Genomic DNA, 48,318 nt, shown 5'->3' with positions numbered 1-48,318 from the left:
TGGGCGAGAAGCTGCGCGCCATGATGCCCTGGATCAAGGCCAACAAGCTGGTCGATCAAAGCAAGAACTGATCTGCCACTTGCGCAGAAAAACGCCACGGTTCGCCGTGGCGTTTTTTTTCGCCCCTGCACCGCTGCACATCGATGCGGATGACGGGGGGGGCGCGAGCTGAAGGGCCATGTCGTTACCGCTTGTTGCATTTGCTCAAGAACCAAGCGGATGGGCAGTCGTCGAAGTGCAGGGTGAATGACTTGAATATGAAGTTATCATCACCCGTCCACGATCAAGAATAAAGAGGATCCCCTATGACACCTTCCCGCAAACTGATGTTGGGCGCCGCATTGGCGACCGCTTGCCTGGCATCGCAGGTCCAGGCGCAGACTACGGCGCAAGCCCAGGGCAGCATGCCGGCTGCCGTCGCCACCACCGGTACCATGGTAGTGGTCCCCGCCAATGGCGAGATCAGCGTAGCCAATGACCAGGCCCGCGTGACCCTGCAGGTTGAAGAGCAAGACAAGGACAAGGCCACCGCTGCCTCCCGCGTGAACCAGAAGATGAAGCAGGGCATCGAGCTGTTGAAGCGCCAGGACCCGCAAGCCACGCTCAAGAGCTACGGCTACTACACCTATGCGGTCTATGCCGAGCCGCCCCAGGTCACGCCCCAACAACCGCGTCAGCCGGCCAAGGCCCGCGCCGTGGTGGGCTGGCGCGTCGGCCAGTATCTGGAGATGACCACCGAGAACCTGAGCGCACTGCCCAAAACTGTGGCGTCGGCACAGAGCCTGTTGAACCTGAACGGCCTGCAGTTCGGGCTGAGCCCGGCGGCGGCCCGCAAGCTGGATGCGGCCCTGGTCAATGCCACCTATCGCAACCTGGAAGAGCGCGTCGGCTTCATCGCCAACGCCATGCATCGCGCTCCGTCGGACGCCGTGATCGAGACAGTCGACTTCGAAGGCTCGGGCAACTATGCGGCGCCGGCTGCCGCCCCCATGGCCAAGGCCGCCATGATGCGTTCGGACATGGTGCAGGAAAACGCCAGCGTGGCCGAACCCAGCTTCGAGCCGGGCGAATCCACCGTCAACATGCGTCTGGTCGGCAAGGTGCGTTTCAAGTAGGCAGGACCGGTGTCAAGAACTGTCAGCCTGCACGGGCTGACAGGGGCGGGAGGCTATAATCGGCCTCCCTTTCCGTTTTAAGGATCCACATGCGGAACATCGCCAAGCTCATCCTTCCCGTCGCGGCCGTCCTGCTGGCCGGTAGCGCCCATGCCGACATCTGTGCCGACCTGCGGGCCATGCAGCAGCAGGCCCCCTCGCATTTCGACGGCTGGAAGAAGGATGGTCAGGACTCGGTCGTCAAGGGCGACAAACGTGGCCCCGTCTACCTGTCCAATTTCATGCTCGATGGAGCCGAGGTCTGCACCATCTCCAGCAACTCCTCCGTCTATTCCTGCGTCTGGCGCCTGGCCTCGCCGGCTGATCTGGGGCGCGCCTACCAGCGCATGGTCAATGACATCAAGGCCTGTGCGCCGCTGGGCAAGGAACCTGCCGGCATCATCGCCGACGAACCTCAGCAGCGCAGCCAGGGTGACCTGCGCCAGGTCACCGAAGTGACCGGTTTCGACTATGCCGACGTCGAAGCGACCGTGCTGGTCGGCCAGATGCAGTTGACCGGACCGAAAGGTCTGGCGCGCAATGAACTGAAGTTCAGCTTCTCGCATCCCCAGCCCCGCTAGCGGCCGCTCGTCTGTACGGCCGCCACCGCCCCTCCCGGGTCGACAGCCACCGCCGGTGTCGACCCGCCCCGCGGGCGGATTGGCAAAACCTCTCCCAGACCGTCAAATAGCGCCCGCCAAGCGCCCCGGGCGGTGCATTTCGTTGCATTTAACGGGCGCTGGACTAGAATAGGCACGCTTTTACTTTTGAACTTTCCGCGAGCACTGCGCGATCATTGGAGCAACATTGAACAATAACCACTATCCCCACCCCATTATCGCCCGCGAAGGCTGGCCCTTCCTGACCATCGCCGTGGTCGTGGCACTGCTGGCCACCTATTTCTGCGGCGCCTGGTCCTTCCCGCTGTGGATCATCGCGCTGTTCGTGCTGCAGTTCTTCCGCGATCCGCCGCGCGTGATCCCGCAGGCCGCCAATGCGGTGCTGTCGCCGGCCGATGGCCGTATCGTGGTGGTGGCCCGTGCCCATGATCCCTATACCGACCGTGAAGCCCTGAAGATCAGCGTCTTCATGAACGTCTTCAACGTCCACTCCAACCGTTCCCCGGTGGATGGCAAGATCGAGAAGGTGCAATACTTCCCCGGCAAGTTCGTCAATGCCGACCTCGACAAGGCCTCGCTGGAGAACGAACGCAATGCCCTGGCCATCACCACCACCAGCGGCCACAGCGTGACCTGCGTGCAAGTGGCCGGCCTGATCGCCCGCCGCATCCTGTGCTACGTCAAGGCCGGTGACACCCTGGCCCGTGGCCAGCGCTACGGTTTCATCCGCTTCGGCTCGCGGGTGGACGTGTACCTGCCGCTGACCGCTATCCCCAAGGTCAGCGTGGGTGAAAAGGTTTCCGCGACCGAAACCATTCTGGCCGAACTCTGATCACACCTGCATAGCCTGCACCCGCCGCCGTATGGATGAGGCGGGTGGTTTTCTGCATAACCTCTACTGGACATCGATGCCAACACTAAGACGACGCAAGGCCAAGGCCGGCATTCCCTTCCCGAAATCCCTGCGCAAGCCCAAGGCGGCGCAACTGGACGAATCCGGGCAGGTGGTGGTGCGGCGCCGGTCGCGCGGGATCTACCTGTTGCCCAATGCCTTCACCACGGCCGCGCTGTTCTGCGGTTTCTACGCCATCGTGATGGCGATGAACCTCAAGTTCGACTATGCCGCCATCGCCATCTTCGTGGCCATGGTGCTGGACAGCCTGGACGGCCGGGTCGCCCGCATGACCAATACCCAGAGCGAGTTCGGCGCCCAGTACGACAGCCTGTCCGACATGGTCTCCTTCGGTGCCGCGCCGGCGCTGGTGGTCTACGAATGGTCGCTGCGCGGCATGGGCAAGCTGGGCTGGCTGGCGGCCTTCGTCTATTGCGCTGGTGGCGCGCTGCGGCTGGCGCGCTTCAACACCAATATCGCGGTGGTCGACAAGCGCTACTTCCAGGGCTTGCCCAGCCCGGCCGCAGCGGCACTGGTGGCCGGTTTCGTCTGGCTCATGGATGACCTGCGCTTTGCCGGTACCGACCTCAGCTGGTATGGCTGGGTGATCACCCTGTACGCCGGCATCACCATGGTGACCAATGTGCCGTTCTACAGCTTCAAGGACGTCAATTTCCGCAAGCCGGTCCCCTTCATCGCCGCACTGCTGGTGGTGGTGGCGCTGGTGCTCATTTCCAGCGATCCGTCCAAGGTCTTGTTCGGCCTGTTCGTGCTGTACGGCCTGTCCGGCTATGGCGTCTATCTCTGGCGCCGTCTCAAGGGCCGCCCGGTCAGCATCGTGCAGACCAAGGATGAGCACGGGGACGAGCCGCATTGAGTTGTCCGGGTCATGGCCCTTCATGGTCATGACCATGCCAGCTACGCAGACACCCGGCCCCTTGCCGGGTGTTTTGCTTCCGGGCCAGTGCGGTTTTTCGGGGTCGCCTTCACATCCGGCAAGTTTTTGCTAAACTGCGTTCAGCGCTTTATATATTTCTTCACAGTTCGCAATCGCGACATGAATGAAAATAGATCATGGCAATCGATACCACACTGACATCGCTGGGCAGTCTGAACTCCTACGGTCTTCCCGCAGAGAGTGGCGCCAGCAATCCGGTCAAGGCCAGCGACAATCCGGCAGCGGTGGCGCAGGCCATCGAATTGTCGACCGATGCCTCGGCGATCGTCAGCCTGGGCGGCGCGGGCGCAGGCAGTGGCCAGGGGCAGAATGCCCTGACCTACAATGCTGCCGGCCTGTTTGATGCCATCGTCAGCGCCGGTTCGGCCGACAATACCTCCCCAGACCTGACCCAGAACCAGGCCAGCCAGTCCTATTACCAGGGCATCCTCGCCAGCATCACGACCCCGCCCACGAGCTCCGGCATCTATGACGGCAACGGGCAATTCAGCGGCAATGGTGGCCTGACATCCGATCTGTCGTCCCTGCTCAAGTCCGATCCCGGTTTCACCAGCACCATCGTTGGCGACCTGATCAATCAGGGCATCGTCGGCGGTCTCATTTCCACCACCGCCTGAGCGCTCACGCGCTTCCTACCGCAATCAGCCTGGCCAGTTGCTCGCGCAGGGCGGCGTCGTGCTGGCTGCGTTCGCTGATGCGGTGATCGACGCCGGGCAGGTCGATGATGCGGCAGTCCGCCGCCGTGGCGTGTTGCCGCACCAGCTCCGCCACCTCGGCGGGAATCACGGCATCCTCGCTGGCCCGCACCAGCGTGATGCGTCCCCGGTAGTGCGAAATCATCTCCAGTACCGCAGCTTCGCGCCAGCTGCCGGGGCGGCGCAGGGCTGTGCTGAATGCCGGTCCGAAGGGCAGGGCAAAGGCCGCGCCATCATAGATGGCACCTACCAGCGTGACCACGTGGGTGATCTGGTTCTCGGGTCGGCAGGCCAGGCGCAGGGCGATTTCCCCGCTCATGCTCACGCCCACCACAGTGCGTGGACCGACGGTGCAGCGCTCCAGCGCCGCCTGGGCTTCAGCGAGCCGTTTGGAAAGGGAATTGGGATGCACGGCGCTGCTGGCGCCGTGGCCGGAAAAATCGATGGCCGCGCTGGCGCATCCCAGCCGGGCCAGGGTCTGGCGTAGCGGCCACTGGCGCTGCCGGTGGCCTTGCCCGGCACCATGCAGCACCAGGGTATGGACGGCCTGGCCGTCCGCGGCACGGATGAGGTCGGCCGCCAGCGTTTCGGCGCCGACGGCCAGGGCCAGTTCTTCCTGCAGCAGGCCGTCAGCGAGCTGGAGGGTGGTGGGAGTGGCGATGGGAGCGGTGATGGCTTCAGTCGCCGGGATGGCGGCGTTCCAGGCTGGGGCTGCTGGCATAGAAGTGGCGTTTGGCTTCATACATCAAGGCATCGGCACGTTGCACCACGTGCTCCAGACGCTCACCCGGGGTGGCGGTGGCCGCGCCCATGGACAGGCTCAGCGTCACGCCGGAGTAATACTGGTTGTTGATCTCCACCAGCTTCTGGATCTGGTCCATCAGCAACTGGCAGCCGCGCTCGTCGGTAGCCGGCAGCAGGATGGCGAATTCGTCGCCGCCGGTGCGCGCCACGCTGCCCGGACGTTCAACCGCCTTGCCCAGCACTTCGCCCACCCGGCGCAGCAGGCCGTCGCCGGTGGCATGGCCGAGCTCGTCGTTGACTTCCTTCAGGCCGTTCAGGTCGGCCACGATCACGCTGACCGGGAAGGGGCCCTTGCGCTCCAGGCGGTTCAGTTCATCGACCATGTAGGCGCGGTTGTGTAGCTTGGTCAGCTCGTCGTGCTTGCCCAGGAATTCCAGGTAGGCCTCGGCCTTCTTGCGGGCAGTGATGTCGGTCAGCGCCACCAGCACCAGGTCCCAGTTGTCTTCGTGACCGGGGAAGACAGAAAACTGCAGATGCACGTGCAGCGTATCGCCATTAAGCGCGTAATTGACCACTTCGCGGTGGTGCAGCAGGTTGCCGTTCCACAGCTCGATCAGCTGCTCATTGAAGTGCGGCCGCATGTCATCGCGGAACACGTCCGACAGGCGCGAGAGCAGGGTGGCCTTGTCCGGCGCGCCGAACATGGACAGCGTCTGCAGGTTGACGTCGATGACGCGGATTTCCTGCATGCAGCGTTCCACGAACTCGGGGTGGACGTCGGTGAAGGTGCGGAAATCGGTGATGCCGATACGGTGCAGGTCGTCGAAGAGCCGCTTGACGGCGCTGAAGTCCTCCACCCACAGCGAAATGGGCGAATACTCGAACAGCCCGCGCGCATAGTTTTCGCTGCGCGAGAGTTTCTTGCGGGCGGTTTCGCGTTCGGTGACGTTCTCGATGGCCAGCAGCACGTAGTCCCAGCTCTCTTCGCTACCCGGCATGATGCGACCGGACAGCTGGATGTCCAGCCGCCTGCCGCCCAGGGTGTAGTTGACGGTATAGCTGGAGAAGGTCGAACCGCCGTTCCAGAGCTGCACCATTTCGTCGATGAAGGTGTCGATCATGTCGTCCCGGAACACCTTGTCCAGGTTCGCCACCAGATGCGCCAGGTCGCGTGCCTCGTACCATTCCAGGGTACGGCGGTTGACGTCGACCACCTTGATCTGCATGGCGCAGGCCTGCGCCCGCGAGGTGTCCTGGGTCAGGTAGCTGCGCAGGTCGGTGACACCCTCGGCGCGCCATTGGTCGAACAGGCGCTTGAGGCCGCTGTAATCCTCTTTCCACAAGGAAACCGGAGTCAGGTCGAAGGTATCTTTTTCTGAAAGCGCCGGGATAGCGGCCGGCGCAGGGCTTGCTGGAGGCTGATCGTTCTGCATAACACTTCATCTTTTGCTGATGCTGAAGTGTAATGGTTTGCATGCTCTCCTGCACATCTTCGCCGGCCGTTTGCGTAAATTCACGCCATTGTTTGCGCTATTACCGTGAAAACCGCGGATTTGACGGTGGTTTTGTTGATTGAAAGTTAATCATCCACATCCACCGCGTCCACCGCCTCCACTGCGCCACTTCGGCCCGCACCTCTGCGATCAGCGCGCCCGACTTGCGAGCAGCACGTTGCGCCAATCGCCCAGCCGTCGCAAGAGCTTGGCCCAGGGGGCGTACCAGGGCGGCTGCGGCGTGGCCAGGCACAGCAATTCGCCGCCTTGCGGCGCCAGGATGCTGACCCAGCCCTCGCGCTCTAGTACCAGGCACTCACCATCCTCCAGACGGGTCTGTCGGCTGACCAGGCGATCCAGTTGCCAGTACGTCGCTTCGGTGATGCGCAACAGCGGCGCCTGGCACAGCAGCTGGCTGCCGGCCGGCAGCCACAGTTGCAGGTGTTGCCCGCAGCCCAGTTGCAGTCTGCGGGGCGTAGGCTGGGCGGCGGGAAGGGTGGGGTGGCTGGGGGTAGGCATGGCTGGCTAAGTGGTGGTGGGGATGAGTGCAGTCTAGGGAGTCGCCAGCCAGCGCAACAGGCACAGGAAAATTCGGGCTGCTGCGTAACAGCGGCCGTTTTTTTGCTCTGTTACCGTTGCTTTTCGAATAGTCTGTATCTGTTCTGGTCCTTGCCGGAAGAAGATGATGACTGTTATGGATACCAGCCTCCACCTCCCCGATCTCAAGCCCGCGCTACCGCCGGCCATTCCTGAATCTGGCGCCGATGCTGGCGCGGATGTTGGCGCTCATGCCGGCACGCCCACGGTCAGCCCGGAAGGCGCCCGCCAGCCGCTGTACCGGCGCCTGGCGGAGCACTATCAGGGTGCGATCCAGTCCGGCACCCTGGTGGCCGGCGACCGCATGCCTTCGGTGCGCGACCTGATGCGCCAGCACCAGGTGAGCCTGTCCACCGCCTTGCAGACGTTGCGTCATATGGAGGAGGGCGGCTGGCTGGAAGCCCGTCCGCGTTCCGGCTATTTCGTGCGCCAGCCGCGCCGCTCGGCCATCCGCCCGGTGCAGGAGCCCAAGAGCCTGATGGCCATCGATCCCGAGCAGTACGCCGGCATCCATGAAAAGGTGTCGCAATACATCGCCCTGCGCCAGAGCGGTGCGCCGCGCATCGACCTTTCCGGCATGACCTGCGCGCCCGAGCTGTATGCGGTGGAAACCTTGAAGCAGGCCGCCATGCGTGCCCTGCGCGACCGCCCCGAGCTGCTCACCAGCGCCATGCCGCACAACGGCAATGCCACCTTCCGCCAGGCCGTGGCGCGGCGGGCGCTACACCATGGCATGCGCATCGATCACGAAGAAGTGGTGGTCACCCACGGCTGTATCGAAGCGCTCAACCTGGCCCTGCGGGCGGTGGCCGGCCCCGGTGACACCATCGCCGTGGAGTCGCCGACCTATTTCGGCCTGTTGCAGGCCCTGGAAAACCTGGGCATGAAGGCGCTGGAGATCCCGACCAGCCCGCATACCGGCATCTCGGTGGAGGCGCTGGAACTGGCGGTGCGCACCTACGGCAATATCAAGGGCGTGGTGGTGGTGCCCAACCTGCAGAACCCGCTGGGCTGCATCATGCCCGACGAGCACAAGGACAAGCTGGTGCGCCTGTGTGAAGAATTGCGCCTGCCGCTGATCGAAGATGATGCCTACACCGAACTGGCCGACGGCAACGTGCCGCCGTCCAGTCTCAAGAGCCGCGATCGCAGCGGCAATGTGATCTATTGTGCCTCCCTCAACAAGGTGCTGGCGCCGGGCATGCGCCTGGGCTGGATGAATGGGGGGCGCTGGCATGAGCGGGTCAAGATGCTCAAGTTCACCCATACCCGCGCCAACGAGGAATGGACCCAGGTCACCGCCGCCGACTTCATCGCCAGCCCGGCCTACGACCGCCACCTGCGCCGCCTGCGCCAGTTGCTCAAGGAGCAGCGCGAACGCATGGCCGAATCGATTGCGGCCTATTTCCCCGAGGGCACGCGCCTGAATGTGCCCAATGGCGGCGTCGGTCTGTGGGTGGAGCTGCCGGTGCAGGTGTGCTCGCAGCAGATGTTCGAGCGGGCGCTGGCCGAGGGCGTGGGGGTGTCGCCGGGTGCCATCTTCTCCAATTCCAACCGCTATGGGCATTTCCTGCGCATCTGCTGCGGTCATCCTTTTACCCGCGAACTGGACCAGGCGCTGCGCCGCCTGGGCAGTATCGGGCATAGCCTGGCCGGACAGTAGGGCCGTCGGCAAGGTGAAGGTTTCGTCAGGCCGCCCCGGGTGCAGTCCCGGGGCGGCCTTTTTGCATTCCGGGCCGGTGATGAGGCATGGATGGCAGAGAATCAGGCATTGCCCGAAAGGGCGGGCTGCGTCAGACTTGTAAAGAACATGTAAAGACGAAGGCTTGCATTCTCACGCGTGCCGCCTTGATCCGATGTCCTTTCCGGGAGACCAGTCCATGCCTGAACCCCAGCAGCAGACGCAGCACGCCCACCAGGAGCGTTTGCACGCGGCGATCGACGCTCACATGGCCGGGCGCCTGGACGAGGCCCGTGCCGTCTACGAGGCGGTGCTGGAAGAGGATCCCATCGAGCCGGTGGCATTGCACTTCTACGGCATCTGGCTGCATCAGGCCGGGCGCCATGAAGAGGCGCTGGACAAGCTGGAGCTCTCCAGCGCGCTGGAGCCCGACAACGCAGCCTGGCACAACGACCTGGGCAACGTGCTGTTTGCGCTGGGCCAGGTGGAAGACGCCGAGCAGGCCTACGCCGACGCGCTGGCGCTGACGCCGCAAGACCACACCGTCTGGAACAACCTGGGCGCCGCCCTGCTTCAGCAAGAGCGCCGGGAAGATGCCATGGCGGCCTTCGAGCGGGCACTGGAAATTGCCCCCGAGTTCTTGCCCTCCCTGCTGCACCTGGGCAGCCTGCATGAAGCTGCGGGCGACAAGATGCAGGCCTCGCACTACCAATGCCGCGCCTACGTGCTGCCGCCGATGGAAGGCAAGTCCTGGGAGATGGTGGGGATTTCCTTCTATTTCCTCGGCCGTCTGGAGGAGGCCGCGCAAGCCTATCACGCCTGGCTGCAAGAGCAACCGGACAATCCGATCGCAGCCCACATGCTGGCCGCCTGCTCACAGGACGAGGTGCCCGCCCGTGCCTCGGACCGCTACATCGAATCGCACTTCGACCGCTACGCCGAGACCTTCGAGGCCAACCTGTTGCAAAGCCTGGCCTATCGCGGTCCCAGCCTGATCGCCCAGGGCCTGGCGCGGCTGGTGGCGCCGTCACGCCAGTTCGCCACCGTCGACATCGGCTGCGGTACGGGTCTGTGCGCGGCCCAGGTGGCGCCGTTCTCGCATCGCATCATCGGCGTCGACCTGGCCGGCAAGATGCTGGAAAAGGCCGCTAGCACCGGGCTCTACGCCCATCTGGAGAAGGCTGAGATCGGCGACTACCTGGCGCGGCATCCGCAATCCTGCGACCTTGTCACCGCCGCCGACACGATGATCTACTTCGGCGACCTGGATCAGGTCTTCGGCGCGGTCGCCGGTGCCTTGCGCAGTGGCGGCTATTTCGCCTTCACGGTCGAGGCGCTGACGGCCCAGGACCCCGCCGAGGCCGGTTATTGCCTGCATGCCAGCGGTCGCTATCGCCACGGGCGCGACTACGTACAGCAGGTACTGCAGGCGCACGGCATGGAGGTGCTGCACGACAGCGACGAGATCCTGCGCGAGGAAGTGCGACAGCCGGTGGCGGGCATGTTGCTGGTGGCCCGCCGCCGCTGATCGGATCGGGTATTCAGGCCGCCGCGTGCAGTGCGGCTTCGACCTGGCTGCGGGTGGGGATGGGTTCCACCGCGCCATAGCCGGTGGTGGACAGGGCGGCGGCCACGTTGGCGTAGCGCGCCGCCGCGAAGGGATCGCTGCCGCGCATCAGCTCGGCCATGAAGGCGCCACCGAAGCAGTCACCGGCGCCGGTGGCATCCAGCGCCTGTACCGGATAGGGCGCCACCATGCGCCGCTCCTGGGGGGTGGCCACGTAGCAGCCTTCCTTGCCCAGCTTGAAGGCCACCAGTTGCACGCCATAGCCCAGCAGGCGGTCCACGATGGCATCGCGATCTTCCAGTCCGGTCAGCATGGACACATCTTCCCAGCTCGGCAGGCAGATATCGCACAGGCCGAAGGCCTGTTCCATCTTTTCGCGGGCGCGCTCCAGCGACCACAGACGCAGGCGCAGATTGGTATCCAGCGAGGTCGGCACGCCGGCTGCACGGGCCTGGGCCATGGCGGCCAGGCCTGCTTCGCAGGCGCTTTCACTGATGGCCAGGCTGATCCCCGACAGGTGCAGGGCAGCCGCGCTGGCGACGCTCTCCAGCGGCAGGTCGGCCGTCTGGTACTGGCTGGCCGCCGAACCGGCGCGGCGGTAGTGGAACTGATGGCCGCTGTCGTCATGGGTGACGAAGTAGATGCCGGTGCTGGCGCCCGGGCGCACGGCCACGTGCTGCACGTCGACCTGCTCGCGCTGCCACAGGGTCAGCAGGTCCTGCCCGAAATGATCATCGCCGACGGCGCTGACATAGGCCGAGGCCACCCCCTGGCGAGCCGCGGCGATGGCGAAGTTGGAGGTGTCGCCGCCATATCCCTGCAGGAAATTGCGCGGCGACGCGATGCTCTGGTTGAATTCCACCATGGCTTCGCCATAGGCGAGGATCTGCTTGCTCATGTTGTGCTGAAACGAAGTCGAAGTACGCAGGAACGAAAATGAATAAGAACCGAGAAGAAAACCCGGATGAACCGGGCGGCCTCAGAAGAAGGTCTGCACGATGTCGGTGACATCGAAGCGCGCATCCACCACCACCAGATGACGCCACTTGTCGAAGGTCAGGCAGGGGTGGGAGATGTCGAAGGCGATCATGTCGCCGACCTTGATGTCGTCGCCTGCGGCGATCTTGAGGTAGGCGTGCTGGTCCATCATGCCGGTGACTTCCCAGTGCGCTGGGGTGGCCTGCGGCTGGGTGTCATGGCCCGGACGGAAGCGCGTCATCGGTGCCGGCAGGCCGGCATCGAAGGCAGCGTCGCGCTTGCCCAGGGCGATGATGGCCTTGTCGCTTTCCGGGATGGATTGCACGTAGGCCCACAGTTGCAGCGCCGGCTGCAACTGGCTGCGCATGCTGTGCGCCACCGGATTGCGCACCTGGATCTGGGCCTGCGCGGCGCGGTAGATGCCCACATCGTGGGTCAGGTAGCAGCCCGGGCGCAGCACCACGTCCAGGGCCGCACCGATATCGGCCTGGCCGAACTCTTCGGCCACCACGTCGTACCAGGCCGAACCGGCCCCGGTCAGCACCGCCGGACCGTGCGCCAGGCGGCGCGCCAGCTTGCCCTGCGCGGCCAGTTCGCCGATACAGGCCACGGCGCGTTGCAGGAAGCGGCGGATATCGACCTCTTCCTTGAGCACGCCTTCATACACTTCCACCCCGGCCAGGGCGAGGCTGTCCCAGCGTTCGATCTCGGCCAGCACGGCAGCCTGCTGGTCGGCATCGCGCACGCCGGTGCGACCGCCGGCCGGGCCCAGTTCCAGCAGCACGTTCAGGGTTTGCTTGCGTTCGGCGAAGAAGCGGCCGAGCTGCTCCACCAGGTCGGCCGAATCGACCAGGCAGAAGAATTCGAAGGAGGGATCGGCCAGCAATTCCGAGATGATGGCCATGTTGCGCTTGCCCACCAGCTGGTTGGCCATGATCACGCGGCGCACGCCGTGGTGGTAGGCCGCCAGGGTCTGGTGCGCAGTGGCCAGGGTGATGCCCCAGGCGCCGGTGTCGAGCTGGCGCGCAAACAGCTTGGGCGCCATGGTGGTCTTGCCGTGCGGGGCCAGCTTGACCTGGTATTGGCCGACAAATTCCTGCATCCACTTCAGGTTGTGGGCGATCTTTTCTTCATACAACACCGCGGCAGGCAGGCTGATGTCCTCGTTGAGCAGGTTCCAGCGCACGCTGCCGGCCTGCTGCGGCGACAGCGGCTGGGGCAGGGCGCCCAGACCCTTGTTGAGCGGGTCGACGATGCCGGGCTGATAAGGTCCGTGGTAGTTTGTATCATTCATCGCATTAATTCCTGTGAAATTAGGATTGACGTAATAATAGCCTTGAATTTACTATGTTTACGCCGTGTTAGTAAATAACATAAATTATTTTCGCGGCTCTTTTTGGTGCATCCGGCATGCACTTTTCTGGGTATTTTCCGCCGACCTGATCCTTTCACCCCATGGCGCAGACATTGGACATCATTTCCCGCATCAGCGAGCGTAGCAGCACCTTGCGACTGGCCGAACAGAAGGTGGCCGAGGCCATCCTGGGCGACCTCTCGGCCGCCGCCAGCGCCAGCATCGGTGAACTGGCCGAGAAGGCCGGGGTGTCGGTGGCCAGCGTGACACGCTTTGCCAAGGCCATGGGTTGCCGCGACGTGCGTGAATTCAAGTTCCTGCTGGCACAGGCGGTGGCAGTGGGGCAGCGCTTCTTCGATGGCGCCAAGACCCTGCCGTCGGAACAGCCGCCGGAACTGGCCGACGTGGTCTATCGCGACATCCATGCGGTGCTGGAACTGAACCGCGCCATGCTCAACCCCGACATGCTGATGCAAGCCGCGCACCTGCTGCAGGGCGCGCGCATGATCTACTGCTTCGGCATGGGCGGCGGCTCGACCATGATGTCCGACGAGGCGCGCTATCGCCTGGTGCGCCTGGGACGACCGGTAGCGACCTACCACGACGCGGTGCTGCAGAAGATGGTGGCCGCCACCCTGGACAAGGAAGACGTGCTGCTGGTCTTCTCCACCACCGGCAGCGTGCCGGAACTGCTGGCCAGCTGCGAGGTGGCGCGGGAATACGGCGTCAAGCTGATCGCCATCACCGCCCTCGGTTCGCCACTGGCCAGGCTGGCCGATGTGCTCTTGCCCATCAAGACGCTGGAGACCGACCTGATTTTCAAACCGTCCTCGTCGCGCTACGCCATGATGGCGACGCTGGACATGCTGGTGCTGGAGCTGGCCCTGCTGCACAAGGAAAGCAGCCAGGAACGGCTGCGCCGCCTCAAGTACGTGCTCGACGCACATCGCGGCGGGGGCGACCTGCACCAGCCGCTGGGAGACTGACATGATATCCACCACCCATACCGAGGACGGGGAGCGTCGCTGCGACACCCTGTTCCGTCACGCCCTGGTGATCGACGGTTCCGGCGCCGAGCCCCAGGTGCTCGACGTGGCCGTCCACAAGGGCCGCATTGCCGCCATCGGCCAGCTCGACCACTGGCATGCCGCGCAGGAGATCGATGCCACCGGCCGCGTGCTCTCGCCCGGCTTCATCGACGTGCATACGCATGACGACACCAACGTCATCCGCACCCCGGAGATGTTCCCCAAGCTTTCGCAGGGGGTGACTACGGTCGTGGTCGGCAATTGCGGCATCAGCGCCGCGCCGGTCACGCTCAAGGCCGATCCGCCGGACCCGATGAACCTGCTGGGCAAATCCGAGGCCTTCCACTATCCGACCTTTGCCAGCTATGTCGAGGCGGTCAATGCCGCGCAACCGTCCATCAACGTGGCCGCGCTGGTCGGTCACACGGCCCTGCGCAACAACCATATGGACCGTCTGGATCGCGCTGCCACGCAGAGCGAAATCGACGGCATGCGCGCCCAGTTGCGCGAGGCGCTGGAGCATGGCGCGCTGGGCCTCTCCACGGGTCTGGCCTACGGCAATGCCATCAATGCGCCCACCGAGGAGGTGCTGTCCCTGGCCGAACCGCTGGCCGAATTCGGTGGCATGTATGCCACCCACCTGCGCAGCGAATTCGCCGACATCCTTGAGGCCATGGACGAGGCCTTCCGCATCGGCAAGCATGCCCGCGTGCCGGTAGTGATCTCGCACCTGAAATGTGCCGGCGTGGAAAACTGGGGCCGCAGCAGCGAAGTGCTGCAGGCGCTGGAGGCGGCGGCGCGGCACCAGCACGTGGGCTGCGACTGCTATCCCTATACCGCCAGCTCGTCCACGCTGGATCTGAAGCAGGTGACGGCCGACTACGACATCCAGGTCACCTGGTCCGAGCCGCATCCGGAGCAGGGCGGCAAGATGTTGAAGCAGATCGCCGCCGAGTGGGGTGTGGACCTGCACACGGCGGCCGGGCGCCTGATGCCGGCCGGCGCGGTCTATCACTGCATGTCCGATGACGATGTCAATCGCATCCTCTCGCACCCGGCCACCGTGGTCGGCTCCGACGGGCTGCCCAACGATCCGCTGCCGCATCCGCGCCTGTGGGGTGCCTTCCCGCGCGTGCTGGGCTACTACAGCCGCGAACAGAAGCTGTTCTCGCTGGCCACCGCCGTGCACAAGATGACCGGCCTGTCGGCGCAACGCTTCGGGCTGGACTTGCGCGGCTTCGTGCGGGTGGGCTATCACGCCGATCTGGTGCTGTTCGATGCCGACACCATCCGTGATGCGGCCAGCTTTACCGATCCTATGCAGCCGGCACACGGCATCGAGGGCGTCTGGGTCAACGGCCAGCTGGCCTATCGCGGCCAGGACAAGCAGGCCACTGCTGCACGCTCCGGTCGCTTCCTGGCGCGCAAATTGCTGAAGGAAGCCGCCTGAACGCATTGGGGCCGGGCTTAAGTATTTTTCAGTGTTTCAAGTTTCAATGTGAATCAAAGTGAAGGAGCAGCAATGAGTATTCAACGATTTGGCGTGGAAGGCGGCAGCGGGACCGGTGGTCAGCATCTGCCATTCGCACGCGCAGTGGCCGCTGACGGCTGGTTGTACGTGTCGGGTCAGGTGGCCATGGAAAACGGCGAAGTGATCGATGGCGGCATCGTGGCGCAATCGCACAAGGCCATCCAGAACGTGCTGGCGATCCTGAAGGAAGCCGGCTACGGACCGGAACACGTGGTGCGCTGTGGCGTCTGGCTGGATGACGCGCGCGACTTCCAGTCCTTCAACAAGGTCTTCAAGGAATACTTCGGCGCCAATCCCCCGGCCCGCGCCTGCGTGGTGTCGAGCATGGTGGTGGATTGCAAGGTCGAGGTCGATTGCGTGGCCTTCAAGCGCTGATGGCCTGGCGGGCTGGCATGGAAGGGGTCGACAAGTATCCCGATGCGGCCTGCCGATGAAGTGGCTGCAGTGAATGATGTGAGTCTGATGATTTGAGTCGTATCAATAATCTAAATTATTTAAATCATTTGATTCATCCGGACGTTTCAAGAGTTCTGTTCGATTTGGCAGTTCATGTTTGCCGGCAGGGGTGTGGTATCGCCGGCGGGTGTCTTTTTACCTTCTGAAGAGGAGCAACAGATGGAGGCTGTACAAGGGAGTGCGCTACTGGTCTATGCACTGGTAGCGGTGATTGCACTGATCGTGCTGATCGCCAAATTCAAGATGAATCCGTTCATCGTGCTGATCGTGGTCTCGCTGCTGCTGGGCCTGTCCGTGGGCATGCCGATGGGTAACATCGTCAAGGCCTTCGAAACCGGCGTGGGCAACGCGCTGGGTCACATCGCACTGGTGGTGGGGCTGGGTACCATGCTGGGCAAGATGATGGCCGAGTCCGGTGGCGCCGAGCGCATCGCCAACACCATGATCAAGGCCTTTGGTGAAAAGAACGTGCACTGGGCCATGATGACGGTGGCCTTCATCGTCGGTCTGCCGGTGTTCTTCGAAGTCGGTTTCGTGCTGCTGGTGCCAATCGCCTTCAACGTCGCCAAGCGTACCGGTACCAACATGGTGCTGGTGGGCATCCCCATGGTCGCCGGCCTGTCGGTGGTGCACGGTCTGATTCCGCCGCACCCGGCTGCGCTGCTGGCGGTGACCGCCTATAGCGCCGATATCGGTCGCACCATCCTGTTTGCGCTGATCGTGGGTATTCCCACGGCCATCATCGCCGGCCCGATCTTCGGCAAGCTGATCTCCAAGGTGGTGATTCCCGATCCGGACAATCCGCTGATCTCGCAATTCGTCGATGACAGCAAGAAGGACCGTGAACTGCCGGGCTTCGGCATCACACTCTTCACCATCCTGCTGCCGGTGGCACTGATGCTCATCGGTAGCTGGGCTGACCTGTTCTTCGCACCCAAGACCTTCGCCAATGACTTCCTGCGCCTGATCGGCAACTCGGTCATCGCGCTCCTGATTGCCACCCTGGTGAGTTTCTGGACCTTCGGTCGTGCCCGTGGTTTCGGCGCCGACCAGATCCTCAAGTTCAGCAACGAATGTCTGGCCCCGATCGCCAGCATCACGCTGGTGGTGGGTGCGGGTGCCGGCTTCGGTCGCATCCTGATGGATGGCGGCGTCTCCAAGGCCATCGTCGGTATCGCCACCGATGCACATCTGTCGCCGCTGATCCTGGGCTGGTTCGTCGCTGCACTGATCCGCGTGGCCACCGGTTCGGCCACGGTCGCCATGACCACCGCCTGCGGCATCGTCGCGCCTATCGTCTCTACCGTCGGTGGCGTGCGTCCGGAGCTGATGGTGCTGGCCACCGGTGCCGGTTCGCTGATCCTGTCGCACGTCAATGACGGCGGTTTCTGGCTGGTCAAGGAATACTTCAACATGACCGTGCCGCAGACCTTCAAGACCTGGACCGTGATGGAAACGCTGGTCTCGGTGCTGGCCCTGCTGTTCACGCTGGCGCTGGCCACCGTGGTCTGAGCCTGACCGATCGTCCTCGTGACAAGGCCGCCCGCTGCAGTGCAGAGCGGGCGGCCTTTTTCATGGCGGCAGCGGGTGGATCAGAAGCGCGAGCGGGTGTCGTCGAAGCGCGGATCGGGGCCGTTCTCGACCTTTTCCACGATGCCCTGGTCGGTGAAGTACACGGTCATCTGCGAATTCCATACGCCGCTTTCCTTGAAACCGTAGTTCCAGGCCTCGAAGGGGATGCGGGCATAGCGTGTCACTTCGGTGGGGCGGCCGACCCGACGCAGCACGTCGAGCTTGGTGTCCTGCTTGGTGCGGATGGCGCGGAAGTTTTCGATCGTCCAGACTTGCTGGTAGGAAACCAGGCGATGATCAGGGCCGATGCGGGCCATGTATTGATACTGGCCGAAGGCGCCGGCAGCGTATTCGAAGAGGCGACTGTCGCCATCCGGATACACATTGCTGGGCGCGCCCAGGCGGGCGACTACCTGTTCTTCGCTCTCGCCGGGCGTCACGGGCGGCTGGAACAGCGAGGCACAGCCGCTCAGTGCGGCGCTGGCCAGCAGGGCTGCAGCCAGCAGCGGGCGGCCGCGGCGCAGGAGGGGGGAGAGTTGCTTCATGGTCAATTTCCTCTTGTTGTCATTCCGGTATCGCATCTTCGCCCGGGGATGGATGGGGCGTTCAGGTGTGATCCTGTCTGCGAATGTTGGTTGGAATGGCTTTTTGCTATATAATTTCGCGTCCGGTCGAGTTGGCCGGATTCTCATTTTTTGTTCACGGTATGCAGGGCACATCATTTGACGCTCCGCACACCGCTTGTGAAAGGTAAAAGCAATGTCCATCGAAAAAGCAGCCAAGGCTGCCATTATCTCCGAAAACGCCCGCGGCACGAACGACACCGGTTCTCCGGAAGTGCAAGTCGCGCTGCTGACCGCACGCATCAACGACCTGAACGGCCACTTCAAGGCCCACGTCAAGGATCACCACTCCCGTCGTGGCCTGATCAAGATGGTCAACCGTCGCAAGAGCCTGCTGTCCTACCTGAAGAACAAGGACGCCGACCGTTACCGCGCCCTGATCGAGAAACTCGGTCTGCGTAAGTAATTTGACTTCGCGTCTGGGTCTCCGGGCTCTGCCCCGGGATCACAATGAAATGCCTGCGTCACTCGTTGACGCGGGCATTTTGTTTTTTGCGATTCCGCAAGCTCAGGCGTAGGCCGGGGCGCAACGGAGCGCAACGCCCTCCGGGCAGGAATAGATCATTGTTTCATCGCGGCAGGCTGTTTGTCTGATCAATGCCGCGTTCGTCGTGAGTGACCGGTTTCGCCGGCCACTGTGGTGAGGTGAACGACAGCGCCTGAAAATCTGTCGGCAAAAGGAAGTCGCGCACCGCGGACACAGTCGGGGCAGGCTCCATAAAAGAAAGGAAATACCGTGTTCAATAAAGTAAGCAAGACCTTCCAGTACGGTCAGCATCAAGTCACCCTGGAAACCGGCGAAATCGCCCGCCAGGCCTCCGGCGCCGTCGTGGTCTCGGTGGAAGACACCGTGATCCTGGCTACCGTGGTGGCCCGCAAGGAAGCCAAGCCCGGCCAGGATTTCTTCCCCCTGACGGTCGACTACATCGAGAAGACCTATGCTGCCGGTCGTATCCCCGGTGGTTTCTTCAAGCGTGAAGGCAAGCCCTCCGAAAAGGAAACCCTGACCTCGCGCCTGATCGATCGTCCGATCCGCCCGCTGTTCCCGGAAGGCTACCTCAACGAAGTCCAGGTCATCATCCACGTGCTGTCGGTGAACCCTGAAATCGATCCGGACATCCCCGCCATGATCGGCGCCTCGGCTGCCCTGTCGCTGGCCGGCATCCCCTTCAACGGCCCGGTGGGCGCCGCCCGCGTGGCCTACATCGACGGCCAGTACGTCCTGAACCCGACCCAGACCCAACTGAAGTCCTCGCAACTGGATCTGGTGGTGGCCGGTACCGAAACCGCCGTGCTGATGGTGGAATCGGAAGCCGACCAGCTGTCCGAAGAAGTGATGCTGGGCGCGGTCGTGTTTGGTCACGACCAGTCCAAGGCCGTCATCGAAGCCATCCACGCGCTGGTGCGCGACGGTGGCAAGCCGGAAGTCCAGTGGACCGCCCCGGCCAAGAACGAAGCCCTGATCGCCCGCGTGTCGCAACTGGCCGAAGGCCCGCTGCGCGAAGCCTACCAGACCAAGGACAAGCAAGCCCGTACCGAGAAGCTGAAGGCCGTCTCGGCCCAGGTCAACGAAGCCCTGGTCGCTGAAGCCGCTGCCAACAACGGCGTGGCTGCTGACGCTGCCGAAGTCGGTTCCATCCTGTTCGACCTGGAAGCCAAGATCGTGCGTTCGCAGATCCTGGAAGGCGAACCGCGTATCGACGGTCGCGACACCCGCACCGTGCGTCCGATCTCGATCCGTACCGGCGTGCTGCCGCGTACCCACGGTTCGGCCCTGTTCACCCGTGGCGAAACCCAGGCCCTGGTCATCGCGACCCTGGGCACCGCCCGTGACGAGCAGAAGATCGACGGCCTCTTGGGCGAATACACCGACCGCTTCATGCTCCACTACAACATGCCTCCGTTCGCCACCGGCGAAACCGGTCGCGTGGGTACCCCGAAGCGTCGTGAAATCGGTCACGGCCGCCTGGCCAAGCGCGCGCTGATCGCCGCACTGCCGGCAGCTGACGAGTTCAGCTACTCGGTGCGCCTGGTCTCGGAAATCACCGAGTCCAACGGTTCCTCCTCGATGGCATCGGTCTGCGGCGGCTGCCTGGCACTGATGGACGCCGGCGTGCCGATGAAGTCGCACGTGGCCGGTATCGCCATGGGCCTGATCAAGGAAGGCAACAAGTTTGCCGTGCTGACCGACATCCTGGGCGATGAAGATCACCTGGGCGACATGGACTTCAAGGTGGCCGGTACTGCCAATGGCATCACGGCACTGCAGATGGACATCAAGATTCAGGGCATCACCAAGGAAATCATGCAGGTCGCGCTGGAGCAGGCCAAGGAAGGCCGCCACCACATCCTGGACAAGATGCAGGAAGCCGTCCCGGCCGGTCGTGCCGAGCTGTCCGACTTCGCACCGCGCCTGATCACCATCAAGATCAATCCGGAAAAGATCCGTGACGTGATCGGCAAGGGCGGCGCCGTGATCCGTGCGCTGACCGAAGAAACCGGCACCCAGATCGACATCAGCGACGAAGGCGTGGTCACCATCGCCTCCGTGGATGCATCGGCTGGCCAGGAAGCCAAGCGCCGTATCGAAGAGCTGACCGCTTCCGTGGAAGTGGGCAAGATCTACGAAGGTACCGTCCTGAAGCTGCTGGACTTCGGCGCCATCGTCCAGGTCCTGCCGGGCAAGGATGGTCTGCTGCACATCAGCCAGATCGCCAACGAGCGCGTCAATGCCGTGGCCGACTACCTGAAGGAAGGCCAGCAAGTGCGCGTGAAGGTCCTGGAGACCGACGACCGCGGTCGCCTGAAGCTGTCGATGAAGGCTGCCCAGGCTGAAGAGGGTAGCGAAGCAGCTGCTCCGCAAGACCCGCAGTAAGTCCAGGCTGCGCCGGCGCTGACAAGGCTGCCGGCGGGTCACCGACAGAAAAATCCCCCATGCCTCGCGGCGTGGGGGATTTTTCTTTGGGCGCATGCGCTTGCGTGCTTGCCGGCCGGGACAATCTGTCCCAGTGATTTCGAACCAAAAGTATGAGAACCTGTCCTTCTGCAATGAGGGACATCAAGCTTGCTGCGATGTCCCCGGGTGTCACGGCCGCAAGGGGAGCCGCGCGCCCGTCTGCAGGTGCATCCGAATAGAGAGTAGGGGACATCTGTGGTGCCTGATCCGGCGCGATCCGGTGGGTACATACAGGCAGAACAACACATTACTTTTGAAAGGAAGGCGATGCCCCATGTCATCATCATCGGTTGTGGATTCGGCGGCCTGGCTGCCGCGCGCGAGCTGGCCAGTGCCGACCTGCGCATCACCATGATCGATCGCAGCAACCACCACCTGTTCCAGCCGCTGCTGTACCAGGTGGCAACGGCCGGGTTGTCGGCGCCGGCCATCAGTGCGCCGATCCGCGCCATCCTGGCGCACCAGAGCAATCTGACCACCCTGATGGCCGCGGTCACCGGCATCGATACCGCCGGCAAGAGCGTCACGCTGGAAGACGGCAGCGTGCTGTCCTATGACCATCTGATCGTCGCGGCCGGCTCCACCCACAGCTATTTCGGTCACGACGAGTGGAGCGCGCTGGCGCCGGGTCTGAAGACGCTGGAAGATGCCTTCGAGATCCGCAAGCGCATCCTGATGGCCTTCGAGCGGGCCGAGCGCGAAACCGATGCGCGGCGCCGCCAGGAGTGGCTGACCTTTACCGTCATCGGCGGTGGTGCCACCGGCGTGGAAATGGCCGGGACGCTGGTGGAAATCGCCCGGCATACCTTGTCTGGCGAATTCCGCAATATCGATCCGCATTCGGCGCGGGTGGTGCTGGTGGAAGGCTCGGAGCGGGTGCTGGCGGCCTATCCGCCGGACCTGTCAGAAAAGGCGCGCGAGCAGTTGCAAAAGCTGGGCGTGGATGTGCGTACCGGCTGTCGCGTGGTGCATATCGACGAGACCTGCGTGCGCTATGCCAATTTCGACGGCGAGCAGAGCCTGGCCACGCGCACCGTGATCTGGTCGGCGGGGGTCGCGGCCTCGCCGCTGGGCAAGCAGCTCGGGGTCGAGGTGGACCGTGCCGGTCGCGTACCGGTGTCGCCGGAGCTCAATATCGCCGGGCATGAGGATGTGTACGTGATCGGTGACCTGGCGGCCGCGCAGTCCGATGGCAAGCCGGTACCGGGCGTATCGCCGGCGGCCAAGCAGATGGGGCGGGTGGCGGCACGCAATATCAAGCATCGCATCGCGGGACAGAAGCCCGAGACCTTCGTCTACCAGGACTACGGTTCGCTGGCCACCATCGGTCGCAAGGCCGCCATCGCCATGGTCGGCAAGCTGAAGTTCTCGGGCTACCCGGCCTGGTTGTTCTGGCTGTTCGTGCACGTGTACTTCCTGATCGGCTTCCGCAACCGCATCATGGTGATGGCCGACTGGGCCTGGGCCTATTTCACCTTCAAGCGCAGCGCGCGGGTGATCTCGGCGACCATGCCCACGCAGGCCGAAGCGCCCTCATTGCGCAAGGAAGTGGCCGAGTAGTTTTCGCCGCGTCGCAGAAACAACGCCCGCGTTTCCATGGCTGGAAGCGCGGGCGTTGTGCTGTGTGGAGACAGGGTGTCGGCCTCAGTCTTCCAGCGCCAGCATGGCGAAGCTGGCCAGCCAGTGCCCGCCGCTGTAGTGGCTGCCGACCACCTGATCGATGGAGGCGCCGATGTGACGCTGTACGGAGGTCTCCATGGCAGCGCGTGCCGCGTGGGTGGCGGGCAGGTGTCGCAGCACGGTCTTCATGCACCAGGCGCGGGACAGGTTCAGGCCATCCAGGTGGGCGATCTTGGGATCGGTGGGGTCCGAGACATGCGCCGGCTGCATGATCTGCGAGACCTCGGCCACGCGCGGCAGGTAGCGGTCGAACCAGGCGGGGAAGTCCGCTGTGGGAAGTGCCTTGCTCATCAGGAGTGCTTCGGTCAGCGCGCCGGAAATGTACTCGTCACCGCCCGGTTCATAGTGAGCGGGATAGTCGGTGTCCTTGCTGAAATACCGCAGGGCGCTGTCTACGATGACCGTTTCCAGTTCGCTGTCCTGCACGTGGCGCGCATAGTCCAGCGAAAGCGCCAGTGCGAAGGCGGTGTTGTAGTGGGTACCCACGCGGATGGGATAGCTGAGCTTGGAGAGATAGTCCAGCAGGCGGCTGCGGATTTCCATGGTCAGCGGCGCCATGGCGCTGCGCCAGGCAGCAGCGCGGGGCAGGGCCGACTGTGCCAGTTCCTGGTCCAGCGCCAGGATCCAGCCGAAGCCATAGGGGCGTTCGAAGGGGCCGCGACCGCCGACGCGGAAGTAATCGGTCTCGCGTTCCATCAGTTCCCGCGTGAAGTGCTCATCGAAGATGTCTTCGATGTCGCTGCGCGCCGGCAGGGCCGGGAAACGTTGCACGCAGCGCAGCAGCAGCCAGAAGCCATGGACCGCCGAGTGCCAGTCGTAGCAGCCGTAGAACACCGGATGCATGGCGCGCGGCGAGAGCACGTCTGCTGCGCCATGGAGCACATGCATGATGTGGTTGGGATATTCCTGGCGCAGATAGGCCAGTGGCATGCGGGCGAAGGCATCGGCCCGTTCGAGGGTGAGTTGCATGGGGACTCCTTGAGGCTAGGGGAGGCGACGCCGCCAGCGCCGATGGGTGCATGGCGGCGTCTTGCCCATCGCTGGGATCAGCGGAAGGCGAGGAAGTACATCAGGAACACGTTGACCGTCAGCAGCGTCAGGGCGGTCGGAATCTGTACCTTGATGACCTGGTACTTGTTCTTCAGTTCCAGCAGTGCAGCCGGCACGATGTTGTAGTTGGCGGCCATGGGGGTCATCAGGGTCCCGCAGTAGCCGGAGTACATGCCGATGGCCACCAGCGGTGCCGGGTCGGCATGATGGCCGACGATCAGGAAGGGCAGGGCGATGCCCGCGCTCATCACCGGGAAGGCGGCAAAGGCGTTCCCCATCACCATGGTGAACAGTGCCATGCCCACGCAATAGATCACCACCACCAGGAAGCGGTTGTCCGGATTGACGAACAGGCTCACCACCTGCTGCACCGAGGTACCGGTCTTGGCGGCCACGAAGACGCCTCCCAGCATGGCCAGCATCAGCGGCAGGATGGCGGCCCAGCCGATCGAGTCCACCAGCCGGCGCGACTGGCGCACCGCCTGCAGCGGCGTGCCACGGGTCAGCACGTAACCGGCGATGAGGGCGCAGATACAGGCTACGCAGAGTGCGGCCAGGGTCAGTTGCTTCTGGTCCAGCAGCATCACGCCACCGATCGACACGCCCTTGAGCAGCACGGTACAGGCCACCGTGATCACCGGGATCAGCACGGCCGGGAAGAACAGCCAGTTGCCCAGACGCTTGGCCGAGCTCACGCGTTCTTCGTAGCTCGAAGTGGCGTAGCTGCCCATGGAAAGCATGCCGGTGCCGGCGATGAGCGAGATGATGATGACGGTGGCGCCGATGATGCGGTGAGCCATGGACTTGCCCAGGTTCTCCACCAGCAGGTCGCCGAACAGGAAGACGGCGCCGAACAGGAACCAGAACAACGCCGTGCTCAGGCGCTTGGGGTTGCCCCTGTCGCGCAGGGTCATCACCACCAGCATCATGACGATGATGCCGATGAGGTAGTAGATGCGGTTGATGGAAATGAGCGTGTTCATGCGGCCACCTTGGAAGAGTCGTTTTGGCCGGCTTTCCAGGTATCCACGTCGCGGCGGATGGAGGCGTCCAGGCGGGTCAGGCGGAACATGTGGATCACCAGCGCCGAGAGGGCGGTGGGAATGGCCCACAGGCCGATGTGTAGCGGTTCGATGTTGGTGATGCCGTTTTCCTTGAGGAAGGCATCCATCAGCAGGACGGCGCCGAAGGCGATAAAGATGTCTTCGCCGAAGAACACGGCGATGTTGTCGCAGGCGGCAGCGTGCGCCTTGATCTTGTCGCGGATGGGTTGCGGCAGGTCTTCGCCATAGGCGTTGACGGCGGCACCCTCGGCCATCGGCGCCAGCAGCGGACGCACGGTCTGTGCCTGGCCGCCAAGATAGATCAGACCCAGCGCGGCAGTTCCTTCACGCAGCAAAAAATAGAGCATCAGGATGCGCGCGGAAGTGGCGCTGGCAATGCCTGAAATCCAGGCCTGTGCACGTTCCTTCAGACCGTAGTGTTCGAGCAGCCCGATAATGGGCAGGATCAGCAGGAAGGTCGCCAGGGAACGGCTGTTGACGAACTTCTCGCCGAAGGTTTCCAGCAGCATGCCGAAATCCATGCCGACCGAGAGTCCGGTCGTCAGCCCCGCGACCGTGACCACCAGCAGCGGGTTGAAACGTAGTGCAAATCCGGCCACGACGATCGGTATCCCGATCAGTGGCAATAGTGTCGTGCTCTCCATGAAGACTCCTGGTTGTGAATGAGTTGAACCAGTCGCTGCAAGGGCCATGCCAGCCTGACCGTGGCCTCCCTGCTGATGCGTCCTGGTGGACGCAGGCATGGAGTAGTCGCGATCTCATGGTCTCCCAGCTTCGACATTTCTAATTGTTATGGGTACTGCAATTTGTCCGGAGGACCGGGCAATTCGTGAGGCGCGCTAGCGCCGACAAGCTGTTCAGGCCGCGGCACGCACGGCGATGCGTTCTTCATGCAGGCGGGCGCGGATCTGCCGCGCAAAATCCAGCGCATGCGGGCCGTCTCCGTGCAGGCAGACGGTCTGGGCGTTCACGCTGACAATGCTGCCGTCGACGGCCTTGACCTGCTTCTGCTGGACCAGCATCAGGGTCTGGGCGATGGCATCCTCGTCGTTCTCGATCATGGCGCCCGGCTTGCTGCGTGCCACCAGGCTGCCATCGGCCTCGTAGGCGCGATCGGCGAAGACTTCTTCCACCGCGTTGAGGTCGGCATGACGGGCGGCGGCAATCAGTTCGCTGCCGGCCAGGCCAACCAGGCTCAGTTCCGGATTGAAGGTGCGGATGGCGGCGCAGATGGCGTTGGCCAGCACGGCATCCTTGGCGGCCTGGTTGTAGAGCGCACCATGCGGCTTGACGTGGCGCAGGCGGCCGCCTTCGGCGCGCACGATGGCGTCCAGTGCACCGAGTTGGTAGAGCATGCCGCTGACGATTTCCTCGGGCGGCAGGTGCATGGTGCTGCGGCCGAAGTTTTCGCGATCGGGGAAGCTGGGGTGGGCACCGATGGCGACGTGGTTCTGGATCGCCCAGCGCACGCAGCGGCGCATGGTGGCGGCGTCGCCGGCATGCCAGCCGCAGGCGATGTTGGCCGAGCTGACCAGGGTCAGCAGTTCTTCATCGGTGTCGCAGCCTTCGCCGAGATCGGCATTCAGGTCGATGTGCATGGCGTAATCCTCATTTCTTGTAGAGCGTGGCGCGCGACCAGTCCAGTGCCGCCACGGTATCGCGGATGGTATCGAGATAGCGCTGCTGTTGCTCGGCCGCGAGCAGGGCTTGTTCCAGGGTGCAGGGCTCAAGCCGCAGGGTGGCATTGAGCGGTGCCTGCGCCAGCTTCCACAGGTCGGCGCCGATGACCACGCCGATCTTGGGATAGCCTCCGGTGGTCTGGGCGTCACCCATCAGGATGATGGGCTGGCCCGAAGGCGGCACCTGGATCACGCCCGGTACCACGCCATGGGAGAGCATGTCGCGGGCGTGCTTGCGCTTGAGCTCTTCGCCGTCCAGCCGGTAGCCCATGCGGTTGCTGCTGGGGGTGATGCGCCAGGGCGTGGACCAGAAGGCTTCGCGTGCGGCCTTGGTGAATTCCTCGATCTCGGGGCCTGGCAAGACGCGCAGCGTGATATGCCCGCCGCGCTGATGCGCTGGCAGGTCGCTGCGGCTCCAGTCGGGGGCGCGGACACCGAAGGCCGGGCCGCTGACTGCGCGCAGGGCGGCCTGGTCGTCGCCGACCGCGAGTTTGTCGCCACGCTTGAGGGCGCGTCCCTGATGCCCACCGAAGCCGGCTTTCAGGTCGGTGCTGCGCGAATCCAGGACCACGGGCACATCGATGCCACCGGCCACGGCCACGTAGCTGCGCATGCTGTGGCGCGCGGGGTGCTGCGGCAGGTCGGACGCCACCGGAGCCAGGCGCAGTACACTGCCGGCGCTGACCGGCAGGCTCCAGCAGGCCGATATCGGTTTGCCGTCGAGCGTGGCTCCGATATCGTCACCGCCCAGCGCAATGCGGGTGGCGCGACCGAAGCGCAGTTCGCAGAGGCCCATGGTGATCTCGATGCCGGCGGCGCCGGGCGCATTGCCGACCAGCAGATTGGCGCTGGCCAGGGCCAGTGCGTTGAGGGCGCCACCGGGATGGATGCCCTGGCTGCGATGGCCGGGCCGTCCGAGGTCTTGTACCGAGGCCAGCATGCCGGGTTGGAGGATCTCGATCATGCGTCGATCCTTTCCACGGTGAAGCGCACATGGTCGCCCGGACGCAGCAGCGTCGGCGGTTCCTGGGCCGGGTCGAACAGGTGCAGGGCGGTTTGGCCGATCACCTGCCAGCCGCCGGGCGAGGGCATCGGGTAAATGCCGGTCTGCTCGCCGCCGATGCCCACCGAACCGGCAGGAATGGTCATGCGCGGGGTGGTGTGGCGTGGCGTGGCCAGTTCCGGGGCCAGGCCACCCATGTAGGCAAAGCCCGGCATGAAGCCGAGGAAATAGACCACGTAGTCACCGGCGCTATGGCGGCGGATCACTTCCTCCCTGGACAGGCCGGTGTGGCGCGCCACGTTCTCCAGGTCGGGGCCAGCATCGCCGCCGTAGACCACCGGGATCTCGACCACGCGGCCCTGGTAGCGGCTGGCATGCAGACCGGGCCAGGCTTGCGTGATGCGTTCGCGCAAGGTGTCCAGATCACGCACCGGGCGGTGCAGGAACAGGGTCAGGTTGTTCATGCCGGGGACCACTTCGCTGACTTCGTCCCATTGGGCGGCCAATTGGGCCAGGTTCCAGATGCGTTGCTGCTGGGGCAGGCTCGCAGGCGCGGGCAGGCTGCAGAGCAGCGCGCTGTCGCCTAGCGGATGAATCTTCGGGGGCTGCATGTTCTTGTTGTTGCTCGGTATGGATGAAGCGATCGGCCCGTGATGGCGTCGGCGCGTGAATCGGCGGCATTTCTTGTCGGCTTGTAAATTTAAGGCGACTACCTGGATGCCGATATTACCTTCCGCGCAAAATACAGACAATGTGTCGATAAATTATTTATTTTGCTTTGCGATATAGTGTTGCCATTTTGTCGTGACTGAACTTGCCCTGATGAACCAGCCCAACTCACCTTCCAACGCACCCCAGATCGTCTCTTCCCAGCATCTGGTTTCCGAGCGCAGTGCCGAGATGTCCGAGCTGGAATACGGACTGATCATGGCGGGCAACGCCTTCAACCGCTGGATGGTGCGCTGCATGTCGGCCGCCGGCGCCAAGGACATGACGGCCATCGAAGTCTCCCTGCTACACCACGTGAACCACCGCGAGCGCAAGAAGAAGCTGGCCGACATCTGCTTTGTATTGAACGTCGAAGATACTCACGTGGTCACCTATGCATTGAAGAAGCTGGTGAAGGCCGGTCTGGTGCAGAGCGAGAAGGCCGGCAAGGAACTGCTGTTTTCCACCACGCCCGAGGGGCAGGCGCTGTGCATGCGTTACCGTGAGGTGCGCGAGCGCTGCCTCATCGAGACCCAGGCCGAAAGCGGCGTCTCCAATCATGACATCGGCCAGGCGGCCCAGCTGTTGCGTAATGCCTCCGGGCTCTATGACACGGCTGCGCGCGCCGCGGCGTCGCTCTGAACCCACTATCGATCAAGGACAGGACCCATGCGAGCAATCGAAATCAAGGAATTTGGCGGCCCCGAGGTATTGCAGCCCTGCGAGCGCCCGGTGCCGGAGTTGAAGCCCGGTGAAGTGTTGATCAAGGTGCATGCCGCTGGCGTGAACCGTCCGGACGTGTTCCAGCGTACCGGCAACTATCCGGTGCCGCCGGGCGCCTCCGACCTGCCTGGCCTGGAAGTGGCCGGCGAGATCGTGGCCGGTGAGCTGGGCGACAGCGGCTTCAAGCTGGGCGACCTGGTCTGCGCGCTGGTGCAGGGTGGCGGCTATGCCGAATACTGTGCGGCCCCGCTGGCGCAGTGTCTGCCGGTACCGAAGGGCTTGAGCGCCCTGGAGGCGGCCGCGCTGCCGGAAAACTACTTCACGGTCTGGAGCAATGTCTTCGACCGGGGCCAGTTGTCGGGCGAGGAAACCCTGCTGGTGCAGGGCGGTTCGTCCGGGATCGGCGTCACGGCCATCCAGATCGCCCGCGCCCTGGGGCATCGCGTGTTCGCCACCGCCGGCAGTGCCGACAAGTGCCGGGCCTGCGAAGAGCTTGGTGCGGAGCGCGCCATCAACTACAAGACCGAGGATTTCGAGGCCGTGGTCAAGGAATTGACCGGTGGGCGTGGGGTGGATGTCATCCTGGACATGGTGGGTGGGGATTACCTGCCACGTGAAATCAAGGCGCTGGCCGACGATGGTCGGCTTGTCTTCATCGCCCAACTGGGCGGCGCCAAGGGGCAGCTCGACATGGGGCAGGTGATGCGTCGCCGCCTGACCATCACCGGCTCGACCTTGCGCCCGCGCCCGGTGGCGTTCAAGGCGGCCATTGCGGCCAATCTGCGTCGGCACGTCTGGCCGCTGATCGAAGCCGGCAAGATCAAGCCGGTGATCCACCAGCGCTTCCCGCTGGAACAGGCGGCCCAGGCGCACGCGATGATGGAATCGAGTGCCCACATCGGCAAGATCATGCTGGAACTGTAGGCGCGCAGGTGAAGCTCGGGCGGTCCGGTTTGACCGCCTTTACAGCAACCGGCTACAATACGAGGTTATCCAAATTGACACCCATCTCGTAGAACACAGCCTATGCGTCGCAAACTTGTAGCCGGTAACTGGAAAATGAACGGCAGCCTGGCTGCCAATGCGGCCCTGGTGGCCGGCATCAAGGAAGGCCTGCCGGCCGCTGTCTGCGACGTCGCGGTATGTGTTCCGGCACCTTATCTGGCACAGGTGCAGGGCGCCGTCGCTGGTTCGGCCGTGGCGCTGGGTGCGCAGGACATGTCGGCCCACGCCTCCGGTGCCTACACCGGTGAGGTGTCGGCATCGATGTTGCAGGAATTTGGCGTGCAATACGTCATCCTCGGCCACTCCGAGCGCCGCGCCTATCATGGTGAATCCGACGCGGCGGTGGCGGCCAAGACGGTGGTAGCGCTGAGTGCCGGCCTGGTGCCGGTGGTCTGCGTGGGTGAGACGCTGGAGCAGCGTGAGGCCGGTCAGACCAATGAAATCGTGGGTGGTCAGCTCGATGTGGTGCTGACGGCCTTGAGCGTTGAGGATGCGGCGCGCATCGTGGTGGCTTACGAGCCTGTCTGGGCCATCGGCACCGGCAAGACGGCGACGCCGGAAATGGCGCAGGAAGTACATGCCATGTTGCGTGCACGCCTGGGTGCCAAGAGTGCCGAGGCAGCCGCCAAGGTGCGCATCCTGTACGGCGGCAGCATGAAGCCGGACAACGCGCAGCAATTGCTGACCATGGCCGATATCGATGGTGGTCTCATCGGCGGCGCGGCACTGAAGGCAACGGATTTTCTGGCCATCGTCAACGCGGCGGCCTGAAGGGTAGAGTAAGGGGTTTGTCAGTTGCGGAAGGGATACTTCGGCAGCGGGCAATTGAAACATCAAGAGTGGACTTGTTTAAATGAATACTTTGTTTTTGGTTGTGGTTGTAGTTCAGGTGCTGGCGGCGCTGGCGATCATCGGTCTGGTGCTGTTGCAGCACGGCAAAGGTGCCGACATGGGGGCAGCCTTCGGCTCCGGCGCGTCCGGCAGCCTGTTTGGTGCCACCGGGTCGTCGAACTTCCTGTCCAAGTCGACCGCCGTGGCAGCCGGCATCTTCTTCGTCGCGACCCTGGGTCTGACTTTCATCGGCAATCATCACGTAGCGCAAAGCGGCGGCGTGATGGATAATCTGCAGGCGCCGGCCGCTCCTGCCCAACAAGCTGCGCCGGCGGCTCCTGCTGCTCCGGCTGATGCTGCCAAGCCGGCCGACCAGTCGAATCAGATTCCGAAATAAGCCTTTGCGCATTCTGGAATAATCCCGGAATAAACATAGAAGAATCTTTCTTTTTAGCTGATTGTGCATTGAACAAGAGTAACAAATGAAGGTACAATAGCAGTCTCAGGCCGACGTGGTGAAATTGGTAGACACGCTATCTTGAGGGGGTAGTGGCGAAAGCTGTACGAGTTCGAGTCTCGTCGTCGGCACCATAGAAATGAAATGAAAAGCCAGCGAAGGTCCTAGTGCCTGAGCTGGCTTTTTGTCGAGGAAGTTTCTGATTGATATTGAGAATCATTCCCATCGATAAACCAACGCATAGCGGCCAATCGTGAACCTCGAAAATTACTTCCCAGTCCTCCTGTTTATTCTTGTCGGCATCGGTGTCGGTGTCGCTCCCCAGCTCCTCGGTCGTCTTCTCGGTCCGCACAAGCCGGACGCTCAAAAAACTTCTCCTTACGAATGCGGTTTCGAAGCATTCGAAGATGCGCGCATGAAGTTCGATGTGCGCTACTACCTGATCGCCATCCTGTTCATCCTGTTTGATCTGGAAACCGCCTTCTTCTTCCCTTGGGGCGTGTCCATGCGTGAGCTGGGCTGGCAAGGTTTCGTCACGATGATGGTCTTCATCGCTGAATTTGTTGTCGGATTTTGGTACATCTGGAAAAAGGGTGCCCTGGATTGGGAGTAAGCCATGTCTATTGAAGGCGTATTGAATGAGGGGTTTGTTACCACCTCGCTGGATAAGGTAATCAACTGGACCCGTACCGGATCCCTGTGGCCCATGACCTTCGGTCTGGCCTGCTGCGCGGTTGAAATGATGCACGTCGGTGCTTCGCGTTACGATCTGGACCGCTTCGGTGCGGTGTTCCGTCCGTCGCCGCGCCAGTCCGACCTGATGATCGTGGCCGGCACCCTGTGCAACAAGATGGCGCCGGCACTGCGCAAGGTCTACGACCAGATGCCGGAGCCGCGCTGGGTCATTTCCATGGGCTCCTGTGCCAATGGCGGTGGTTACTATCACTACTCCTACTCGGTGGTGCGCGGTTGCGATCGCATCGTGCCGGTGGACGTGTACGTTCCGGGTTGCCCGCCGACGGCTGAGGCGCTGCTGTATGGCGTGATCCAGTTGCAGAACAAGATCAAGCGCACCAACACCATCGCGCGCTAAGAGGGCAGTATGACGACAAAATTGGAAACTCTCGAAGCCGCCCTGCGTAATGCGCTTGGAGGGTATCTTCAGAATCTGACCGTGGCCCTCGGTGAAGTCACCGTGGTGGTCAAGGCGGCCGACTATCTGTCGGCCATGCGCGTTCTGCGCGACCATGCCGATACCCGCTTCGAGCAGCTGCTCGATCTGTGCGGCGTGGACTATTCGACCTATGGCGACGGCGCCTGGGAAGGCCCGCGCTTTGCCGTGGTGTCGCACCTGATGTCGATTGCGCACAACTGGCGTGTGCGTGTGCGCGTGTTCGCACCGGATGACGACCTGCCCATCGTGGCATCGGTCGATCCGATCTGGAATTCGGCTGGCTGGTACGAACGCGAAGCCTTCGACTTCTACGGCATCCTGTTCGACGGCCACCCCGACCTGCGCCGCATCCTGACCGACTATGGTTTCATCGGCCACCCGTTCCGCAAGGACTTCCCGGTGTCAGGCTATGTCGAAATGCGCTACGACGCCGAACAGAAACGCGTCATCTATCAACCCGTGACGATCGAGCCGCGCGAGATTACTCCGCGCATCATTCGTGAAGAAAACTACGGGATCAAATAATGGCAGAGATCAAAAACTATACGCTGAACTTCGGTCCCCAGCACCCGGCCGCGCACGGTGTGCTGCGTCTGGTGCTGGAGCTGGACGGTGAAGTCATCCAGCGCGCCGACCCCCATATCGGTCTGCTGCATCGTGGCACCGAAAAGCTGGCCGAGCAGAAGACCTTCCTGCAGTCCGTGCCTTACATGGACCGCCTGGACTACGTCTCGATGATGAGCAACGAGCACGGTTATGTGCTGGCCATCGAGCGTCTGCTGGGTCTGGAAGTGCCGCTGCGCGCGCAGTACATCCGCGTGATGTTCGACGAGATCACCCGCCTGCTGAACCACCTGATGTGGATCGGCGCGCACGCGCTGGACGTGGGTGCAATGGGCGTGCTGCTGTATGCCTTCCGCGAACGCGAAGACCTCTTTGACTGCTACGAAGCCGTTTCCGGCGCCCGCATGCACGCGGCCTACTACCGTCCGGGTGGCGTCTATCGCGACCTGCCGGACAGCATGCCGCAGTACAAGGCTTCGATCGTGCGCAACGAGAAGGCCATCCGCGAACTGAACGAAAACCGTCAGGGTTCGCTGCTGGACTTCATCGAAGACTTCACCAACCGTTTTCCGACCTATGTCGATGAATACGAGACCCTGCTGACCGATAACCGTATCTGGAAGCAGCGCCTGGTGGGCGTGGGCGTGGTCTCGCCGGAACGTGCGCTGCAGATGGGTTTCTCCGGTCCGATGCTGCGTGGCTCGGGCATCGCCTGGGATCTGCGCAAGAAGCAGCCGTACGAAGTGTACGACCTGATGGATTTCGATATCCCCGTGGGCAAGAACGGCGACTGCTACGACCGTTACCTGGTGCGCGTGGCTGAAATGCGCCAGTCCAATCGCATCATCAAGCAGTGCGTGGAATGGTTGCGCAACAACCCGGGTCCGGTCATCACCGACAACCACAAGATCGCTCCTCCCAAGCGTGCGGACATGAAGTCCAACATGGAAGACCTGATCCACCACTTCAAGCTGTTTACCGAAGGTTTCCGAGTGCCTGCCGGCGAAGCGTATGCCGCCGTCGAACATCCGAAGGGTGAGTTCGGTGTCTACCTGGTCTCGGACGGTGCCAACAAGCCGTACCGCCTGAAGATCCGCGCCCCGGGCTTTGCCCACCTGCAGGCCCTGAACGAAATGGCCAAGGGTCACATGATTGCCGACGCGGTCACCATCATCGGTACCCAGGACATCGTGTTCGGGGAAATCGACCGGTAAGTCGAACGAGAGTAAGAGTCAAGGCGGGCTTCGATGAGAAGCCCGTCAGGTTTGGGGAATATCCAATAACCGCGCAGTAATGATGCGCATGGATGGCCAACGATATGCTGTTAAGTCAAGAAGCCCTTAAGAAGATCGATCGCGAACTCGCGAAATACCCGGCGGATCAACGCCAGTCTGCGGTCATGTCCGCACTGCGTATCGCCCAGGTGGAACATGGCTGGTTGCCGGCCGAGTTGCAGCAGGAAATCGCCGACTACATCGGCATGCCCGCCGTGGCTGTGCAGGAAGTTGCGACCTTCTACAACATGTTCAACACCAGCCCGGTGGGCAAGCACAAGATCACCGTGTGCACCAACCTGCCGTGTCTGCTGTCGGGTGGCGAACGCGCCGCCCATCACCTGAAGCACAAGCTGGGCATCGATTATCGTGAAACCACGGCCGACGGCCAGTTCACGCTGATGGAAGGCGAATGCATGGGGGCCTGCGGTGACGCACCGGTCATGCTGGTCAACAACCATCAGATGTGCAGCTGGATGTCCAACGAAAAGATCGACGCGCTGCTGGAGGAACTGAAGAAATGACCTGCCTGCACGACCGCCACATCAAACCGCTGATCCTCGCCGACCTGAATGGCGAGAACTGGCACCTCGAGGATTACGTCAAGCGCGGCGGCTATGAGTCGCTCAAGCGCATCCTCAACGACAAGATCACGCCAGAACAAGTCATCGCCGACCTCAAGGCCTCCGGCCTGCGTGGTCGCGGTGGCGCAGGTTTCCCGACCGGCCTGAAGTGGAGCTTCATGCCCCGCCAGTTCCCGGGCCAGAAGTACCTCGTCTGCAATACAGATGAAGGCGAACCGGGTACCTTCAAGGACCGTGACATCATTCGTTACAATCCGCACGCGCTGATCGAAGGCATGATCATCGGCGGTTACGCGATGGGTATCACCGTCGGCTACAACTACATCCACGGCGAGATCTTCGCCGAATACGAGCGCTTCGAGGCTGCTCTGGAAGAGGCGCGCGCCGCCGGCTTCCTGGGCGACAACATCCTCGGTACCGGCTTCAGCTTCCAGCTGCATGCGCACCATGGTTATGGTGCCTACATCTGCGGCGAAGAAACGGCGCTGCTGGAATCGCTGGAAGGCAAGAAGGGCCAGCCGCGCTTCAAGCCGCCGTTCCCGGCCAGCTTCGGCCTGTACGGCAAGCCGACCACCATCAACAACACCGAGACCTTTGCGGCCGTGCCGTTCATCTTCCAGGTAGGCCCGCAGGCCTACGCCGAGATGGGCAAGCCCAACAACGGCGGCACCAAGATCTTCTCGATCTCGGGCGACGTCGAGCGTCCGGGCAACTACGAGATCCCGCTGGGCACGCCGTTCTCCACCCTGCTGGAACTGGCAGGTGGCATGCGCGGCGGCAAGAAGATCAAGGCAGTCATTCCTGGCGGCTCGTCCGCTCCGGTGATCCGTGGCGATGTCATGATGGACACCACCATGGACTACGACGCCATCGCCAAGGCCGGCTCGATGCTGGGTTCGGGCGCGGTGATCGTGATGGACGAGACCCGTTGCATGGTCAAGTCGCTGCTGCGCCTGTCCTACTTCTACTACGAAGAATCCTGCGGCCAGTGCACGCCGTGCCGCGAAGGCACCGGCTGGATGTACCGCATGGTGGAGCGTATCGAGAACGGTCACGGCAAGATGGAAGATCTGGACGTGCTCAACTCGGTGGCCGACAACATCCAGGGGCGCACCATCTGTGCGCTGGGTGATGCAGCGGCCATGCCGGTACGCGCGTTCGTGAAGAATTTCCGTGAAGAGTTCGAGTACCACATCGAGCACAAACACTGCCTGGTTCCGGCATACATCTGAACAGGGCAGGGGATGCCGGGCGGAATGCGATGAGCCTTCCGCCGGTATCGTTGGCAAAGAATATTTAGCTTGGGCAAACAGCCATGGTTGAAATCGAAATAGACGGCAAGAAGGTTGAAGTGCAGGAAGGCAGCATGGTCATGGACGCTGCCAACAAGATCGGCACGTACATCCCTCACTTCTGCTATCACAAGAAACTGTCCATCGCGGCTAACTGCCGCATGTGCCTGGTCGAGGTCGAAAAGGCCCCGAAGCCGCTGCCTGCCTGCGCCACGCCCGTGAACAACGGCATGATCGTGCGCACCGCCAGCGACAAGGCCGTCAAAGCCCAGAAGGGCGTGATGGAATTCCTCCTGATCAACCACCCGCTGGATTGCCCCATCTGCGACCAGGGTGGTGAGTGCCAGCTGCAGGATCTGGCCGTCGGTTACGGCGGTTCTTCCTCGCGCTACCACGAAGAAAAGCGTGTCGTGGAGCCCAAGGACGTTGGTCCGCTGATCTCCATGAAGGAAATGAACCGCTGCATCCATTGCACCCGCTGCGTGCGCTTCGGCCAGGAAGTGGCCGGCGTGATGGAGTTGGGCATGCTGGGTCGCGGTGAACACTCCGAGATCACCACCTTCGTCGGCAAGACCGTGGACTCCGAGCTGTCGGGCAACATGATCGACCTGTGCCCGGTCGGTGCCCTGACCTCCAAGCCGTTCCGCTACAGCGCCCGTACCTGGGAACTGTCGCGTCGCAAGTCGGTGAGCCCGCACGACAGCGTCGGCGCCAACCTGATCGTCCAGGTCAAGGGCGGCAAGGTCATGCGCGTGCTGCCCTTCGAGAACGAAGAAGTCAACGAGTGCTGGATCTCCGACAAGGACCGTTTCTCCTATGAGTCCCTGGACAGCGCCGAGCGCCTGACCAAGCCCATGCTGAAGCAAGACGGCAAGTGGCAGGAAGTGGATTGGCAGACCGCGCTGGAATACGTTGCCCACGGCCTGCGCAACATCCGTCATGAACATGGTGCCGATGCCATCGCCGCACTGGGTACCCCGTACTCCACGCTGGAAGAACTGAACTTGCTGCAGAAGGTGGTGCGCGGTGTCGGTTCGGACAACGTCGACTTCCGCCTGCGTCAGTCCGACTTCGCTCTGGATGGCCAGGTCAAGCCGTGGCTGGGCATGTCCATCGTCGAGTTCTCGCAGCTGAACCGCGTCTTCGTGATCGGCTCCTTCCTGCGCAAGGATCACCCGCTGCTGTCGGCCCGCCTGCGCCAGTCCGTCAAGAGCGGTGCCAAGCTCAGCGTGCTGCACGCGACCGACGACGACCTGCTGATGCCGGTTGCCAACAAGATCATCGCCGCTCCTTCGGCATGGCTGTCCGCCCTGGCCGAAGTGGCCGTGGCCGTGGCCGAAGCCAAGGGCGTGGCCGCTCCCGCTGCCTATGCCGGCGTGACCGCCTCCGATGCTGCCAAGGCCACCGCCGCCAGCCTGCTGTCGGGCGAAGGCCGCGCCGTGTTCCTGGGCAATGCCGCCGTCCAGCATCCGCAGGCTGCCCAACTGCATGCTGCGGCCCAATGGATCGCTGAACAGACCGGTGCCAAGCTGGGTGTGCTGACCGAAGGCGGCAACGCCGTCGGTGGCTACCTGGCCAACGCCGTACCGACACCGGGCAAGGGCGCCAACGCTGCCGCCGTGTTCGCACAGCCGCGCAAGGCCTACCTGCTGCTGAACGCCGAGCCGGAACTGGACAGCCATGACCCGCAAGCCGCGCGTGCTGCCCTGAACCAGGCCGAGATGGTCGTGGTCTTGTCGGCCTTCAAGCATGGTGCCGACTACGCCGACGTCCTGCTGCCGATCGCTCCGTTCACCGAAACCTCCGGCACCTTCGTCAACGCCGAAGGCCGTGCACAAAGCTTCAACGGTACCGTCAAGCCGGCCGGCGATGCGCGTCCGGGCTGGAAGGTTCTGCGCGTGCTGGGTAACCTGCTGGAGCTGGAAAACTTCGACTACGAGACTTCCGAATCCATCCGCGATGAGCTGCTGGGCAAGGAAACCGACCTGTCGGCCCGCCTGAACAACGCTGCCTCCGTGCAGCTGCAGGCAGTTGCTGCGGCCACTGGTACCGTGGAACGCGTGGCCGATGTGCCCATCTACTTCGCCGACGCCGTTGCCCGTCGTTCCGCACCGCTGCTGGAAACCCGCGATGGCCAGGCGCCCAAGGCATGGCTGTCGGCTGTGCTGGCGGCCAAGCTGGGCGTGGCCGAAGGCGACCATGTCAAGGTCAAGCAAGGCTCCGGCAGCGCTGCGCTGACTGCAGCCATCGATAAGAAACTGCCGGAAAACGTGGTCCGCGTTGCTGCTGCGCACGCCTCCACCGCTGCACTGGGCGGCATGTTTGGCGCAATCGTCGTGGAGAAAGCGTAAAAATGGATCACCTGATCGCCCAAATCAACAACGTAGGCCCGGCCTACCTGGGTCCGACCCTGTTCACCCTGGTGTGGACGCTGGTCAAGATCCTGGTGGTGATGGTGCCGCTGCTGGTCTGCGTGGCCTACATGACCTACTGGGAGCGCAAGCTGATCGGCTGGATGCACGTGCGTCTGGGCCCGAACCGCGTCGGCCCTGCCGGTCTGCTGCAGCCTATCGCTGACGCCGTCAAGCTGATCTTCAAGGAAATCTCGACTCCGTCCAAGGCCAACAAGGCGCTGTTCTACCTGGCCCCGGTGATGACCATCATGCCGGCGCTGGCCGCCTGGGCTGTGGTGCCGTTCTCGCCCGAGCACGTGCTGGCCAACGTCAACGCCGGCCTGCTGTACCTGATGGCCATCACCTCGATGGAAGTCTACGGCATCATCATCGCCGGCTGGGCCTCCAACTCGAAGTACGCCTTCCTGGGTGCGATGCGCGCTTCGGCACAGATGGTGTCCTATGAAATCTCCATGGGCTTCTGCCTGGTAGTGGTGCTGATGGTCTCGGGCAGCCTGAACATGACTGACATCGTCATGGGCCAGACTACCGGTCATTTCGCCAGCATGGGTCTGAACTTCCTGTCCTGGAACTGGCTGCCGCTGCTGCCGATCTTCGTGATCTACTTCGTCTCCGGCGTGGCTGAGACCAACCGTCACCCGTTCGACGTGGTGGAAGGTGAGTCCGAAATCGTGGCCGGTCACATGATCGAATACTCGGGCATGTCCTTCGCCATGTTCTTCTTGGCGGAATACGCCGCGATGATCCTGATCTCGATCCTGACCGCACTGCTGTTCTTCGGCGGCTGGTCGGCTCCGGTATCGGCGCTGGACTTCATCCCGGGATGGATCTGGCTGGGCTTGAAGACCTTCTTCTTCCTGTCGCTGTATGTGTGGATTCGCGCATCGTTCCCGCGCTACCGCTATGACCAGATCATGCGTCTGGGCTGGAAAGTGTTCATTCCGCTGACCCTGGTGTGGCTGGTGGTCGTGGCGATCTGGATTCAGTCGCCGTGGAATATCTGGAAATAAGTTGGAAGGCTGAGGCTAAAAATGGAAGCTATTAAGGATTTTTTCGGCAGCCTGATGCTCCGCGAGCTGTTCAAGGGCCTTGCCCTGACCGGTCGCTACCTGTTCAAGCGCAAGATCACGGTGCAATTCCCTGAGGAAAAGACACCGATGTCGCCGCGTTTCCGTGGTCTGCACGCACTGCGTCGCTATCCCAACGGTGAAGAGCGCTGCATCGCCTGCAAGCTGTGCGAAGCGGTCTGCCCGGCGATGGCCATCACTATCGAATCAGAGCAGCGTGCCGACGGTACCCGTCGCACCAGCCGCTACGACATCGACCTGACCAAGTGCATCTTCTGCGGTTTCTGCGAAGAATCCTGCCCGGTCGACTCGATCGTTGAAACGCACATCCTGGAATACCACGGTGAAAAGCGGGGCGACCTGTACTACACCAAGGAAATGCTGCTGGCAGTGGGCGACCGTTACGAAAACGAAATCGCCGCCGCCCGTGCCGCTGACGCCGCCTACCGTTGATCGGTACTGCCGGGCCACCTGAAGGCGGCCGGGCAGGGTGGTGGAAGGCTGGCAGGAATCTGTTGGATGTATTGCGATGGGATGGCCGCAACTGCGGTCCCCGTGCTGATTGAATGAACCAACTTCTGGTTGATTATGGAATTTAAAACTGTCTTGTTCTACGTGTTCGCGGTGATCCTGGTGATTGCCGCCGTACGCGTCATCACGGCCCGCAACCCGGTGCATGCCGCGCTGTTCCTGGTGCTGTCCTTCTTCTCGGCAGCCGGTCTCTGGATGCTGCTCAAGGCCGAATTCCTGGCCATCGTGCTGGTGCTGGTCTACGTCGGCGCGGTGATGGTGCTATTCCTGTTCGTGGTGATGATGCTCGATATCAACCTGGACAAGCTGCGCGAAGGCTTCTGGGGATACTTCCCGCTGGCTGCCACCATCGGCGTGATCATTGTGCTGGAGATGGCCGCGGTCCTGCTGCGCAGCTTCTGGGTGTCCGAATCGCAGGTGCCGGCCGCCTCCGACACGCTGGGTCAAACCAAGCCGCTGGGCAAGCTGATCTTCACCGAATACGTGTACGCCTTCGAAATCGCCGCCGTGATCCTGCTGGTGGCCATCGTTGCCGCAGTGGCACTGACCCTGCGCAAGCGCAAGGACAGCAAGTACTTCGACCCGGCCCAGGCGGTCAAGGTCAAGGCATCGGACCGCGTGCGTCTGGTCAGCATGCCTGCCGAATCCACCCGCAACGCGTCGGCCACCGATGCCGCCGTCGTGGCCGACAAGCCGGCCGCCGGTCAACAATCTTAAGAAGGGCGAACAAGAATCATGGCAATCACGCTCTCCCACTACCTGATCATCGGCGCGATCCTGTTCGCGATCTCGATCGTCGGTATTTTCCTGAACCGCAAGAACATCATCGTGCTGCTGATGGCGATCGAGCTGATGCTGCTGGCGGTCAACATGAACTTCATTGCTTTCTCGCATTACCTCGGTGACGCGGGCGGACAGATCTTCGTGTTCTTCATCCTGACCGTGGCCGCGGCTGAGTCCGCGATCGGTCTGGCGATTCTGGTGGTGCTGTTCCGTAACCTGGATACCATCAACGTGGAAGACCTCGATAGCCTCAAGGGCTGAGTCGGCATCCGCAGCATCCTGTTTTTGCGTTCTGGTTTGGATTTCATTTAAAGATGGGAGGCCCCCTTGCAGCAGATGGTGCAAGCGGGGCAGCCAATAAGCGATAAGGTTCATCATGGCTGGGCAACTTAACCCACATCTTCTTCTTGCTGTACCCCTGGCGCCGCTGGCAGGCTCGGCCATCGCCGGTCTGCTGGGTACCAAATTCTTCGGCAACGTGGTTGGCCGCAAGGTGTCGCACACCGTGACCATCCTTGGCGTGCTGATCGCCGCCATCATCTCGATCCAGACCCTGCTCGCAGTGCTGGATGGCGCCACCTACAACGGTACGCTGTACAACTGGATGACGGTGGCAGGTCTCAAGCTGGAGATCGGCTTCATGGTCGACAGCCTGACCGCGATGATGATGTGCGTGGTGACCTTCGTGTCCCTGATGGTCCACATCTACACCATCGGCTACATGGCCGAGGATGAGGGCTACAACCGCTTCTTCTCCTACATCTCGCTGTTCACCTTCTCCATGCTCATGCTGGTCATGAGCAACAACTTCCTGCAACTGTTCTTCGGTTGGGAAGCGGTGGGTCTGGTGTCCTACCTGCTGATCGGTTTCTGGTACACCCGTCCGACCGCCATCAAGGCCAACATGAAGGCCTTCCTGGTCAACCGTGTCGGTGACTTCGGCTTCATCCTGGGTATCGGCCTGCTGCTGGCCTACGCCGGTTCGATGAACTACAACGAAGTCTTCGCCAAGCGCGCCGAACTGGCCACGCTGACCCTGCCGGGTACCGACTGGATGCTGCTGACCGTGGCCTGCATCTGCCTGTTCGTGGGTGCGATGGGTAAATCGGCGCAGTTCCCGCTGCACGTCTGGCTGCCGGACTCGATGGAAGGTCCGACCCCGATTTCCGCGCTGATTCACGCTGCGACCATGGTGACGGCCGGTATCTTCATGGTGACCCGCATGTCGCCGCTGTTCGAACTGTCCGATACCGCACTGTCCTTCATCCTCGTGATCGGAGCCATCACGGCGCTGTTCATGGGCTTCCTGGGCACCATGCAGAATGACATCAAGCGCGTCGTGGCCTATTCCACGCTGTCGCAGCTGGGTTACATGACGGTCGCACTGGGTGCGTCGGCCTACTCGGTGGCCGTGTTCCACCTGATGACCCACGCCTTCTTCAAGGCGCTGCTGTTCCTGGGTGCGGGTTCGGTCATCATCGGCATGCACCACGATCAGGACATGCGCAACATGGGCGGCCTGCGCAAGTACATGCCCATCACCTGGATCACCTCGCTGCTGGGTTCGCTGGCCCTGATCGGTACCCCGTTCTTCTCCGGCTTCTACTCCAAGGATTCGATCATCGAAGCCGCAGCCGAGTCGCACCTGCCGGGTTCGGGCTTCGCCTATTTCGCCGTGCTGGCCAGCGTGTTCGTGACCGCCTTCTACTCGTTCCGCATGTACTTCATGGTCTTCCATGGCAAGGAACGTTTCGGCCAGGCCCATGCACATGACGAGCATCACGCACCGGCTGCCGCCCACGGCGTGCACGACGACCACGCGCATGATGCCCATGACGATCATGGCCACGATGAACATCACCATGGTCTGGCTCCTGGACAGAAGCCGCACGAGTCGCCGCTGGTGGTGACCCTGCCGCTGATCCTGCTGGCCATCCCCTCGGTCATCGTCGGTTTCTTCGCGATCTCGCCGATGCTGTATGGCGATTTCTTCAAGGGCGTGATCTTCTTCGGTGAAAACCACAAGGTCATGGAAGAGCTGGCCCACGAATACCACGGTCCGGTGGCCATGGTGATGCATGCCTTCACCAGCGCGCCGCTGTGGCTGGCCATTGCAGGTGTGGTCGTGGCCTACTACTGCTACATGATCAACCCGCGCGTTCCGGCCTGGTTCAAGGAAAAGTTCAGCATCATCTACACCATCCTGGACAACAAGTACTACATGGACAAGTTCAACGAAGTCGTCTTCGCTGGCGGTGCCCGCCTGCTGGGTAGCGGCCTGTCCACCGTGGGCGACCGCGGCCTGATCGACGGCCTGTTCGTCAACGGCAGCGCCAAGGTTGTTGGCTGGTTCTCGAAATTCACGCGTCTCTGGCAGTCCGGTTACATCTATCACTATGCATTCGTGATGATCATCGGGGTGCTGGGTTTCCTGGTGTGGTTCATGCCGTTCCCGTTCGCCAAATAAGCTGTCCGAGTAAATAACAACCATGATGCAGTCAACATTTCCCATCTTGAGCCTTGCGATCTGGGTACCGATCGTCTTCGGCATCCTCGTCCTGGCACTGGGCCGCGACAGCAATCCGGCGCTCAGCCGCTGGCTGGCGCTGTTCGGTTCGCTGGTCGGCCTGGTCGTTACTTTCCCTCTGATCCAGCATTTCGATCCGCTGGCGCACGGTTACCAGTTCGTCGAAAAGACGCCCTGGATCGACCGCTTCAACATCAGCTACTTCCTCGGACTGGACGGCATCTCGCTGTGGTTCGTACCGCTGACCGCCTTCATCACGGTCATCGTGGTGCTGGCCGGCTGGGTGGTGATCCAGAAGCGTGTCGCTCAGTACATGGGCGCCTTCCTGATCCTCTCGGGCATCATGGTCGGCGTCTTCTCGTCGCTGGATGCGATGCTGTTCTACGCCTTCTTCGAAGCGACCCTGATCCCGATGTTCATCATCGTGGGCGTCTGGGGCGGTGACAACCGCGTGTATGCAGCCTTCAAGCTGTTCCTGTACACGCTGCTGGGTTCGCTCCTGATGCTGATCGCGCTGATCTACCTGTACTACGTGTCCGGTGGCAGCTTCGAGATCCCGACCTGGCATCAGGTGCCGCTGTCGATGCTGGAGCAGAAGATCCTGTTCTTCGCCTTCCTGGCCGCCTTCGCCGTGAAGGTGCCGATGTGGCCGGTGCACACCTGGCTGCCGGATGCCCACGTGCAGGCGCCGACTGGCGGCTCCATCGTGCTGGCGGCGATCATGCTGAAGCTGGGCGCCTACGGTTTCCTGCGCTTCTCGCTGCCGATCCTGCCTGACGCCAGCCATGCGCTGTCCGGCTTCATGATCTTCCTGTCGCTGGTGGCCGTGATCTACATCGGTCTGGTGGCACTGGTGCAGCAGGACATGAAGAAACTGGTGGCCTATTCGTCGATCGCCCACATGGGCTTCGTTACCCTGGGCTTCTTCATGTTCAACGACATGGCAGTGCAGGGCGGCATCGTGCAGATGATCTCGCACGGTTTCGTCTCCGGCGCCATGTTCATGTGTATCGGCGTGCTGTACGACCAGATGCATACCCGCGAGATTTCGCAGTACGGTGGTGTGGTCAACAAGATGCCGCGCTTCGCCTTCTTCTTCATCCTGTTCTCGCTGGCCAACTGCGGCCTGCCGGCCACCTCCGGTTTCGTCGGCGAATTCATGGTGATTCTGGGTGCGGTGAAGTTCAACTTCTGGATCGGCCTGCTGGCGGCAACCGCCCTGATCCTGGGTGCGGCCTACTCGCTGTGGCTGGCCAAGCGCGTCATCTTCGGCGCCGTGACCAACCACCACGTGGCCGAGCTGGTCGATGTGAATGCCCGCGAGTTCTTCATCCTGGGTCTGCTGGCCATCGCTACCCTGGTCATGGGTATCTATCCCGGCATCATCACCGACAGCATCCAGACTTCGGTGACCGACCTGTTGAAGCACGTGGCGGTCTCCAAGATCAACTGATCTGCGCAACAAAGATGTGAAGGGCGGGGCGCTTGCGTCCCGCCAGCCAGAAAGCTGGGCAACAACGAGTAACGAGACGAGCCGGTGTGACATTGCCGGTCGGGCGGCGCGACCGGAAGTCGCGACACAAGCGGGCGAACACAAGCGGTAGTAACTAAATGAATAACATGAATCTGATCCCTGTCTATCCGGAAATATTTCTGCTGATCGCGACTTCCGCGATCCTGCTGATCGATATGTTCCTGCCGGAAAGCAAGCGCGTCATCACCTATCTTCTGTCCCTGGCGGCGCTGGTGGTGTGCGCGGTATTGACCTTTGTCGATCTCAACAGCGGCGCGACGGTCTACACGTTCAACAACATGTTCGTGTCCGATCCGCTGGCCAATCTGTTGAAGCTGTTCACCTACCTGGGTGTGGGTGTGACGCTGATCTACTCGCGCCAGTACAACACTGCGCGCGGCATCACCGGTGGCATGCTGGGCGGCGAATACTACGCCCTGGCGCTGTTTGCCCTGCTGGGCCAGATGGTCATGATTTCCGGCAACAGCTTCCTGTCCATCTACCTGGGCCTGGAACTGATGTCGCTGTCGCTGTACGCGCTGGTGGCCCTGCGTCGTGACCACGCCGCTTCCACCGAAGCCGGCATGAAGTATTTCATCCTGGGCGCGCTGGCTTCCGGCTTCCTGCTGTACGGCATGTCCATGCTGTATGGTGCGACCGGTGGCGCGCTGGAATTGAACGAAGTGTTCCGTGCCATCGTCTCCGGTACCGTTGACCGTACTCCGCTGGTGTTCGGCATCGTGTTCGTGGTGGCTGGCCTGGCCTTCAAGCTGGGTGCCGTTCCCTTCCACATGTGGGTGCCGGACGTCTACCAGGGTTCGCCGACTCCCGTGACCCTGCTGCTGGGTGCCGCTCCCAAGCTGGCCACTTTCGCCATCACCTTCCGTCTGCTGGTCGAAGGCATGCTGCCGCTGGCCGTGGACTGGCAACAGATGCTGATGGTGCTGGCCGTGCTGTCCATCATCCTGGGTAACGTCACCGCCATCGCGCAGACCAACATCAAGCGCATGCTGGCCTACTCGACCATTTCGCACATGGGCTTCATGCTGTTGGGCATGATGTCCGGCGTGGTCGATGGCAACCTGTTCTCGGCCGTGAACGCCTACAGCTCGTCGCTGTTCTATGCGGTGACCTATGTGATTACCACGCTCGGTTCCTTCGGCGTGATCATCCTGCTGTCGCGCTCTGGTTTCGAGGCCGACACCCTGGAAGACTTCAAGGGTCTGAACCAGCGCAGCCCCTGGTTTGCTGCCGTGATGATGATCATGATGTTCTCGCTGGCCGGTATTCCTCCGCTGGTGGGCTTCTATGCCAAGCTGTCCGTGCTGCAGGCCGCCATGGCCACCGGCCAGATCTGGCTGCCGGTGCTGGCCGTGATCTTCTCGCTGATCGGTGCCTTCTACTACATCCGTGTGGTCAAGGTCATGTACTTCGATGAGCCGACCGATACCGCCAAGATCGTCGCCACACCGGAAATGCGCGTGGTGCTGAGCTTGAACGGTATCGCTGCCCTGGCCATCGGCCTGTGGCCGGGTCACCTGATGGATGCCTGCACCAATGCCATCGTCAGCACGCTGGCGACCTTCCTCAGCAAGGTCGTTGCGTAAGGAAGCAGGGAAATGAACGTTTCCCTGTTCAGCTGGATCGTGATCCTGTTGGCCGCCTTCGCGGCCAATTTGCCTTTCTTCAACCAGCAATTGTTCGGCCTCATCCCGCTCAAGCGCGACGCCGCCTGGGTCAAGCCGGTCTGGGTGCGGCTGATTGAACTGCTGGTGCTGTATTTCGGCGTGGGCGTCGTGGCACATTTCCTGGAAGCGGGTATCGGCAACGTCTTTTCGCAGGGCTGGGAATTCTATGCCATCACCGGCTGTCTGTTCCTGGTATTGGCCTATCCCGGTTACGTGATGCGCTACCTGCGCAAGCAGCACGCCTGAACCTGCCAGCAAGAGGCGCCGATCCTGGATCGGCGCCTTTTTTACATCGGAGCCGCCATCCTCGTCCGGCAGCCAATCCCCATTTCATTCCACCACTTTCACACCACGCTCACATCATGGACGCCCATCTCAAAGAGACGCAGAAAGACAGCCACCGGGTCTACGAAGGTCATTTCCTCAAGGTTCAGAAGGACACCATCGTGCTGCCCGATGGCAAGGAAAGCACGCGCGAATACATCAAGCATCCCGGCGCCGTGACGGTGCTGCCCTTGTTCGACGACGGCAGCGTGCTGATGGAGCGCCAGTTCCGTTATCCGCTGGATCGCGTCTTCATCGAGGTGCCGGCGGGGAAGATCGATCCGGGCGAAGATACGCTGGAGTGTGCCAAGCGCGAGCTCAAGGAAGAGACCGGCTATACGGCTACCGAGTGGCAGTACGTCTGCACCATTCACAATGCCATCGCCTATTCTGACGAACATCTGGTGCTCTACCTGGCACGTGGACTGAAGGAAGGGGAGCGCGAGCTGGATGAGGGCGAGTTCCTGGATGTCTACAAGGCGCCGCTTGCCGATTTGCTGGAACAGGTGCGCAACGGCCAGATTACCGACGTCAAGACTGTCATCGGGCTGTTCTGGCTGGAGAAGATCGTCAACGGTAGCTGGACGCCGCCGCAACGCCCGGCTGGCGTCTGACGACGGCAACATGCAAAAAGCCGCATCCGAGGATGCGGCTTTTGTCCTGATGGGGCAGGGTGCTTACATGCCCGAGTAGTTCGGCCCGCCGCCGCCTTCAGGCGTGACCCAGACGATGTTCTGGGTCGGGTCCTTGATATCGCAGGTCTTGCAGTGCACGCAGTTCTGGGCGTTGATCTGCAGGCGGTCGGTGTTGTCTTCGTTCTTGACGAATTCATAGACACCTGCCGGGCAGTAGCGTGCTTCCGGGCCGGCGTACTTGGCCAGGTTGATCTGGACCGGCACGGCCTTGTCCTTCAGCGTCAGGTGCGCGGGCTGGTCTTCACCATGGTTGGTATTGGAGATGAAGACCGATGACAGGCGATCGAAGGTCAGCTTGCCATCCGGCTTGGGATAGGCGATCGGCGCAAAGTCGGCGGCCGGGCGCAGGCATTCGTGGTCGGCATGCGTGTGGCGCAGGGTCCAGGGGGCCTTGCCACCGAACAGTACCTGATCGATGCCCACCAGCAGCGTGCCGGCCACCAGGCCCTTGCTCATCGAGGGCTTGAAGTTGCGGGCCTTGTGCAGTTCTTCCTTCAGCCAGGAGGCCTCGAAAGCGGCCGGGTAGGCCGACAGCTCGTCGGACTGGCGATTCTCACCCAGGGCATTGAATGCCGCATCCGCTGCCAGCATGCCACTCTTGATCGCCGCATGGCTGCCCTTGATGCGCGAGGCATTGAGGAAGCCGGCATCGCAACCCAGCAGCGCACCACCGGGGAACACCAGCTTGGGCAAGGATTGCACGCCGCCGGCGGTGATCGCGCGGGCGCCGTAGGAGAGGCGTTTGCCACCTTCGAAGAACTTGCGGATTTCCGGATGGGTCTTGTAGCG

Annotated in this window: 47 protein-coding genes and 1 tRNA gene; 35 read left to right on the top strand and 13 right to left on the bottom strand. The window is 62.5% G+C overall.

All coding sequences use genetic code 11. From position 1 onward, the window contains the following. Nucleotides 1-305 precede the first annotated feature (305 nt). From HWE04_RS22510 to HWE04_RS22490, 5 genes are all read left to right on the top strand, one after another. Nucleotides 306-1,115, top strand: a complete 810-nt coding sequence (locus HWE04_RS22510; RefSeq protein ID WP_241813752.1) for an SIMPL domain-containing protein — start codon at nucleotides 306-308, stop codon at nucleotides 1,113-1,115. Nucleotides 1,116-1,204: 89 nt separating this feature from the next. Beyond that, nucleotides 1,205-1,735, top strand: a complete 531-nt coding sequence (locus HWE04_RS22505; RefSeq protein ID WP_006712893.1) for a hypothetical protein — start codon at nucleotides 1,205-1,207, stop codon at nucleotides 1,733-1,735. Nucleotides 1,736-1,961: 226 nt separating this feature from the next. Further along, on the top strand, nucleotides 1,962-2,606 hold the full coding sequence (locus HWE04_RS22500) for a phosphatidylserine decarboxylase (RefSeq protein WP_006712895.1): 645 nt from the start codon (nucleotides 1,962-1,964) through the stop codon (nucleotides 2,604-2,606). 76 nt (nucleotides 2,607-2,682) lie between these two features. Next, nucleotides 2,683-3,543, top strand: a complete 861-nt coding sequence (gene pssA, locus HWE04_RS22495; RefSeq protein ID WP_006712897.1) for a CDP-diacylglycerol--serine O-phosphatidyltransferase — start codon at nucleotides 2,683-2,685, stop codon at nucleotides 3,541-3,543. A gap of 197 nt (nucleotides 3,544-3,740) precedes the next feature. Further along, nucleotides 3,741-4,241, top strand: coding sequence for a hypothetical protein (locus HWE04_RS22490; RefSeq protein ID WP_241813751.1), 501 nt, complete (start codon nucleotides 3,741-3,743; stop codon nucleotides 4,239-4,241). A gap of 4 nt (nucleotides 4,242-4,245) precedes the next feature. On the opposite strand, the gene HWE04_RS22485 is transcribed toward HWE04_RS22490, so the two are convergent. The 3 genes from HWE04_RS22485 to HWE04_RS22475 all read right to left on the bottom strand — a co-directional run bounded on the left by HWE04_RS22485 (nucleotide 4,246) and on the right by HWE04_RS22475 (nucleotide 7,075). After that, nucleotides 4,246-5,040, bottom strand: coding sequence for an alpha/beta hydrolase (locus HWE04_RS22485; RefSeq protein WP_241813750.1), 795 nt, complete (start codon nucleotides 5,038-5,040; stop codon nucleotides 4,246-4,248). Beyond that, nucleotides 4,997-6,496, bottom strand: a complete 1,500-nt coding sequence (locus tag HWE04_RS22480) for a sensor domain-containing diguanylate cyclase (protein ID WP_102664712.1) — start codon at nucleotides 6,494-6,496, stop codon at nucleotides 4,997-4,999. Before HWE04_RS22480 ends, HWE04_RS22485 begins: the two co-directional genes overlap by 44 nt. A 210-nt stretch (nucleotides 6,497-6,706) precedes the next feature. Beyond that, nucleotides 6,707-7,075, bottom strand: coding sequence for a hypothetical protein (locus HWE04_RS22475; RefSeq protein WP_241813749.1), 369 nt, complete (start codon nucleotides 7,073-7,075; stop codon nucleotides 6,707-6,709). Nucleotides 7,076-7,250: 175 nt separating this feature from the next. On the opposite strand from HWE04_RS22475, the gene HWE04_RS22470 reads away from it, so the two are divergent. Together HWE04_RS22470 and HWE04_RS22465 are read left to right on the top strand one after the other, a co-directional pair. Beyond that, nucleotides 7,251-8,816 carry an aminotransferase-like domain-containing protein gene (locus HWE04_RS22470; protein ID WP_241813748.1) on the top strand — a complete coding sequence of 522 codons (1,566 nt, stop codon included), beginning with the start codon at nucleotides 7,251-7,253 and terminating at the stop codon, nucleotides 8,814-8,816. A 217-nt stretch (nucleotides 8,817-9,033) separates the two neighbouring features. Beyond that, nucleotides 9,034-10,362 carry a tetratricopeptide repeat protein gene (locus HWE04_RS22465; protein ID WP_241813747.1) on the top strand — a complete coding sequence of 443 codons (1,329 nt, stop codon included), beginning with the start codon at nucleotides 9,034-9,036 and terminating at the stop codon, nucleotides 10,360-10,362. 13 nt (nucleotides 10,363-10,375) lie between these two features. On the opposite strand, the gene HWE04_RS22460 is transcribed toward HWE04_RS22465, so the two are convergent. Then, the gene (locus tag HWE04_RS22460) at nucleotides 10,376-11,299 is read right to left on the bottom strand and encodes a sugar kinase (RefSeq protein ID WP_241813746.1); all 924 of its coding nucleotides are present in this window, start codon (nucleotides 11,297-11,299) and stop codon (nucleotides 10,376-10,378) included. 81 nt (nucleotides 11,300-11,380) lie between these two features. Next, a complete protein-coding gene (locus HWE04_RS22455; RefSeq protein ID WP_241813745.1) occupies nucleotides 11,381-12,673 on the bottom strand; it encodes an amino acid deaminase in 1,293 nt (430 codons plus the stop codon). 161 nt (nucleotides 12,674-12,834) lie between these two features. Between HWE04_RS22455 and HWE04_RS22450 the strand changes: the two genes are divergently transcribed. The 4 genes from HWE04_RS22450 to HWE04_RS22435 all read left to right on the top strand — a co-directional run bounded on the left by HWE04_RS22450 (nucleotide 12,835) and on the right by HWE04_RS22435 (nucleotide 17,260). Continuing rightward, nucleotides 12,835-13,719: a MurR/RpiR family transcriptional regulator gene (locus tag HWE04_RS22450; RefSeq protein ID WP_006712912.1), complete on the top strand. Its 885-nt coding sequence runs from the start codon at nucleotides 12,835-12,837 to the stop codon at nucleotides 13,717-13,719. A 1-nt stretch (nucleotide 13,720) separates the two neighbouring features. After that, on the top strand, nucleotides 13,721-15,211 hold the full coding sequence (locus tag HWE04_RS22445) for an N-acyl-D-amino-acid deacylase family protein (protein ID WP_241813744.1): 1,491 nt from the start codon (nucleotides 13,721-13,723) through the stop codon (nucleotides 15,209-15,211). Nucleotides 15,212-15,283: 72 nt separating this feature from the next. Further along, entirely contained in the window at nucleotides 15,284-15,667 is a 384-nt protein-coding gene (locus HWE04_RS22440) for a RidA family protein (RefSeq protein ID WP_006712914.1), read from the top strand. 240 nt (nucleotides 15,668-15,907) lie between these two features. Continuing rightward, nucleotides 15,908-17,260 carry a GntP family permease gene (locus HWE04_RS22435; protein ID WP_006712915.1) on the top strand — a complete coding sequence of 451 codons (1,353 nt, stop codon included), beginning with the start codon at nucleotides 15,908-15,910 and terminating at the stop codon, nucleotides 17,258-17,260. Nucleotides 17,261-17,340: 80 nt separating this feature from the next. On the opposite strand, the gene HWE04_RS22430 is transcribed toward HWE04_RS22435, so the two are convergent. Next, nucleotides 17,341-17,865, bottom strand: a complete 525-nt coding sequence (locus HWE04_RS22430) for a hypothetical protein (protein WP_241813743.1) — start codon at nucleotides 17,863-17,865, stop codon at nucleotides 17,341-17,343. A 214-nt stretch (nucleotides 17,866-18,079) separates the two neighbouring features. Between HWE04_RS22430 and rpsO the strand changes: the two genes are divergently transcribed. From rpsO to HWE04_RS22415, 3 genes are all read left to right on the top strand, one after another. Next, on the top strand, nucleotides 18,080-18,349 hold the full coding sequence (gene rpsO / locus HWE04_RS22425) for a 30S ribosomal protein S15 (RefSeq protein ID WP_006712917.1): 270 nt from the start codon (nucleotides 18,080-18,082) through the stop codon (nucleotides 18,347-18,349). A 330-nt stretch (nucleotides 18,350-18,679) separates the two neighbouring features. Continuing rightward, on the top strand, nucleotides 18,680-20,818 hold the full coding sequence (pnp, locus tag HWE04_RS22420) for a polyribonucleotide nucleotidyltransferase (protein WP_182994523.1): 2,139 nt from the start codon (nucleotides 18,680-18,682) through the stop codon (nucleotides 20,816-20,818). Nucleotides 20,819-21,166: 348 nt separating this feature from the next. Then, nucleotides 21,167-22,459, top strand: coding sequence for an NAD(P)/FAD-dependent oxidoreductase (locus HWE04_RS22415; RefSeq protein WP_077235623.1), 1,293 nt, complete (start codon nucleotides 21,167-21,169; stop codon nucleotides 22,457-22,459). Nucleotides 22,460-22,543: 84 nt separating this feature from the next. On the opposite strand, the gene HWE04_RS22410 is transcribed toward HWE04_RS22415, so the two are convergent. From HWE04_RS22410 to pxpB, 6 genes are all read right to left on the bottom strand, one after another. Next, nucleotides 22,544-23,548 (bottom strand): DUF2891 domain-containing protein, encoded by a 1,005-nt coding sequence (locus tag HWE04_RS22410; RefSeq protein ID WP_241813742.1) that lies wholly within the window; start codon nucleotides 23,546-23,548, stop codon nucleotides 22,544-22,546. A gap of 77 nt (nucleotides 23,549-23,625) precedes the next feature. Further along, a complete protein-coding gene (locus tag HWE04_RS22405) occupies nucleotides 23,626-24,612 on the bottom strand; it encodes a DUF979 domain-containing protein (RefSeq protein WP_241813741.1) in 987 nt (328 codons plus the stop codon). After that, a complete protein-coding gene (locus HWE04_RS22400) occupies nucleotides 24,609-25,337 on the bottom strand; it encodes a DUF969 domain-containing protein (RefSeq protein ID WP_241813740.1) in 729 nt (242 codons plus the stop codon). The genes HWE04_RS22405 and HWE04_RS22400 overlap by 4 nt, the downstream gene beginning before the upstream one ends. Before the next feature lie 213 nt (nucleotides 25,338-25,550). Next, on the bottom strand, nucleotides 25,551-26,291 hold the full coding sequence (gene pxpA, locus HWE04_RS22395) for a 5-oxoprolinase subunit PxpA (RefSeq protein ID WP_241813739.1): 741 nt from the start codon (nucleotides 26,289-26,291) through the stop codon (nucleotides 25,551-25,553). 10 nt (nucleotides 26,292-26,301) lie between these two features. Then, entirely contained in the window at nucleotides 26,302-27,336 is a 1,035-nt protein-coding gene (locus tag HWE04_RS22390) for a 5-oxoprolinase subunit C family protein (RefSeq protein ID WP_241813738.1), read from the bottom strand. Then, entirely contained in the window at nucleotides 27,333-27,986 is a 654-nt protein-coding gene (pxpB, locus tag HWE04_RS22385) for a 5-oxoprolinase subunit PxpB (protein WP_241813737.1), read from the bottom strand. The genes HWE04_RS22390 and pxpB overlap by 4 nt, the downstream gene beginning before the upstream one ends. Before the next feature lie 211 nt (nucleotides 27,987-28,197). Between pxpB and HWE04_RS22380 the strand changes: the two genes are divergently transcribed. From HWE04_RS22380 to HWE04_RS22280, 21 genes are all read left to right on the top strand, one after another. Next, nucleotides 28,198-28,725 (top strand): winged helix DNA-binding protein, encoded by a 528-nt coding sequence (locus tag HWE04_RS22380; protein ID WP_241813736.1) that lies wholly within the window; start codon nucleotides 28,198-28,200, stop codon nucleotides 28,723-28,725. 27 nt (nucleotides 28,726-28,752) lie between these two features. Further along, entirely contained in the window at nucleotides 28,753-29,730 is a 978-nt protein-coding gene (locus HWE04_RS22375) for an NAD(P)H-quinone oxidoreductase (protein WP_241813735.1), read from the top strand. 102 nt (nucleotides 29,731-29,832) lie between these two features. Then, the gene (gene tpiA, locus HWE04_RS22370) at nucleotides 29,833-30,582 is read left to right on the top strand and encodes a triose-phosphate isomerase (RefSeq protein WP_241813734.1); all 750 of its coding nucleotides are present in this window, start codon (nucleotides 29,833-29,835) and stop codon (nucleotides 30,580-30,582) included. A gap of 82 nt (nucleotides 30,583-30,664) precedes the next feature. Next, the gene (gene secG, locus HWE04_RS22365) at nucleotides 30,665-31,039 is read left to right on the top strand and encodes a preprotein translocase subunit SecG (RefSeq protein ID WP_077235632.1); all 375 of its coding nucleotides are present in this window, start codon (nucleotides 30,665-30,667) and stop codon (nucleotides 31,037-31,039) included. A 109-nt stretch (nucleotides 31,040-31,148) separates the two neighbouring features. Continuing rightward, nucleotides 31,149-31,233: transfer RNA gene (locus HWE04_RS22360), tRNA-Leu, on the top strand. Between the two features lie 119 nt (nucleotides 31,234-31,352). Beyond that, nucleotides 31,353-31,712 carry an NADH-quinone oxidoreductase subunit A gene (locus HWE04_RS22355; protein WP_006712939.1) on the top strand — a complete coding sequence of 120 codons (360 nt, stop codon included), beginning with the start codon at nucleotides 31,353-31,355 and terminating at the stop codon, nucleotides 31,710-31,712. Between the two features lie 3 nt (nucleotides 31,713-31,715). After that, the gene (locus tag HWE04_RS22350; protein ID WP_006712940.1) at nucleotides 31,716-32,192 is read left to right on the top strand and encodes a NuoB/complex I 20 kDa subunit family protein; all 477 of its coding nucleotides are present in this window, start codon (nucleotides 31,716-31,718) and stop codon (nucleotides 32,190-32,192) included. Between the two features lie 9 nt (nucleotides 32,193-32,201). Beyond that, nucleotides 32,202-32,798 carry an NADH-quinone oxidoreductase subunit C gene (locus HWE04_RS22345; protein ID WP_039876418.1) on the top strand — a complete coding sequence of 199 codons (597 nt, stop codon included), beginning with the start codon at nucleotides 32,202-32,204 and terminating at the stop codon, nucleotides 32,796-32,798. After that, entirely contained in the window at nucleotides 32,798-34,051 is a 1,254-nt protein-coding gene (locus HWE04_RS22340; RefSeq protein ID WP_006712942.1) for an NADH-quinone oxidoreductase subunit D, read from the top strand. The genes HWE04_RS22345 and HWE04_RS22340 overlap by 1 nt, the downstream gene beginning before the upstream one ends. Before the next feature lie 92 nt (nucleotides 34,052-34,143). After that, on the top strand, nucleotides 34,144-34,635 hold the full coding sequence (gene nuoE, locus HWE04_RS22335) for an NADH-quinone oxidoreductase subunit NuoE (RefSeq protein WP_006712943.1): 492 nt from the start codon (nucleotides 34,144-34,146) through the stop codon (nucleotides 34,633-34,635). Continuing rightward, nucleotides 34,632-35,927, top strand: coding sequence for an NADH-quinone oxidoreductase subunit NuoF (gene nuoF, locus HWE04_RS22330; RefSeq protein WP_006712944.1), 1,296 nt, complete (start codon nucleotides 34,632-34,634; stop codon nucleotides 35,925-35,927). The genes nuoE and nuoF overlap by 4 nt, the downstream gene beginning before the upstream one ends. An 83-nt stretch (nucleotides 35,928-36,010) precedes the next feature. Next, nucleotides 36,011-38,338, top strand: coding sequence for an NADH-quinone oxidoreductase subunit NuoG (nuoG, locus tag HWE04_RS22325; RefSeq protein WP_241813733.1), 2,328 nt, complete (start codon nucleotides 36,011-36,013; stop codon nucleotides 38,336-38,338). 2 nt (nucleotides 38,339-38,340) lie between these two features. Beyond that, a complete protein-coding gene (gene nuoH / locus HWE04_RS22320) occupies nucleotides 38,341-39,411 on the top strand; it encodes an NADH-quinone oxidoreductase subunit NuoH (protein WP_006712946.1) in 1,071 nt (356 codons plus the stop codon). 21 nt (nucleotides 39,412-39,432) lie between these two features. Further along, nucleotides 39,433-39,921, top strand: a complete 489-nt coding sequence (nuoI, locus tag HWE04_RS22315) for an NADH-quinone oxidoreductase subunit NuoI (RefSeq protein ID WP_006712947.1) — start codon at nucleotides 39,433-39,435, stop codon at nucleotides 39,919-39,921. Nucleotides 39,922-40,056: 135 nt separating this feature from the next. Then, on the top strand, nucleotides 40,057-40,716 hold the full coding sequence (locus tag HWE04_RS22310; RefSeq protein WP_039876421.1) for an NADH-quinone oxidoreductase subunit J: 660 nt from the start codon (nucleotides 40,057-40,059) through the stop codon (nucleotides 40,714-40,716). An 18-nt stretch (nucleotides 40,717-40,734) separates the two neighbouring features. After that, complete coding sequence (gene nuoK, locus HWE04_RS22305) at nucleotides 40,735-41,043, top strand: NADH-quinone oxidoreductase subunit NuoK (RefSeq protein ID WP_006712949.1); 309 nt, start codon at nucleotides 40,735-40,737, stop codon at nucleotides 41,041-41,043. Nucleotides 41,044-41,158: 115 nt separating this feature from the next. Continuing rightward, on the top strand, nucleotides 41,159-43,249 hold the full coding sequence (gene nuoL / locus HWE04_RS22300) for an NADH-quinone oxidoreductase subunit L (protein ID WP_241813732.1): 2,091 nt from the start codon (nucleotides 41,159-41,161) through the stop codon (nucleotides 43,247-43,249). 22 nt (nucleotides 43,250-43,271) lie between these two features. Continuing rightward, a complete protein-coding gene (locus HWE04_RS22295) occupies nucleotides 43,272-44,762 on the top strand; it encodes an NADH-quinone oxidoreductase subunit M (RefSeq protein ID WP_077235637.1) in 1,491 nt (496 codons plus the stop codon). Between the two features lie 158 nt (nucleotides 44,763-44,920). Next, the gene (gene nuoN, locus HWE04_RS22290) at nucleotides 44,921-46,429 is read left to right on the top strand and encodes an NADH-quinone oxidoreductase subunit NuoN (protein WP_039876426.1); all 1,509 of its coding nucleotides are present in this window, start codon (nucleotides 44,921-44,923) and stop codon (nucleotides 46,427-46,429) included. 12 nt (nucleotides 46,430-46,441) lie between these two features. Further along, a complete protein-coding gene (locus HWE04_RS22285) occupies nucleotides 46,442-46,756 on the top strand; it encodes a DUF2818 family protein (RefSeq protein WP_006712953.1) in 315 nt (104 codons plus the stop codon). A 116-nt stretch (nucleotides 46,757-46,872) separates the two neighbouring features. Continuing rightward, nucleotides 46,873-47,448 carry an NUDIX domain-containing protein gene (locus HWE04_RS22280; protein WP_006712954.1) on the top strand — a complete coding sequence of 192 codons (576 nt, stop codon included), beginning with the start codon at nucleotides 46,873-46,875 and terminating at the stop codon, nucleotides 47,446-47,448. A gap of 63 nt (nucleotides 47,449-47,511) precedes the next feature. Here the strand turns inward: HWE04_RS22280 and HWE04_RS22275 are convergent. After that, nucleotides 47,512-48,318: electron transfer flavoprotein-ubiquinone oxidoreductase (locus tag HWE04_RS22275; RefSeq protein WP_241813731.1), on the bottom strand; the 807-nt coding region annotated here is incomplete at its 5' end.

The sequence above is a fragment of the Herbaspirillum sp. C7C2 genome, assembly GCF_022627865.1.
GTDB classification, from domain to species: Bacteria; Pseudomonadota; Gammaproteobacteria; order Burkholderiales; family Burkholderiaceae_D; genus Herbaspirillum; species Herbaspirillum frisingense.
This window is presented reverse-complemented; position numbering and strand designations above follow the sequence as displayed.

Coding starts and splice junctions, on each gene's coding strand:
- HWE04_RS22310 (WP_039876421.1), top strand. CDS start 40,057: ATGGAATTTAAAACTGTCTTGTTCTACGTGTTCGCGGTGATCCTGGTG.
- HWE04_RS22490 (WP_241813751.1), top strand. CDS start 3,741: ATGGCAATCGATACCACACTGACATCGCTGGGCAGTCTGAACTCCTAC.
- HWE04_RS22475 (WP_241813749.1), bottom strand. CDS start 7,075: ATGCCTACCCCCAGCCACCCCACCCTTCCCGCCGCCCAGCCTACGCCC.
- nuoI (WP_006712947.1), top strand. CDS start 39,433: ATGGAAGCTATTAAGGATTTTTTCGGCAGCCTGATGCTCCGCGAGCTG.
- HWE04_RS22390 (WP_241813738.1), bottom strand. CDS start 27,336: ATGATCGAGATCCTCCAACCCGGCATGCTGGCCTCGGTACAAGACCTC.
- HWE04_RS22455 (WP_241813745.1), bottom strand. CDS start 12,673: ATGAATGATACAAACTACCACGGACCTTATCAGCCCGGCATCGTCGAC.
- HWE04_RS22350 (WP_006712940.1), top strand. CDS start 31,716: ATGTCTATTGAAGGCGTATTGAATGAGGGGTTTGTTACCACCTCGCTG.
- HWE04_RS22285 (WP_006712953.1), top strand. CDS start 46,442: ATGAACGTTTCCCTGTTCAGCTGGATCGTGATCCTGTTGGCCGCCTTC.
- HWE04_RS22375 (WP_241813735.1), top strand. CDS start 28,753: ATGCGAGCAATCGAAATCAAGGAATTTGGCGGCCCCGAGGTATTGCAG.
- nuoE (WP_006712943.1), top strand. CDS start 34,144: ATGGCCAACGATATGCTGTTAAGTCAAGAAGCCCTTAAGAAGATCGAT.
- HWE04_RS22470 (WP_241813748.1), top strand. CDS start 7,251: ATGGATACCAGCCTCCACCTCCCCGATCTCAAGCCCGCGCTACCGCCG.
- HWE04_RS22380 (WP_241813736.1), top strand. CDS start 28,198: ATGAACCAGCCCAACTCACCTTCCAACGCACCCCAGATCGTCTCTTCC.
- HWE04_RS22450 (WP_006712912.1), top strand. CDS start 12,835: ATGGCGCAGACATTGGACATCATTTCCCGCATCAGCGAGCGTAGCAGC.
- HWE04_RS22400 (WP_241813740.1), bottom strand. CDS start 25,337: ATGGAGAGCACGACACTATTGCCACTGATCGGGATACCGATCGTCGTG.
- nuoH (WP_006712946.1), top strand. CDS start 38,341: ATGGATCACCTGATCGCCCAAATCAACAACGTAGGCCCGGCCTACCTG.
- HWE04_RS22435 (WP_006712915.1), top strand. CDS start 15,908: ATGGAGGCTGTACAAGGGAGTGCGCTACTGGTCTATGCACTGGTAGCG.
- nuoF (WP_006712944.1), top strand. CDS start 34,632: ATGACCTGCCTGCACGACCGCCACATCAAACCGCTGATCCTCGCCGAC.
- nuoL (WP_241813732.1), top strand. CDS start 41,159: ATGGCTGGGCAACTTAACCCACATCTTCTTCTTGCTGTACCCCTGGCG.
- nuoK (WP_006712949.1), top strand. CDS start 40,735: ATGGCAATCACGCTCTCCCACTACCTGATCATCGGCGCGATCCTGTTC.
- HWE04_RS22460 (WP_241813746.1), bottom strand. CDS start 11,299: ATGAGCAAGCAGATCCTCGCCTATGGCGAAGCCATGGTGGAATTCAAC.
- HWE04_RS22410 (WP_241813742.1), bottom strand. CDS start 23,548: ATGCAACTCACCCTCGAACGGGCCGATGCCTTCGCCCGCATGCCACTG.
- tpiA (WP_241813734.1), top strand. CDS start 29,833: ATGCGTCGCAAACTTGTAGCCGGTAACTGGAAAATGAACGGCAGCCTG.
- pxpB (WP_241813737.1), bottom strand. CDS start 27,986: ATGCAGCCCCCGAAGATTCATCCGCTAGGCGACAGCGCGCTGCTCTGC.
- HWE04_RS22480 (WP_102664712.1), bottom strand. CDS start 6,496: ATGCAGAACGATCAGCCTCCAGCAAGCCCTGCGCCGGCCGCTATCCCG.
- rpsO (WP_006712917.1), top strand. CDS start 18,080: ATGTCCATCGAAAAAGCAGCCAAGGCTGCCATTATCTCCGAAAACGCC.
- HWE04_RS22295 (WP_077235637.1), top strand. CDS start 43,272: ATGATGCAGTCAACATTTCCCATCTTGAGCCTTGCGATCTGGGTACCG.
- pxpA (WP_241813739.1), bottom strand. CDS start 26,291: ATGCACATCGACCTGAATGCCGATCTCGGCGAAGGCTGCGACACCGAT.
- HWE04_RS22345 (WP_039876418.1), top strand. CDS start 32,202: ATGACGACAAAATTGGAAACTCTCGAAGCCGCCCTGCGTAATGCGCTT.
- HWE04_RS22465 (WP_241813747.1), top strand. CDS start 9,034: ATGCCTGAACCCCAGCAGCAGACGCAGCACGCCCACCAGGAGCGTTTG.
- nuoN (WP_039876426.1), top strand. CDS start 44,921: ATGAATAACATGAATCTGATCCCTGTCTATCCGGAAATATTTCTGCTG.
- HWE04_RS22510 (WP_241813752.1), top strand. CDS start 306: ATGACACCTTCCCGCAAACTGATGTTGGGCGCCGCATTGGCGACCGCT.
- HWE04_RS22340 (WP_006712942.1), top strand. CDS start 32,798: ATGGCAGAGATCAAAAACTATACGCTGAACTTCGGTCCCCAGCACCCG.
- HWE04_RS22485 (WP_241813750.1), bottom strand. CDS start 5,040: ATGCCAGCAGCCCCAGCCTGGAACGCCGCCATCCCGGCGACTGAAGCC.
- HWE04_RS22280 (WP_006712954.1), top strand. CDS start 46,873: ATGGACGCCCATCTCAAAGAGACGCAGAAAGACAGCCACCGGGTCTAC.
- nuoG (WP_241813733.1), top strand. CDS start 36,011: ATGGTTGAAATCGAAATAGACGGCAAGAAGGTTGAAGTGCAGGAAGGC.
- HWE04_RS22505 (WP_006712893.1), top strand. CDS start 1,205: ATGCGGAACATCGCCAAGCTCATCCTTCCCGTCGCGGCCGTCCTGCTG.
- secG (WP_077235632.1), top strand. CDS start 30,665: ATGAATACTTTGTTTTTGGTTGTGGTTGTAGTTCAGGTGCTGGCGGCG.
- HWE04_RS22430 (WP_241813743.1), bottom strand. CDS start 17,865: ATGAAGCAACTCTCCCCCCTCCTGCGCCGCGGCCGCCCGCTGCTGGCT.
- pssA (WP_006712897.1), top strand. CDS start 2,683: ATGCCAACACTAAGACGACGCAAGGCCAAGGCCGGCATTCCCTTCCCG.
- HWE04_RS22445 (WP_241813744.1), top strand. CDS start 13,721: ATGATATCCACCACCCATACCGAGGACGGGGAGCGTCGCTGCGACACC.
- HWE04_RS22405 (WP_241813741.1), bottom strand. CDS start 24,612: ATGAACACGCTCATTTCCATCAACCGCATCTACTACCTCATCGGCATC.
- HWE04_RS22440 (WP_006712914.1), top strand. CDS start 15,284: ATGAGTATTCAACGATTTGGCGTGGAAGGCGGCAGCGGGACCGGTGGT.
- HWE04_RS22415 (WP_077235623.1), top strand. CDS start 21,167: ATGCCCCATGTCATCATCATCGGTTGTGGATTCGGCGGCCTGGCTGCC.